Below are 57274 nucleotides of genomic sequence, written 5' to 3'. Positions count from 1 at the left end.
GCCGTCCGCGGCGATGTTCCCCCACAGCACGGCCAGGCCGCCGTCCTTGGTGTAAGCGTGCGCCACGGACCGGATGCAGCCGTTCTGCGCGTCGGTGTCCAGCGAGGCCCACCGGTTCTGCGTCGAGAACGGCTCCGTGGTGCGTACGCCGCCCGGGGCGGCGTGGAAGAGTTCCAGAGCCTCGTCGGCGGGTTTGCCGCCGCGCACGTCCCAGCGCTCCAGCCAGGCGGTCAGCGTGGGGGAGTGCACCGAGTGCACCGACTCGTCGAGCAGACCGCCGCGGCGCAACTCGCCGAGGATGGCGGGAATGCCGCCGGCCCGGTGCACGTCCTCCATGTAGTACGTCTTGCTCAGCGACGCCTTGTTCGGCGCGACCTTCGCGATGCACGGCACGCGGCGGCTGGTCGCGTCGATCTCCTTCAGGCCGAAGCCGACCCCCGCCTCCTGCGCGGCGGCGAGCAGGTGTAGCACGGTGTTGGTCGAGCCGCCCATCGCCACGTCGAGCGCCATCGCGTTGCCGAACGCGGCCGGGGTGGCGATCGAGCGGGGCAGGGCGGATTCGTCGTCCTGCTCGTAGTAGCGCTTGGCCAGTTCGATGACGAGCGATCCGGCCCGTTCGAACAGGGCGCGCCGCGTGGCGTGCGTGGCCAGGGTCGAGCCGTTGCCGGGCAGCCCCAGGCCAAGCGCTTCGACCAGGCAGTTCATCGAGTTCGCGGTGAACATCCCGGAGCAGGAGCCACAGGTCGGGCACGCGGAGCGCTCGATCGTGTCCAGGGTGTCGTCGGAGACGCTCTCGTCCGCGGCCGCGGACATCGCGTCGATCAGGTCCAGCTTGTCGTACGCCACGCCGTCGCGGATGTGCGCCTGCCCGGCCTCCATCGGGCCGCCGGAGACGAACACGGTCGGGATGTTCAGCCGCAGCGCGGCCATCAGCATCCCCGGGGTGATCTTGTCGCAGTTGGAGATGCAGACCAGTGCGTCCGCGCAGTGCGCGTTCACCATGTACTCGACCGCGTCGGCGATCAACTCGCGGGACGGCAGCGAGTAGAGCATGCCGCCGTGGCCCATCGCGATGCCGTCGTCGACCGCGATCGTGTTGAACTCCTTGGCGACGCCGCCCGAGCCGACGACAGACTCGGCCACGATCTCGCCGACGTTGCGCAGGTGTACGTGGCCGGGCACGAACTGGGTGAAGGAGTTGGCGATCGCGACGATCGGCTTGCCGAAGTCCGACTCGGCCATGCCGGTGGCCCGCCACAGCGCCCGCGCGCCGGCCATGTTCCGTCCGTGCGTGGAGGTGCGTGACCGCAGTGCCGGCATGGTCGGCTCCTTGCTCTGTCGCTCGTCGTCCGTCTCGTGCGTTACTCGCACGGGATTGTCCCACCTGGTCCGTGGCGCGGACCAGCTATCCCAACTATTGGGACGTCGGCGCTGCTTCGCCCGGGTGTTGCCGCGCCTTCACGCGGTGCTTGCGGTGCTCGCGGTGCTTGCGGTGCTTGCGGTGCTCACGGTGCTTGCGGTGCTTGCGGTGCTTGCGGTGCTTGCGGTGCTCGGCTCAGCCATGGACGCCGATCGATCACGTGGTCGGTGCGCCCGGCCTCGGACGGCCCGGAGACGGTGGATTTCTCCGGGCGCGGAGGGCATCGTGGATCGTGTTTCGCGAGCACATCGCAGGAGCGGTCCACGTGTGTACAGCGATCTTTCCGACGTTGTGTCGGCAAAAAGTGCACGGCTCGCCGAGTCTCGTGCCGCGCTCGCGCGGCGCCACCTAGTCTGTGTGGCCATGGACTGGAACAGGCGCCACTGCGCGAGGCGGGGACACGTCCTTTACGAGCCCCTCGAACCCGAGTACCGCGACCGCATCAGGACCGAGACCGCCGTCGGCACGGCGTGGCGGTGTCTGCGCTGCGGCGACTTCGTACTGGAGGCGCCGCGGGGCAGCGGCCCGGCGCAGGACGCCCCGGTGATCCCTCGCGGCAAGGCGCTGCGCTCGCTGCTGATCATGCGAGTGCTCGCGGTGGAGCGGGTCTTCCGCTTCCTGCTGGTCGGCGCGGCGGCGTACGCGGTGTGGCGGTTCGAGAACTCGCAGCGGGCGCTTTCCCAGCTGTTCGAGAACGACCTGACCCTGCTCAAGCCCCTGGCCACACACTGGGGCTACGACCTGGACCACTCCTCGATCGTCGACACGATCCGCAAGTCCTTCAACTACAAGCACTCCACCCTCACGGTCGTCGCGATCCTGCTGGTCGTCTACGCCGCGATCGAACTGATCGAGGCGATCGGCCTGTGGCTGGCCAAGCGCTGGGGCGAGTACTTCGCCGTGGTGGCCACCGCGGCGTTCCTGCCGATCGAGATCGACGAGATCATCACCAAGCAGTCCCCGTTCAAGATCGCCACCTTCGTGGTCAACGTGCTCGCGGTGCTTTACCTGCTGCTGGCCAAACGGCTGTTCGGGCTGCGCGGCGGGAAAGCCGCGGCCGAGCGGGAACTGCACAGCGCTTCGCTGCTGGAGATCGAGGAGGCGACCGGGGAAACGGACCGGCACGGGCAGGTCATGGCCGAGGCGACGGCGCGGGAGCGGGTTGAACGGGAGCGGGTTGAAGCGCGGCCCGAGCCGCGAGAGCGGGAACGCGAGCAGGTGCCCCCTCGGTCGGCCGAATAGGATGTTTATACTTCAACTATTGCGACGTATGCTGTGTCTATGAGCTTGGAAGACCACAGGCCGGCGGGCGCGACCGCAACCCGCTGGCTCAGTGACGTCGAGCAGCACACCTGGCGTGCCTGGCTCGAAGTGATGCGGCTGCTGCCGGCCCTGCTGGAAGACCGGCTGCACGAGCGGCACGACCTTAACCTGACGGACTATCAGGTTCTGGTCGAGCTGTCCGAGGCGGAAGAGAGCCGGCTGCGGATGACCGAGCTGGCGAACCGCACGTCGCTGTCGAAGAGCCGGCTCTCCCACCAGATCGGCCGGATGGAGAAGGCCGGCCTGGTGGAGCGCCAGGACTGTCCCTCGGACCGGCGCGGCTCCTTCGCGGTGATCACGCAGCGGGGCTGGGGGCTGATCCGCGCGGCCGCCCCGCGCCACGTCGACGACGTGCGCGAGCTTTTCGTCGACCTGATCACGCCCGAGCAGATCGACGCGGTCGGGCAGGCGATGGAGGCCATCGCGCAGAAGCTGCGCCAGTCGCCGGGGACGGGCTGCGCCAACGCGCTGGCCGAACGCGACTACGCGAACCGGACCACTGAGAGTGCGCCGACCACCAGGCAGTAGATCGCGAACGGAGTCAGCGTCCTGGTTTCGAAGTACCGCACCAGGTAGCGCACCGAGACGTACGACGCCACGAAGGTGACCAGCGAACCGGCGATGGCCGGGCCTATCACGGCCGAGTTCTCCGGCTTCGCCAGCTCGGGCAGCTTGTACAGGCCCGCCAGCAGGATGACCGGCGTGGCCAGCAGGAAGGCGAAACGCGCGGCGTCCTCGTGGTGCAGCCCCTTGAACAGCCCCGCGACGATGGTCGCGCCGGACCGGCTCAGCCCCGGGAACAGGCCGAGGATCTGCGCCGCGCCCACCTGAACCGCCGTGCCACGCGAGAGCCGGGCGAGCCGTATGTCGCTGGCGATCTCCGGCGGCAGTTCGCGGCCGTGCCGGTCCAGTTCCCGCGGCGGCTCCAGGGTGGCCGTGCTCTGCTTGCGCCGGCTGCCGCCGGACGCGGCCGTGACCGCACCGCGGTCCGCGCGCGCGCCGCGTTCCGCCCGGCGTCCCGTGGCGCTCGCCTGCTCGGCCGCGCCGGCCCGACCGCCGCGCAGCCGCTCGGCGCCGAGCAGCAGCAGGCCGTTCAGGGCCAGGAAGACCGCGGCCCACAGCGGCTTGCCCAGGTGTTCCCGCAGCAGCTTGTCCAGCACCAGTCCGGCCAGGCCGACCGGAATGGTGCCGATGATCAGCAACCAGGCCAGCTTCTCGTACGGGGTCTCGATCCGGCGATTGCGCACCGAACTGATCAGCCCGGAGATCACCCGCACCCAGTCGCGCCGGAAGAAGAGCAACAGCGCGCAGGCGGTGGCCACGTGCAGCGCGACCACGAGCGCCAGGTAAGGCGACTGCTTCGCCGTCATGTCCATGTCGGCCGCCCAGCTGCCGCCCAGGAACGCCGGGATCAGCACCGCGTGTCCGAGACTGGAGACGGGGAACAACTCGGCCACGCCCTGAACCAGGCCGATCACGATCGCTTCGAGGTACGTCACGGTACCGGACAAGTTCAACCCCTGGTCATAGTCAGCGCGTCGGTCGGGTGGTGATGCCGATGGGAAGCCTGCCGCCGGAGCGGCGCCGCTTAGACAATAGTCACTTCGCCAGCCCGTCCGGTGCGCGATACCAGGAATCCAGCGCCTCCGGCGGCACGCCCATCGCGGCGGCGACCTTCTCCCAGGGCATCGGGTCCAGGCCGCCCGCGGCCAGCCCGACGACCTCGCGCAGCATCGCGTCCACCACCCGCCGCGCCTTGACCAAGGACGCGAGCGCGTTCTGGTATGAGCTGCGGTCCACCTCACGGATCGTCATCGGGAGCCAGCCGTTGATCATGCCGATGAACTGCCGGCGCAGATCCTCGTCCAACTCGCCGGGAATCGTGACGGAGCCGTCGCAGCGCACCTCGGCCAGCAGGACTCCCCGCTCGTCGCGCAGCACCGCGCGCACCGCCTGGTAGCTCTGGTAGCGGTGCACGTTCGCGCCGACCTGATCCGCTCCGGAGATGTGCTCGGCGAAGTCGCGCAACCGCGGCGCCACCGAGGCGGCGTAGCTGCGGAACGCCTCGCTGGACATCGAACCGCCGCCGTCGACCAGCGCCTGCGGCCGCTCCACCACGTCCACGCCGGCGGTCGCCCAGTGGCTGATCCCGGTCTGCCGGTCGAGAACCACGACCTCGTACTCGATGCGATCGGGGCGGTAGAACCGGGTCATCGTGATGTACCCCCACTCGGCAAAACCTGCTGCGGCTGCGTGCCGGGTGCCGACCGTGCGTTGCGCCTCCGTTCTGGGCCGGCAGGATCCCTTTGTTGCAGGCCGACGGGAACGGGAGGTGAACTCGTGGTGGCCGTGGGGAAACCGTTGGCGGCCGGAAGCGAAGCAGAGGCATGCGAAGACGCGGCTGTATCAGTGTCCGCTGTATCAGTGTCCGCTGTATGAGAAGACGAAGACGGCATCAGAAAGCGAACAGGGGGGTTCGCGGGAGCCGGCGCGGCGCTCGGTGGCTGCGTCAGCGGTCGAAGGTGGCCGCGAGTCGCACGCGCCTGCCGGAACCGCCCAGCCCGCAGGGCGCCGGACCGGTCAGCACGACGCGCAGTGCTCCGCCGCGTACCCGTTCCGCATGACCTTCGAGCCGAACGGTCTCATCCGGACCGCCGTCCTCCCCGAGTGCGGAGGCGATCACCTCGACCGAGTACCGCCGATTCCCCAGCGCGGTCACCTCGGCGAGTGTAAGGCGCACCGACTGGGTCTTGCCCAGCGCGATCGCGACCTCACCGACCGTCAGATGCACCGGTTCGCGAACACTCAGCGCCCCCGAGACTAGAGGGAACCACTGCGTTTCACCGCGGCGCAGCAGCGTCTTCGGGCCACCGAAGCGGCGCCCGGACCGCACCTCGACGATGCCTCCCGCCGCCAGCGAATAACTCCCGCCCGCCGAGCCGGCCCGGCGGCCCGCGCTCATGCCCCGTTCCGGCAGATCCAGCGCAGTCATGAGCCCCTCCACAGGTTGGACAGGCGCCGCCGGGACCCGGGACGTTCCATGGGCTCGGGCGTGGATCCGTACCCCGACAACCGATCGCGCGGTCGGGCCCGGCGATCCCGGTCAGCCCCGGCGGCCTTCCTGTGCCTTCACTGTCCCGCAGTTTCCTGTGGCTCAGCTAAAAACCAGGTAAGGGACCGGTGTGACTTGCGGCCGGCCGGCGGTCAGGCGGTGGCGGTCAGGTTTCCGTGCTGTGCTGGGCGAAGCGATCGCGGGCGGCCGACCAGTGGCTCCGGTCGAACTGGCCGCTGCCGAGCGCGTCGGCGGCCTCGTAGCCCATCACCATCGCGTGGTGCGTGTTGTCCGGGGTGAACAGGCCGTGCCGGCCGAAGGTGGTGATGCTGCCGAGCCCCTCCACCCACTCCTCGAGCACGGCGAGGTGCTCCTTGTAGCCGCGTTGGAAGACCGGGTAGACGTTGCGCAGCCGTTTCACCTGGAGCCACTCGACGTTCAACGGCGGCAGGCCGGTGCGCCGCACCGTGTCCGCGATCACATCGCTCAGCCCGTCGTCGGAGGCGTTCCAGATCTCGTCGCCGATGTCGCAGGGCAGCTCGAAGCAGACCACCGAACGGTCCTCCGGGTCCTCCGGGTTGATCCGGTGGTTCGCCGGCTCCGAGATCCGGCTGACCGGTGTGTCGGACGCCGGGAGGTAGTGCACGTCGTGCTTCGTCCAGCGCCCGCCCCGATGCACCGCGTACACGAGCACGATCGCGCGGAAGCGCAGGTTGCCGCTGGCCTCCACCGCCTCGTAGGGCGCACCCGGCGAGGTCATCCGGGCCAGCAGCGGCAGCGGCAGCGTCGAGAAGACGTGCCGGGCGCGAAGCCAGCCGCTGCTCTCCCAGTGGTCGAGACCGGACCAGCCGCCGCGCTCCGCGGCGGCCGCGTGGTGCTCCGAGCGGCCCAACCGCACCGCGATGTCGCTCTCGCCGACGTCCAGCCGCTCGACCATCGCGCCGAGCCGCAACCGGGCACCCGCCGTGACCGCGGCGTCGGCGAGCGTCTCGCACAACTGGCCGAAGCCGCGCCGCGGATAGAGGTAGGCGAGCGATTCGCTGGACATCGCGGAACGCACCGACCGCACCAGCGCCGCGAGCGCGGTAGGGGCGCCGGCCTTGCGGCGCGCCTGATCGGCGTCGATCTGGTCGCCGGTCAGACCCCAGAGCTTGCGCGCGTAGGGCGCGTACACCTGCTCGTACAGCGTCGGCCCGAAGCCGGCGCGCATCAGTTCGGCGTAAGTGTCAGGGTTCTCGGGGGCCTTCGACCGGCGCCACGGCGTGGAGATCGCGTCGAACGCGGCGCGCGCCATCGGGACGGCGGGCAGCGCGCGGGCCAGTTCGCGCGGCTTGAACGGGTACGTGATCCACCGCTCGCCCACCAGTAGCCGTCCGTCGCGGTACCGGGTCTGCAGGTCGCCGCCGAGCAGGTAGCGCAGATCCGCCAGCACGTACGCGGGCATGTCGGGGTTGAGGCGGTGGCTTCCGTAGTCCACACGGACCCCGGCCACGTCGAAGGAGGCTGCCATGCCCCCGACGGCCTCCGCACGGTCCAGCACCACGACGGAGAGGCCACGTCGGGCCGCTCGCCACGCGGCGGCGAGCCCGGCCGGTCCCGCGCCGAGGACGACGAGGTCAGTGCTGCTGTTCAATGTGGCCGCTACTCAGTCGAAGTCCGCATCCATGGCGCCCCGGGAGAACTCGGGCACGCTCTGGAAGTATCGCGTCATCCGGCGCTCCTTCCAAAAGCACACCCTAGTGCGCCCCGGCTCACCCGTCATGCATACACGAGTACTGCTTGCGGTCGGGCAACCGGCGTTCACCGAACGCGGCGCCGGCCGCACCGCTGTCGATCAGCGCCGATCGAGACGGGGAATGAGCACCTCGACCGTGATCAACTTGAGCGCTGCGGCGGTCGGGATAGCCACAAGTGCGCCGATGATGCCCAGCAGCGAGCCGCCCACCAGCACCGCGACCACAGTCACGATCGGCGGCACGTCCACCGCGTGCCGCATGACCTTGGGCAGCAGGACGTAGTCCTCGGTGAGCCGGAAGCCGATGTAGAACAACAGCGTCGCGATGGCCACGGGGGTGGAGACGGTCAGCGCGACCAGAGTGACGATCGCGCCGCCGATGGTCGAGCCGATGACCGGGATCATGTCCATCAGTGCGACGAGCAGCCCGAGCGCGGCCGGGTACTGGATGCCCCAGGCCGCGGTCCAGATGTAGGTGGCCAGCCCCGCGATCGACGCGTTGAGCGCGGAACCGAGCATGTACCGGCCGACCTGGGTCAGGATCTCGTCCCCGAGCGCACGTACCCGGTCGCGACGGGATGCGGGCGCGGCGCGGTACGCCACCGCGACGATGTTGGGCAGCCCGGCGAGGAAGTAGATCGTCAACGCGACCACAGCCAGCGTCGAGGTGAGTGTGGAGAGCACGTACTTCCCGGCGCCGAGGATCCCGGACACCGCGCTCGAACCGAGGCCGCGCGAGGAGAGCGCCGACTGCACCTTCGAGACGACGTGGTACTTGCCCTCTATGCGGCCGAGGAAGGTCGAGCGGTCCTGGATCTGTTGCAGCACGTGCGGGATGGCGCGGACGAGCGCGGTGACCTCCGCGGCCACCGGCGGCACGATCACCGCGAGGAACCCGGCGACCAGCGCCATCACCCCGAGTGCGACGACGAGTACCGCGCCGCCGCGCCGCAACGGCACTCGGGTCTGCCGGGTGAGCGCGGTGACGATGGGGTTGAGCGAGACCGCGAGGAACGCGGCCAGCAGCACCATGGTGATCACGCCGCCCGCGCGGGCGATCCCGCGCACGAGCAGGTAGGCGGACAGCGCCCCGGCCGCGAGACCGAAGGCGTACGTGAAGTAGGAATGCTGCGCCGACACGGCCGAGGTCTCGCCGGCCGCGTCAACAGGCCGCGGGACGGCCTGTTCCGCTGCCCCGTCCGCCTGACCGCCCGAGACCATGGGTCAAAGGTACAGGCCGGTCGCCCCGCTTGAGTCGCCGAGCCGTTCGGCGGCCACGGCGTGGATGTCGCGTTCGCGTAGCAGCACATATTCCACGCCGCGCACCTCGACCTCGGCCCGCTCGTCCGGGTCGTAGAGGACGCGGTCGCCGGTCTCCACCGTGCGCACGTTCTGCCCTATCGCGACGACCTGGGCCCAGGCCAGCCGGTGGGACATCTGGGCGGTCGCCGGGATGAGGATCCCGCCGCTGGAGCGACGTTCGCCCTCGGCGCCGTCGGCCCTGACCAGCACTCGGTCATGCAGCATCTTGATCGGCAGCTTGTCGAGGGACGCGTCCTTGCCGCGGAGTGCGGGATCGGCGGCTGGCGGGATCGGCTGCTCGTCGTCGGACTTGGCTCGCGGACTCACGTCCCGACGTTAGCGCATCCGCGGCGCGCTCTTCGCCCCGCCGCTGCCCGCGGCCCGTCCGACCACCGGGTCAGCCCGATCCGCGGCCGCGTACCGCGTGCAGTGCGACGCTGCCGCCGATCACGACGCCGAGGCCGGCCAGCAGCACGGCGACGCGCTCTTGCCGCAACTGCCCGGTGCGCCGCGAGACGAACTGGTACCTGAGGCTGAGGCCGCCGCGCCGCAGCACCTCCCGCGGCGTGAGCCGCTCGGTCAACTCGTCCAGCGTGGTGGAAAGGTGCTCGCGGGTGCGGTCCAGGTCGGCCTCGATCTCGGCGGGGGAGCGAGTGTCCTTCACCTCCATCCGGACCTCTCCGTCCTTCTGTTCGTGGGCGCCGGCCGGTACCTGGGTGCCGGCGACCTCGCCGTGGGGGGTGACCACCAGGACCGGATTCGCGGCCGCGGTTCCCTTGCGTCCTTCGTCCTTCGCGACGTCGACCACCCCGGGGCGGGTCCACTCGGACTTCTTCTCGGCCATCGCCTCGACTCCCTCGCTCGTAGCGTCCGTGACCGCCTACCCGCTTTTCGAGGTTTCCCTCGGCCGCGGGCCCGCGCGCCCTCGGGCGTCAGCCGTCTGGCGCAGCGGGGCCCGTCTCGCGCGTCGCTGTCGGCCGGCGATCGTAGGCTGGAGGCCGGGCGGGGCGGACCCGCCGCGAGCGCGAGAACGAGGACGGCCGCAGTGTCAGTACGACTGGAGCCGGGGACCGAGGCCCCGCAGTTCACTCTCCCGGACGCGGACGGCACACCGGTGTCGCTGTCCGACTATGCCGGACGCAAGGTCATCGTGTACGTATACCCGGCTGCGATGACTCCCGGCTGCACGAAGCAGGCATGTGACTTCCGTGACTCGCTCCAATCGCTGGCGGCGGCCGGGTACGCGGTGCTGGGCCTGTCACCGGACAAGCCCGAGAAGCTGGCCAAGTTCCGCGAGCGCGACGGGCTGAACTTCCCGCTGCTCTCCGACCCGGACAAGAAGGTGCTGGAGAGCTACGGCGCGTACGGCGAGAAGAAGCTGTACGGCAAGCTCGTCCAAGGCGTCATCCGTTCCACGTTCGTGGTCGGTGAGGACGGCCGTGTCGAAGTGGCCCAGTACGCGGTCAAGGCGACCGGGCATGTGGCGAAGCTGCGCCGGGACCTGGGCCTGGACTGAGCGGGCATCGCCTCTGCGCGCGGCGCGCTCCCGCAATCCCCGTAAGCCGTATGCTCGCGGGTCAACGACGGTGCTGACGCCGCGGCGCGCCTGCCGCGGCACCGTCGCCGACCACATCAGCGAACGACAGGGGGACCACCGGTGACCGCCCAAGTAAGCCTGCTTCCATCCCACGTGACCCAGGGCCAGGGTCCCGGGGTGGCGTACCGCATCGAAGGCCAGATCGTCCCGGTGCTGCACCTGGCCATGAACGGCCAGGTGCCGGTCTACTTCGAGCACCACGTGGTGCTCTGGAAGCAGCCCCAGGTCGACATCCAGATCATGCCGCTCAAGGGCGCGTTCAAGCGGGTCATCGGCGGCATGCCCATCTTCATGACCCAGGCGGTCGGCTTCGGCGAGATCGCCTTCTCGCGCGACTCGGCCGGGCAGGTCTTCCCGCTGACCGTGCCGCACGGTAGCGCGATCCTGGTGCGTGAGCACCAGTTCCTGGCCGCCACCGCGAACCTGGCGTACAACTTCGAGCGGGTGCGCGGTATCGGCTCGATGCTCTTCGGCAGCCAGGGCTTCTGGCAGGACCGCTTCGAGGCGCACCAGGGCGACGGGGTGCTGTGGCTGCACGCGCACGGCAACGCGTTCGAGGTGGTGCTCCAGCCCGGCGAGGTCATCGACGTCGAGCCGGGCTCGTGGATCTATCGCGACATGAGCGTGCAGTACTCGCAGCAGGTCTTCGGCCTGAAGACGGGCATCCTCGGCGGCGGCGGGAACCTGGTGTTCAACCGGTTCACCGGCCCGGGCCGCGTCGGGCTGCAGTCCGGCTACTTCCACCCGGGCGGCGCCGAGGTCGGCGCGGCCGCGGGCGCGGTGGCCGGCGGTGCGCGCGCGGGGCTCGGCGGCGCGGTCGCCGGTGGCATCCTCGGCGGGTTGCTCGGCGGCGGAAGCTGAGCGGGCTCTCGCTCACGCGGTGACGCAGAGGGCGGCCCGGACCTCGTTGTCCGGGCCGCCCTCTGCGTCACCGCGGCCGCCGCGCTCGTGCCCGGCGGTGTGCCGGTCTACCGCCGGCTCAGTTTCCGTGCCCGTTGAAGCCGGGGATCACGATCGTTCCGGTGCTGAGGAACGCGTTGTCCGCCTCGACGTTCGTGAACAGCAGCGGCAGCGGGACTGTGATGCCCTGCAGCGGGGCCAGCAGGCCCGGGTTCTGCGGGGTGAAGGTCTGGTGCAGCAGGCCTAGCACATCCGCCGTGAACGAGGTCGACCACAGGTGCACGTTCTCCAGCGTCACCGTCTGGCCCTGGCCGCCGTTGACGTACTGGAGCTTGCCTCCGCCCTGCTGCGAGAAGGTCACCATGCTCACCAGCGTCACCTTGGCCGCGGTGAAATCAAGGACCTGTTCCGGGCCGTTCGCGGTCTGAATCGTGGTGACGCCGTTGTAGGTCAGGCTGTACATCGTCATCGACGGCGCGGACAGGTGCCACGGCAGCTCGGCCGCGGTGTTGCCGGCTGAACTCGCCGTGTTCTTCTTGATCTGCGACTTCGGGATGCACGTCCGGGTCGGTGTCGGTGTCGGCGCCGACACCGGAGTCGGTCTCGAAAGGGAGCCGGGGCCGGGGGTGCTGCTCGCCCGGGCGATCGTACCGTCCAGATTCACCGGCTTCCCGCTCGCGTCGACGTGCACGGACGAGTGCGCGAACGCCGCGCCCATCACCACGGCGGCCCCGGCGTGCGGCAGCTGCTCGGAGCCCCAGATCCAGGTCCACACACCGTTGAGCCATCCCCAGAACCCGCCGCTGCTCGAACTCGACGCGCTCGGCGAGGGGCTGGGCGCAGTGGTACCTCCCGCGGCAGGACTCTGCGACGCAGTCGCGGAGGCCGAACGTGACGGAGAAGCGGCCGGGCTGCGCGGGCTGTTCGGTTTGGTGGAGCCGGTGCCGCTCGCGCTGGCGCCGGCCTTCGGCGTGGCGCTGGCCGAGCGGTGGGCGGATGCGGACGGGCTCGCCGAGCCGGCGCCCACCGGGGTGGCGGTGCCGCAGACCGAGGTGGGGAACGGCAGCGGCGACGACGCTCCGGCCGCGTTGGCCGGCGTGGCGAAGGTCAGTGCCCCGGCGACGGCCGCGACGGCCATCGGCGCGCCGAGCGCGACCAGGGCGCGCCGGTTCTTGTCCTCAGTCTTGCGGGTGCTGGTCGGCACCGCCGTCCTCCACTTCCGCAAGGGCGCTGGCCGGGGCCGCTTCGTCGTGGGTGCGGGCCTCCAGCGCGGCCATTTCTTCGGCACTGGGGCCGGCCGGCGCCTCGGCCTGCATGAACGCCGGCTCGTCGGCGCTCTCGCCGGCCTGCGTCTGCGTCTGCGCCGGGGTCTCGGGCTGCTGCTCGTCGGCGCCCGGCCGGCGCCGTTCGCGGCGCGTCGGCGCGACCCAGCCAGGCCGCGGGGTCCACGCCACCGCGAGGCCGCCGCCGATGAGCGAAAGCAGCGTGCCGATGAAGAAGCCGCCGAGGTTGGTGGCGGGCAGCGCGATCAGGCCGAGCAGGATCGAGGCGATCCCGGCGAACACCCGGTAGGCCGGGGCGAGCCAGACGGTGAGCCCGAACATGATCATCAGGGCGCCGATGAAGAACGCCGATACCCCGCCGACGCCTTCGTGGATGATGTTGCCTATAGACGAGAGCGGCGCGAGCCAGAGTTCGACTCCGGCAAGCACGATCAGCAGTCCGGCGGGGAAGGGCCGTCCCTTGCGCCAGTGCCGGAAGGCGCGCAGGGCGCGCAGCACGGCCGGCTGATTCGGCTCTCTGGACGCAGGGCTGTCAAGGGTGTGCGTAGTCATCGCTGCTGCTCCGGTAAGGGCGGCGAAGGGTGCGGGGACACACTTGTCCCCGCACCCGCGCCTGGCGGTTGCGGACTGCTCCGAAGTGCGGACTCTAACGGATCGTCAGGAAACGGATCGTCAGAAGCAGGGGTTGCTGCCCATGGAAATGCCCAGCGACATGTCGTGCAGCTGGAAGCTGCCCGCGTTGGTCGAGTAGGCCACCTGCTGCACGCCGCTGAGGTCGGCCTTCTCGGCCTGCTGGCCGAACAGTCCCGCCTGGCCCTTCGCGCCGGTGGCGCTCCCGCTGAGCGTCGAGGCGTCCTGGCCGATGTTGATGTTCGTGAACGTCGCGGTGCTGGCGTTCAGCTGCGACATGTCGATGATCAGGTTGTCGGCGTGCACCGGGGTGCTGCCGCCGCCGGCCCTGATGGTCAGCGTGACGTTGCCGATGCCCGGAATTGGAGTCACCACGGACTGGCACAGGTTGGTGATGTCCGCCGAGGCGAACGCTGACACGGCGGCCGGGACCGGCGAGCCGTCGACGTGCTGGTCGACGGTGCCGTACTGCACGAAGCCGGTGCCGGTGAGCGTACCCGCGGTCAGCTTGAACTGCTGGCCCGATACGGCGAACGAGGCCGCGATGGCGCCGTTGGCCATGGCGACGGAAAGTGCGCCCGCGGCAATGACGGTCGGCACCATGACGAGGCCGAGCCGTTTCCACGAGGTGCGCCCGAGAACCTGGGCGCCGGAGGTGTCCTTCACGTCCACTCCTGAAGCTTTGCGCGGCGCCGGATGTCCGGGCCGCGGCGGAACCGAGGGACCGCGCGGCGCCCGCGTTTCCACGGCCGCGCGGTGGTGGCGCTGCGAGCAATGCACCGGCGGACGCGGAAAAGACGCGACTCCATCGGCGCTGACCCGGTGGGGAACCGGGCGAGTCCCACCGTGGGGGTGGGACCCGCCTGACCGGGTAGGAGCGATCGTGCTCGACAGGTGGACGCAATACAAGGGGTTCGTTACCGACCGGTAACCAAGCGGCGGGCGAGCTCAGCGGGGATTTCGCCGGCGCTGTGGCCTCGCGGTCGCTCCGGCATGCCCGCGCAACCCGCTATTCCAGGCATTTCGCGCCGACATACGCACGGCTGACTACGCAGCGCTAGAGAAAGCGGTGACGTGCGCAACGGTAAATAGTTAGTAATGCGCTGCGCGGGGTCACTCGTTCGAGTGACCCCGCGCGGAGGGTCGCTGTGCTACGTGACGAACCGTCATCGCGTGGAAGACACAGGCCGGTCGGCCGATTCACCATGCCTTCCCTGACAATCCGGGCATCCGCGGCAGACCGGCCGTTGCATAAGACCCCGAAACCAGGCCGAAGGATCTCTGAAACTTAGAGGGCGTTTGGTCTGGTTTTGGGGTCAACCATCACGATAGTTAGACGTCCGTTTTGCCCGAGAAGTCGGGTACCAGGCAGCGAATCGGCCAAGCGGCGGCGCTCGCAAGGCGCCGGAACACCCTCATACCGGGTTGTCTGTGGGTGTTTCGGCAACGCAGCGAGCGTCGTCGATCGGCCGATTCGCCCCCAAAACCAGACCAAACGCCCTCTTAGAACAGCAGCGTGGTGAGCCGGGAGCGCGCCGGGCCGACCCGCGGATCCTGCGGACCGAGCAGTTCGAAGTAGTCGAGCAGCAGCTTGCGCGCCCGATCGCGCTCCTCGCCCGTGAAGACCCGCACCGCGGCCAGCAGCAGCGCCAGCGCGGTGTCCGCGTCGCCGGTGGCCATCGCCGCGTCCGCGGCGGCGCACTGCGCGTCGATGTCCTTCGGGTTCTGCTTCGCCAGCGTCATCGCGGCGGCCGGATCGGCGTCCCTGGTCCGCCGCAGCAATTCGACCTGCGCCAGGGCCGGCTTGGCGTCGGGATGGCTCGGGTTCTGGCTCAGCACGTTGTGCAGTGCGCGGGCCGCGCCGTCCAGATCGTCGGCCGCGAGCGCGTCGTAGGCGGCGGCCAGCGCGGGATCCATCGGCGGCTCGGCCGGCTGCGCGCCGCCGGTGTTCCCGCCGCCGAGCCCGAACTCGCGCTGGACCAGCGCCAGCAGCTCACTGACCCACTGGCGCACCTGCGCCTCGGGCTGAGCCCCGGAGAACTCGCCGATCAACTCGCCGGCCACGATCGCCTTGACCGAGGGGACACCCTGGACCCGCAGCGCCTGCACCAGCCGCGGGTTCGCCTCCGCGTCCACCCGAGCGAGCACGAAACCCCCGGAGAACTCGGCGGCCAGCCGCTCCAGCAGATCGGCGAGCTGCCTGCTCTGCTCGGACCAGTCCGCACCCACGTGCAGCACCACCGGCACCTGGAGGGAGCGCTCCAGCACGGTGGACTGGAAGTCGGCCTCGGACACGTCCAACACGTATTCGGAACCCTGAGACGCGGGGCGCAGTGACGCGGAGCCCTGTCCGGTGGCCTGTGACGCGGTGGCCTGGGGAGCGGAGCCCGGGGCCGAGCCCTGCGGCGCTCCCGCGGGCGGACCGGACGGCTGCTTGAGCGCGGACAGGTCCACCACACCCGACATCGAGAACGAAGGTCGCATGTGCTCCATTGTCCCATCCCCGAGGACGCGGATGGCGCACCGCGCGCGAAGCCCGGCGCACCCGTCCCGCACGTCCCACGCGCCCGATCCCCATCGGGCGCTTCCCTCGGTTCCGCGCGGTGCCGCAGTGGACGATTTCCGATACGAGTCGTAGCGTAGCGGAATCTGACGGCGGACGGAAAGGCGGCGCGGCGTGGCGTCGGTCACCGGGAACGGTCGTGAAGGTTCGGAAACGGGCGGGCGCGGCGGCCGTCCCCGGTCCGCTGGGGCCGACGCGGCGATCCTGGCCGCAGCCCGCGCGCTGCTGGCGGAACGCGGCTGGGACGGCATGACCCTGGGCGATGTCGCGGCCCGGGCCGGCGTCGCGAAGACCACGCTCTACCGGCGCTGGCCGGGCAAGGCGGAGCTCGTCGTCGACGCGATGGCCCAGTTGTTCGACACCCTGGAGCCGGCGGACGCCGGCTCGGTGCGTGCCGACGCCACCATTGCCATCAGGGACCTGATAGCGCTGTTGGGCCGCCCGGAGACGCAGACCGCCTTCCTGGCACTGGCCGCGCACGCCGCACGCGACCCCGGGCTGCGCGCCGCCGTCCGGGAGAAGATCGTCGACCGGCAGCGGCGGCTCGTGCATGCCGGGGCACGCCGGGCCGACGCCCGCGGCGAAGGGGGGCGGATCACGGATCCGGACCTGCTGTTCGACGTGATCGCCGGAACGATGGTGCACCGGCTGCTGATCGCCGGCGAGCCGGTGGACGACGGGTACGTCGAGCGCTTCCTCGACCTGGTGCTGCCCGCCGCGACTCGCTGAGTGCGACCCGGCGGGTGCGATGCGATGAGCCCGACGCTACGAATTCGTCGCAACACGTTCGACACATCGAGTCCGATGCGACGTCATCGAGCCACGACCGGTAAGGACCCCAGGTATGCCGCGCCGGACACCCCGCGATAGGGTCGCCCCGACCCAACCCGGCCGGGAGCGCGGTGTTCGAGACCTCGCGCCGTCCGATGCGAAGTGGCAGCAGTCGCCGATGCCCGTAAATGCGCGAAAGATCCGGAACAGTTCGCATACGCCCGGTCACCAGCAGTAAAGGGTGAAAGCGGCGGCATGGCCGACTGATCACGGTTGCGCAACGGAGGCCGACGGGCTCTTCCCTTCGATCTTCCGTTTGGGGCAGGGTCCTGCCTGGCGGCGCCTACCAAGGCGCCGTGTTGAGCAGCACCGCACACGTCGGCGGTGATCCGCGCCGGTGTGCGTAGCCCCACAGGGTCGCGCCGAAGGCGCGGAGAGCCGCTTCGCCTGCACCGAAACGGTTTCTCAAGGACGCGACTCGATGACGATGACCAGGGAGTCGGACGGGACGTTCCTGCCCGGCGCCGACGCCGCGCCGGCCGCGCCGGCGATCGAAGGGCGCTCCCTCGGCCGGATCGCGTGGAACCGACTCAAGAGGGACCGGCTCGCGATGGCCGGCGGCGTCGTGGTCCTCCTGCTCGTGCTCGCGGCGCTGCTGGCGGGTCCGCTGTCCGCCCTCAGCGGCAACGATCCGGACTCGCTGCACAACAAGCTGATCGACCCGAACTATCAGATCCCTTACGGCGGGATGGGCGGTATCAGCGCCCGGCACTGGCTCGGGGTGGACCTGCCCAACGGCCGAGACCTCTTCAGCCGCGTCCTCTACGGAGCCCGGGTCTCGCTGGGCATCGCCGGGACCTCCACCCTGGTCGCCCTCGTGATCGGCGTGGCGCTGGGCCTGGTGGCGGGCTACTTCGGCGGCTGGGTCGACGCGATCATCAGTCGGATCATGGACGTGTTCCTCGCCTTCCCGCTGCTGCTGTTCTCCATCGCGATCATCGGCGTGCTGCCGGACACCGCGTTCGGACTGTCCGGTTCCGGGCTGCGCTTCGGCGTGCTGGTGGTGGTGATCGGCTTCTTCTCCTGGCCCTACATCGGGCGGATCGTGCGCGGTCAGACCATCGCGCTGCGCGAGCGCGAGTTCATCGCCGCCGCCCGCTCCCTCGGCGCCCGGCCGGGCCGGATCATCGTGCGCGAACTGCTGCCGAACCTGCTCGCCCCCATCCTGGTCTACGCGACCCTGCTGATCCCGGCGAACATCCTGTTCGAGGCCGGGCTCTCCTTCCTCGGCGTCGGCGTGAAGGATCCGACGCCGTCCTGGGGCGCGATGATCAACTCCGCGATCAGCACCTTCCAGATCGACCCGGAGTACCTGATCGTGCCCGGCACCGCCATCTTCGTCACGGTCCTGGCGTTCAACCTGCTCGGCGACGGGCTGCGCGACGCCTTTGATCCGAAGGGGTCGCGTTGACCGTGTTACGGCGCGTCTCCGGCATTACCCACCCGGGCCCTGAACGGCCCGGTCACTCGCACACTGAGGGGTTTCTCCGCACCATGCGAAAGACCAAGCTCATCGCCGCGGTCGCGGGCGCGATAGCCGTCGCCACCGCCGCCTCCGCCTGCGGCAGCTCGTCATCGGGCGCTGTCAACTCGTCGACCAGCAGCTTCAACGCGGGCATGACCACGGTCGTGAACCCGTCGTCGCACCCGGGCGGCGTCCTGCGCATGGCGATGGCCTCCGACTGGGACTCGATCGACCCGGGCAACACCTACTACGGCTTCTCCTGGGACTTCATCCGGCTCTACGGCCGCTCGCTGGTGACGTGGAAGCAGGCGCCCGGCACGGCCGGCCTGCAACTCGTGCCGGACCTGGCCACGGACACCGGCCAGGTCTCCCCCGACGGGCTGACCTGGACCTTCCACCTGCGCGACGGCGCCACGTACCAGGACGGCAGCGTGGTCACCGCGGCTGACGTCAAGTACGCGGTCGAGCGCTCGAACTGGGGGCAGGACACGCTGGTCAACGGGCCGGGGTACTTCAAGAACATCGTCCAGGACAAGACGAACTACCGCGGCCCCTACCTCGACAAGAACCCCGCGGACGGGGTCTCCGGCATCGAGGTGGACGGCACCGACACGATCAAGTTCCACCTGACCCGGAAGTTCTCCGACTTCCCCGAGCTGGCGGCGCTGCCCTCGACCATCCCGGTGCCGCGGGCCAAGGACACCGGTGCGAACTACTACAAGTCCGTGGTCTCCTCCAGCCAGTACGAGGTCTCCTCGTACGTGCCGGGCAAGCAGGCCGTGCTGGTGCCGAACCCGAACTTCAAGTCCTCCTCCGACCCGGACGGCATCCACAAGGTCACCGCGGACAAGATCACGGTCCAGCTCGACCTGAACCAGGACCAGCTCGATCAGGAACTGCTGCACGGGCAGCTCGACGTCGACCTCGGCGGCACCGGCGTGGGCACCACCGCGCAGTCGCAGATCCTCGCCAATCCCGCGCTCAAGAGCCAGGCGGACGACGGCTACACCAACGCGCTGACCTTCATGACCATCAACACGCAGGTCAAGCCGTTCGACAACATCGACTGCCGGCGCGCGGTCGAGTTCGCGGTGGACAAGACCACGGTGCAGTCCGCGCTCGGCGGCTCGATCGGAGGCGGTGACATCGCCTCCACGCTGCTGACTCCGAACATGTCCGGCTACGAGCAGTCGAACCGGTACCCGACCCCGGGCAACCAGGGCGACCCGCAGCAGGCCAAGGCGGAGCTGGCGACCTGCCAGAAGGCCGAGCCCGGCCAGTTCACCGGCGGCGGCATGCTCAACGTCAAGCTGTCGGCGCGGCTGGACCGGCCCAAGGAGGTCAACTCGGCGGTCGCCATCCAGGCCGCGCTCGCGCTGGCGAACATCAACGTGGAGATCGAGAAGTACCCCTCGGACAAGTACTTCAGCGCCTTCGCCGGCAACGACGCCTTCGTCAAGTCGAACAAGATCGGCCTGTCGATGATGAAGTGGCTGGCCGACTGGCCGGACGTGTTCGGCGACCTTGACCAGGTCATCACGCCCGACGGCATCCACCCGGGCGGCGGTTCGACCAACCTCGGCGACTACAGCAGCCCGAAGGTGCAGCAGTTGTTCGGCCAGTACCTGGGGACCAACGACGCCGCGACGCGTGCACGGGTCGGTGCGCAGATCGACCAGCAGGCGATGGACGACGCCGCGATCGTGCCGCTGACGTACAACAAGGCGCTGGAATACCACCCGGCGAACGTCGCCAACTGGTACATGCAGCCCGCGTTCGGCATGCCGGACTTCTCCATGCTCGGCGTCTCAGGCAGCTGACCCGCATCGCGTCAGCGCGTGGCGCGCGCCGCTCTCGGCGGTCCCGGCGGATCCGGGGCCCCGGGAGCGGTCCGGGAGGCGGCGGACACCGCTCGCCGCCAGCACCGCAGCAGGAAGCACCGTCGCAAGAAGACCAGCACCAGGAAGCACCGAGCAGGAAACACCGAACAAACCCCACGCTCCGCGAAGGCAGGTGAACGGCCAGCGGCGGCGCCGATCCGCGATCGGCGACGGCCGAGCCACTCATCACGATGCTGACTTACATCGTCCGGCGTCTGCTGGCCGCCGTCGGCCTGCTGCTTGTGGTCACCCTGATCACGTTCTGGATCTTCTATATCCTGCCGCTGTGGGCCGGGCAGACCCCGCAGTCCCTGGCCGCCGCCTACGTCGGCAAGCAGCAGGATCCGCTCGCGCTGCGGGCCGTGGTCGACCGCTTCGGTTTCGACAAACCGCTGTTCGCGCAGTACTTCGACTACGTGATCGGCATCGTCCACGGCCGCACCTACAGCGACGGGGTTTCGCTGATCCACTGCAACGCCCCCTGCTTCGGATACTCGTTCAAGAACTACGAGCAGGTCTGGCCGACTCTGCTCAGCCGCGCGCCGGTGACCGTCTCGATCGCGCTCGGCGCCGGCGTGCTGTGGCTGGTGTTCGGCGTGCTGTCCGGAGTGATCTCGGCAGTACGCAAGGGCAGCATCGCCGACCGCGTGTCGATGGGTATCGCGCTTGCGGGTGTGGCGCTGCCGGTGTACTTCGTCGGCCCGCTCCTTGAAGCGCTCACGGGCCGGTGGAACACCACGTACGTGCCCTTCCTCAGCAATCCGTTCCAGTGGGCGCAGCACCTGTCGATTCCCTGGGTCGCGCTGGCCTTCGGCTACGCGGCTCTGTACGCGCGCATGACCCGGGCGGGCATGCTCGACGCACTCAACGAGGATTTCGTGCGTACCGCACGAGCCAAGGGCGTGCGTGAGCGAAAGGTGCTTTACCGGCACGCACTGCGGTCCGCGCTCACCCCGATCATCACCATCTTCGGCATGGACTTGGGCGCGGTCCTCGGCGGCGCGGTGCTGCTCGAAGTCACCTTCTCGCTGCCCGGCCTCGGCCTGCTCGCGATCAACTCGATTCAGCAGGACGACTTCCCGGTGGTCATGGGCGTGACACTGCTGGCCGCCTTCTTCATCGTGGTCGCCAACATCGTCGTGGACGTGTTCTACGCCGTCGTGGATCCGCGGGTGAGGCTGGCGTGAGCGGCCGGCACAGCAGGCCGAACCAGCCCTCGAACTGGTTCCAGCCGGCGCGCGTGGCGAGCGAGCCGGAGGGCCGGCCGCAGCCTCGCGGCGCCGAGCCTGAGCGCGACGGTCCGGCCTTTCTCGAGGTGCGTGACCTGAACGTGCACTTCCCGACCGAGGACGGCCTGGTCAAGGCGGTGGACGGGCTCAGCTTCACGCTGCGGCGCGGGCAGACCCTCGGCATCGTGGGCGAGTCCGGTTCCGGCAAGTCGGTCACCTCGCTCGCGCTGCTCGGCCTGCACAAGCGGCCGGACAAGCGCGGGCGCGGCGGCGCTCGCATCCGCGGCGAGATCCGGCTGGACGGGGAGGATCTGGTCGCCGCGCCGCCCGAGCGGCTGGAGACGCTGCGCGGCGAGAAGCTGGCGATGGTCTTCCAGGACCCGATGTCCGCGATGCACCCGTACTACACCGTCGGCGAGCAGATCGCGGAGGCGTTCCTGGTGCACAACCGGGCGTCGAAGGCCGTCGCCCGCAAGCGCGCGATCGAGATGCTCGACCGCGTCGGCATCCCGCAGCCGGATGCCCGGGTGGACGACTTCCCGCACCAGTTCTCCGGCGGCATGCGGCAGCGCGCGATGATCGCGATGGCGCTGGTGTGCAATCCGCAGCTGCTGATCGCGGACGAGCCGACCACGGCGCTGGACGTGACGGTGCAGGCGCAGATCCTGGACCTGATGCGGGACCTGCAGCAGGAGTTCAACAGCGCCCTGATCGTGATCACGCACGATCTGGGCGTGGTGGCGGAGCTCGCGGACGACATCATGGTGATGTACGCCGGCAAGGCGGTGGAGTACGGGCCGGCCAAGGCCGTGTTCACGGACCCGGAGCATCCCTACACGTGGGGCCTGCTCGGTTCGATGCCGCGGCTGGACCGGGCCGTGCAGGAGCGGCTGCTGCCGATCCCGGGCAACCCGCCATCGCTGATCAACGTGCCCTCCGGCTGTGCGTTCCACCCCCGCTGCGGGTACGCACAGATGGCCGGTGGGCACTGCCGGAACGAGGTACCGCAGCTCGTAGACAACGGCCAGGGCACGCTCGTCTCCTGTCACCTTTGGCCGCAGCAGCGCCGAGGGCTGTTCGCCGAGCACATCGCTCCGAAGCTGTGAGCAGGTCAGGACAGGACTGGCCCGGACTGACCCGGACTCGATAGTGCGCTGACCACGAACCTTCGCAGGGTGGGCGAGCTGCTGTGCGGATTTCGACGCGCGGAGCTCGACGGCCGGGCATGGCGCCGGGCCGGTGGCGGTGGCGGTGTCGGTGTCGGTGGCTCGACGCGCGGGCGACCAACCGTGAGTTTACCTGCTAAACTCAGAGTATGAACGAACCGTCCGACGTCCCTATCGGCGAAGTCCCGATCAGCGAGGTCCTCATCGACGTCCTCGACGCGGTGCTGTACCTGGACAAGAAGCAGATCGTGGAGGCCGCGGGAGTGCGACTGCACCCGTCGGAGACGCACCTGCTGGTGTGCGCCGTGCGCGGCATGAGCTTCGTCGAGATCGCCCGGCAGTTCGGCATCACCAAGGGCGCCGTGTCGCAGACGGTCTCCCGGCTTGCCGGCAAGGGGATCGTCGTGGTCGACAAGGACCGCTCCCGCAAGAACACCGCCACGGTGCGGCTGACCCCGCTCGGTGAGAGCCTGTACGCCCAGATCACCGCGCTGCGGGCGCGCCTCGGCGCGGATCTCGACAGTTTTCTGGACGGCTACTCACCCGCCGAGGTGGCCACCGTCGCCCGGTTCGCGGCTGATCTGCGCACCTTCGTCCGTGGATCCCTCACGGCGATGTCGACCTCGATAGGAGGAACGAGATGACGAGCCCGAACCGTCTGCTGCACCTGGCCTACTGGACCGGGGCCATCGTGGACGCGGCGATGGTCGTGCTGTTGCTGGCTCCCGGGGCCGCCGGGGCGATGCTGGGTATCGACCGTTTCGCACCGGGGCCGGACTACCGTTACGCCGCCGGGCTGTGCGCTGCATTGATGGCCGGCTGGACGGCGCTGCTGGTCTGGGCGGATCGCGAGCCGGTGCAGCGGCGCGGCGTCCTCGTGCTGACCGTGCTCCCGGTGCTGGTCGGCTTGTTCGCCGCCGGCTGCTACGCCATCGGCAGCGGGTTGGTCCGACTGGCCTACCTCGCGCCGACCCTGGCGTTCCAGCTCGGGGCTTCGGCGCTTTTCCTCGCGGCCTACCGGCGCGCTCGGAAGCTGGCACGGACGAGCGGTTCCCCGGCAGGGCTGGACATGGTCGCAGGCGGACAGTAGGGAAGCCGCGGCGGGCGGGCCATCCCTCCACCCGCGCGCGTGTGGCATGCTGTGGTCCACGACACATTACTGAACGGTAGTTTGGTAGCCGGAATCCCGTATTCTCGGCTGAGGGACTGGAACCGTCCGGCAGGGCACCGGAGGTCCGGCACCCGACTACCGAAAGACCGACCGTGCGGGAGGCGCCGGAGCAATGAAGATCGTTGTCCTTGTTAAGCAGGTGCCCGACACCTGGGCTGAGAAGCGGCTCGATCCCGACACCCTCACCGTCGACCGTGCGTCCGTGGACGGCCTCATCAACGAGATGGACGAGTTCGCCGTCGAGGAGGCGCTGCAGCTGGCCGAGAAGCACGGCGGCGAGGTGACCGTGGTCTGCATGGGCCCTGAGGGCGCGACCGACGCGTACAAGAAGGCGCTGCAGATGGGCGTCGACAAGGCGGTCTTCCTCACCGACCCGGCGCTCGCCGGCTCCGACGCCGTGGGTACGTCCTACGCGCTCGCGCAGGTGCTCGGCACGCTCGAATACGACCTGGTGATCCTCGGCTCCGAGGCCTCCGACGCGCGCACCTCGATCGTCCCGGCGCTGCTGGCCGAGCGTCTCGGCCTGCCTCAGCTGACCTTCGCGTCGAAGGTGGAGGTGGACGGCACGTCGATCAAGATCAACCGGCAGACCGACTACGGCCACGACGTGGTCGAGGCCGGCCTGCCCGCGGTGGTCTCCGTCGTCGAGAAGATCAACGAGCCGCGCTACCCCTCCTTCAAGGGGATCATGGCCGCCAAGAAGAAGCCGGTGCAGACCCTGGACGCGGCCGCCGCGGCCATCGACACCGCGCGGGTCGGCGCAGTCGGCTCGTGGTCCAAGGTGCTGGACGCGACGGTCACCCCGCCGCGTTCGAAGGGCACCATCGTCACCGACGAGGGCAGCGGCGGGGTCGAGCTCGCCGACTTCCTCGCCACGAAGAAGTTCGTCTAGGAAGGGCCGGGTAGCTGTCAGATGGCTGAGATCCTCGTTCTGGTCGACCACGCCGACGGCGCGGTCAAGAAGGTCACCCTCGAACTGCTCACCAAGGCCCGCGAGCTGGGCACGCCGGCCGCCGTGTTCATCGGCTCCGGATACGACGAGGCCAAGGACAAGCTGGCCGAGTACGGCGCCGCGAAGGTGTACGTCGCGCAGGACCCCGAGCTGACCGGCTACGTCGTCGCGCCCAAGGCCGAGCTGCTGGCCAAGCTAATCGCCGAGGCGCAGCCCGCCGCGGTCCTCGTGCCGGCCACCGCCGAGGGCAAGGAGGTCGCCGGACGGCTGGCGATCAAGACCGATTCCGGTGTGATCACCGACGCGGGCGACCTCAGGCTCGACGGGGACCGCCTCGTCGCCGAGCAGTCGATCTTCGGCGGTTCCTCGATCGTGCACTCCGCGGTCACCACCGGCACGCCGATCATCACGATGCGCCCGAACTCGACGCCTCCGGCCGCCGCGCCGGCCGCGGCCGAGCGGGTCGAGGTGTCGGTCGAGCTGAGCGACGCGGCGAAGCTGGCGAAGGTCGTGAACCGGGTCGTGGTGCCCAAGGGCGACCGGCCGGAGCTGACCGAGGCCGCCGTCGTGATCTCCGGCGGCCGCGGCGTCGGCTCGGCCGAGAACTTCTCCGTGATCGAGGCGCTGGCCGACCAACTCGGCGCGGCGGTCGGCGCGTCCCGCGCCGCCGTCGACTCGGGCTGGTATCCGCACCAGTCGCAGGTGGGCCAGACCGGCAAGACCGTCTCCCCGCAGCTCTACATCGCGGCCGGCATCTCCGGTGCGATCCAGCACCGCGCCGGGATGCAGACCTCGAAGACGATCGTCGCGGTCAACAAGGACCCCGAGGCCCCGATCTTCGAGCTGGTGGACTACGGCGTGGTCGGCGACCTGTTCAAGGTGATCCCGCAGCTCACCGAGGAGATCGCGAAGCGCAAGTGACACGGTGCGCGCGTAGTGCGTCGCTCAGGTGATGTGGCCCCGGCGGCACAAGCCGGGGCCACTACACTTGAGAGTGAAATGACTTATCTCGATCACGCGGCCACCACGCCGCTGCATCCTGACGCCGTCGCGGCGATCACCGAGCAGTACATGCGGGTCGGCAACGCGAACTCGCTGCACGGCTCGGGGCGCGCGGCCCGCCGCGTGGTCGAGGAGTCCCGAGAGGCGCTGGCCGAGTCTCTGGGCGCGCGGCCGAGCCACGTCGTGTTCACCGGCGGCGGCACCGAGGCCGACAACCTGGCGGTCAAGGGCCTGTACTGGGCGCGGCGCGCGGCGGATGCGCGCCGCACCCGCATCCTCGCGCCGAAGATCGAGCACCACGCGGTTCTGGACACGCTGCACTGGCTCGCCGAGCACGAGGGCGCGAGCATCGACTGGGTGCCCGTGGACGCGCACGGCCGGGTACATCCCGCGGCACTGGACGAAGCGATCCGGCGCGGTCCCGGCCCACAGTCCGTCGCCCTGGTGACCGTCATGTGGGCCAACAACGAGGTCGGCACCGTGCAGCCGGTCCTGGACCTGGTCGCCGTGGCACACGCCCACGACCTGCCGATCCACTCGGACGCGGTACAGGCTTTCGGCCATCTGCCGGTGGACTTCACCGCCAGCGGCCTGGACGCCATGACCGTCACGGCGCACAAGATCGGCGGCCCGATCGGCGTCGGCGCGCTGCTGCTGGACCGCAAGGCCGAGCTCACGCCGCTGCTGCACGGCGGCGGCCAGGAGCGCGACGTGCGGTCGGGCACGCTGGACACCCCCGCGATCGCCGGTTTCGCCGCTGCCGCCACCGCTGCCGTGCGCGAACGGGATCAGGAGGCCAAGCGCCTGGCACAGCTGCGGGACCTGCTGATCGACGAGGTGCTCGACGCGGTCCCGGACGCGGTGCTGTCGGGCGATCCGGATCGCGGCCCCGAGGCGCGGCTGCCCGGTATCGCGCACTTCTGCTTCCCCGGCTGCGAAGGCGACTCGCTGTTGCTGTTGCTCGACGCGCAGGGCATCGAGTGCTCCACCGGTTCGGCCTGTTCGGCGGGTATCGCACAGCCGAGCCACGTGCTGCTGGCGATGGGCGTGCCGTCGCAGCTGGCGCGGTGCTCGTTGCGGTTCTCCCTCGGCCGCACCTCGACGACCGAAGACGTCGAGACGCTGGTCGAAGCACTCCCGGCCGTGGTCGACCGGGCCCGCTCCGCCGGCCTGAGCTGAGCTGGCCGCCTCGCCTGATTGCTACTCTGGATCCACCGGCAGAAACCGGAAGGAGCCGTGTCATGACAGCACCGACCCTCCCCATGACGCCAGAGGATGGTTGGACACTCGACAACCTCCCGGACAACCTGCCGAAGCACACGGAACTGATCCGTGGGGTTCTCGTCATGAGTCCGCAGAAGACCTGGCACATGGCGATCATCCGCATGTTCGACCGGCAGCTGTACGACCAGGTGCCGGACGAGTACGCGCTTCTTTTCGAGATGGCAGTGCGGCGCAGCAATCGCTCCGCCCCTGAGCCGGATCTCTCGATCGTGCGCGCCGGCGCGGTCGAAGCCGACAAGAGCATTTACTCACCGGCTGATGTTCTTGTCGCGGCTGAGATCATCTCGCCGGAGTCCGAGGAGCGCGATCGCGAGGACAAGCCGATCATGTACGCGGCGATGGGCATCCCGACCTTCTGGCTCGTCGAGCGCGGCGCGGACCTGGCGCCGATCGTGCATGAGCACCAGCTCTACGGGGGCGCTTACCGGCTGATGCGGACACACATCGGCCATCTGCAGACCGAGATCCCGTTCTCGATGGAGGTCCGGCTCGAGGCGCCGAAGCTGTAGAGCAGTCCATCTCGGCTGATCATCTGAACAAATCGGCTCGCGGCAGCACGTACCCTATTAACCATGCGTGTTCTTGCGGCGATGTCCGGGGGAGTGGACTCGGCGGTGGCGGCCGCCCGGGCCGTCGAGGCCGGGCATGAGGTGACCGGGGTCCACCTCGCGCTGTCCAAGAACCCGCAATCCTTCCGCACCGGGGCGCGTGGCTGCTGCACCGTCGAAGACTCGCGCGACGCCCGCCGCGCCGCCGACGTGATCGGCATCCCGTTCTACATCTGGGACCTCGCCGAACGCTTCCACGCCGACGTGGTCGACGACTTCGTCAGCGAATACGCCGCCGGACGCACTCCGAATCCCTGCCTGCGCTGCAACGAGAAGATCAAGTTCTCCGCCGTGCTGGACAAGGCGCTAGCGCTCGGCTTCGACGCGGTGTGCACAGGGCACTACGCGCGCATCGTGCAGCACTCGAACGGCGCGCGCGAACTGCACCGCGCCGTCGATCCGGCCAAAGACCAGTCCTACGTCCTCGGCGTCCTGGACGCGGAGCAACTGGCCCGCGCCCTGTTCCCGCTCGGCGACTCGCTCAAGACCGACGTGCGGGCCGAGGCCGACCGGCGCGGCCTCGCCGTCGCCGACAAGCCGGACTCGCACGACATCTGCTTCATCGCCGACGGCGACACCCGCCGCTTCCTCGCCGAGCGACTGGGCACCGAGACCGGCCCGATCGTGGACACCACCGGCGCCGTGGTCGGTTCGCACTCCGGCGCGTACGGCTTCACCATCGGCCAGCGCAAGGGGTTACGGATCGGCGACCCGGCTGGCGACGGTCGGCCGCGCTACGTGCTGGACATCTCTCCGGTGACCAACACCGTCACGGTGGGCACAACGGAGGAACTGGCCGTGACCGAGGTCTCCGGTAGCCATCCGCGTTGGTGCGGTCCGGTCGATGCGGAAGAGTTCGAGTGCCTAGTGCAGATGCGCGCGCACGGCGAGCCGGTCCCCGCGGCAGTGCGGTACGACGTGGAACAGGGCGTTGTCACGGCACAGCTTTCGTCGCCCGCACGCGGGATCGCGCCCGGGCAGACCGCAGTGCTCTACGACGGAACGCGCGTCATCGGCTCGGCCACGATCAGCGCGACGCGCCGCGCTACCGAGCAGGCCGGAACGCGCGCCGGGCACTGACAAGCCGGGCACGACGAGGAGTCCCCGGGAGTCCACCAAGGCCCTTCGGTCAGACGTCGAAGCGCACGTACACCCCGCGCCGCTCGTTGTGCGCCACCTCGGCCAGCAACGAGAGCGACCGCAACAGCGCTCCGTAGCGTTGCGCGTTCCAGTCCGCGCCCCACGCCCGCAGCTCCCAGTCCAGCGCGATGTCGTCGAGTTCTTCGTCGATGCGGCCGCGTAGGCTGCGGGCCAGCGCCGGACGGACGCAAAGCACGACGCGTTCCTCCGTGCCCTGCGCCAACGCGCCGGGTCCCGGCGCCAGCTCGCGTGCCGGTGTGAGCACCGCCTCCCGCACCGCCACAGGGTCGTGGCCGGTCATCAGCGTGTCCAGCTCCAGCAGTTGCGCCGGGTCCAGATCCGCCGCGTCTACGCAGGCCAGGTCGAGTCCGTCGGTCTCGCCCCCGGCGGTCGCCAGCCGCAGCAGTTGCTCGGCGTCGGCCGCGAAGAAGATAGTCTGCATGCGGTTCCCTCCTCTGCCGCTGCTTGCCGTTGCTCCCTGTGCCCGTGTTTCAGAATTTTCAACGTCAGACACGCTGCTACCCGTTCCAGCCCGGCTAAGTCGTGTCGCGGACCGGCGCGCGGGATCACTACCCCGTTGAGTGCCAGAGTGTTGCAGAACCGCCGGTGTCGCGCAGCGGATTTGGTGCGCGTTCGCTGAGTCGGAGGAAGCGACCGGACGGTCTAGGCTCGGCTGCATGACCACCGCTGCTGCCGATTCTGACCCCCGACGCGCGCCCGAGCCGCCACCCGCGCCCGCCGCGACAGGAGTCGGATCGTTACCCGGCGACGACATGGCCGAGTCGATCCGCATGGTCATGGGCGAGCTCGGCGAGCCGCCGGGGGTGCCCTTTCTCCCCGAACTTCCGCAACGCGGCGTCGGCGCGGACATGATCGGGCGCGGTGCCGCGCTCCTGGTCGACCTCTACGCGGAGGTCCAGCCCTCCGGATGGCGGATCGTGGACCGGCCCGGACGCGATCACGGACGGGCGCGAAGCCACCTGTCGGCGGACCTGGATCTGCTGGAGGAGTACACGCAGGGGTACGTCGGCCCGCTCAAGATCCAAGTCGCTGGACCGTGGACTATGGCAGCTGCGGTCGAGTTACCGCACGGCGACAAGATGCTCGCGGATACGGGCGCAGTACGCGACGTCGCCGCTTCCCTTGCCGAAGGACTGCGGTTGCACGCGCAGGACTTGCGAAAGCGAGTGCCCGGCGCGCAGCTTGTCATCCAGCTTGATGAACCGTCACTGCCCGGCGTGTTGAAGGGCTCCGTCCGTACCGCAAGCGGCTTCGGCGCTTTGCGCGCGGTCGAGGAGAACGTCGTACGCGACCTCCTGCGGTCCGTCATCGACGGCGTCAAAGCCGGCGGCCCGGCAGACTCGGCCATTCCTGTCATCGTGCACTGCTGTGCGCCGGACGTACCGTTCGGCACGCTGCATCGTGCCGGGGCGGCAGGCATCTCCTTTGATATGTCGTTGTTGTCCGGACGGCATGACGAGGCTCTGGGCGAGCTCATCGAGGCTGGCGTGCTCCTGCTTGCCGGCGTCGTTCCCTCGACCGAGCCGGCCACGCCCGGGCCGGCCGTGAGCGAGCTGAGGGACCGCGTGCTCCGCCTGCGGCGCCTGGGTTTCTCCTGGCCGCAAGTGGCCGAAGCGGTGATCGTCACCCCGTCCTGCGGCCTTTCCGGGGCATCGCCCGGCTGGGCGCGCCGGGCCCTGCGGCTGTGCCGGGACACCGCTCGGGCCCTTGAAGAGGTTGACTAGTCTTGTCGGTGGCGGCCGGTAGGTTCTGACCTACCGACGAGCACGAGGGGACGGTCCGATGGCTGGTGAACCGGCTGGCGGCGCGGCTGGCAGCGACCCGCTGAGCGCCGCGCGCTCCCGGCATGCCGACCTGGCGGAGCAGATCGAGGAGCACCGGTTCCGCTATCACGTGGCGGACGCGCCGACGATCTCCGACGGCGAGTACGACGCGCTGATGCGCGAGCTCGACGCGCTGGAGCGGGATAACCCGCAGCTGCGCACCCCCGACTCGCCGACCCAGAGGGTGGGCGGCGCGGTCTCCACCGAGTTCACCTCGGTGCCGCACATCGAACGGATGCTCTCGCTGGCCAACGCCTTCGACTTCGCGGAGCTCGACTCCTGGCACGAGCGGGTGCTCAAGGAGGTCGGCGCGGTCCCGGCGTACCTGTGCGAGCTGAAAGTCGACGGGCTGGCGATCTCCCTGGTCTACGAACACGGCCGGCTCGCGCGCGCCGTCACCCGGGGTGACGGGCGCATCGGCGAGGACGTGACGCCGAACGTCCGCACGATCGAGGGTGTACCCCATCGCCTGGCCGGCAGTGCCGAGCACCCGGTGCCGGAGCTGGTCGAGGTGCGCGGCGAGATCTACTTCCCGGCCGCGCAGTTCGACGACTTCAACGCGGCCATGCAGGAGTCCGAGGGCCGCACCTTCGCGAACCCGCGCAACGCCGCGGCCGGCTCGCTGCGGCAGAAGGACCCGAAGATCACGGCGCAGCGCCCGCTGCGGATGGTCGTGCACGGCATGGGCGCGCGCCGCGGGCTGACGGTCGACTCGCAGTCGCACTCGTACGAACTGCTGCGCGCTTGGGGGCTGCCGACCTCCGACCGGGTCCGGGTGGTTGACAGCCTGGACGGGGTCAAGGAGTACATCGAGTACTACGGCAAGCACCGGCACGACGTCGAGCACGAGATCGACGGCGTCGTGGTCAAGGTCGACGACCTGGCGCTGCAAGGCCGCCTCGGCGCCACCTCCAAGGACCCGCGCTGGGCCATCGCCTTCAAGTACCCGCCGGAGGAGGTCACCACCAAGCTGCTCGACATCAAGGTCCAGGTCGGCCGCACCGGCAGGGTCACGCCGTACGCGGTGATGGAGCCGGTCAAGGTGGCGGGTTCCACGGTCGGCTTCGCCACTTTGCACAACCAGGAGGTCGTCGAGCGCAAAGGCGTGCTCATCGGCGACACCGTGATCCTGCGCAAGGCCGGGGACGTGATCCCGGAGATCGTCGGGCCGGTGGTGGACCTGCGCGACGGCAGCGAGCGGCCGTTCGAGATGCCGAAGAACTGCCCGGACTGCGGTACGCCGATCGCCGCCCAGAAGGAGGGCGAGATCGACCTGCGCTGCCCCAACACGCGGCACTGTCCCGGACAGATAAGGGAGCGCGTCGCGTACCTGGCCGGCCGCAGCGCCCTGGACATCGAAGCACTCGGATATGAAGCCGCCGTCGCGCTCACCCAGCCCGACGACGGGGAGCCGCCGCTGCGCGACGAGGGCGACCTGTTCGACCTGACGGTGCAGAAGCTGGCCGCACCCCGGATGAGGCAGCAGGCCCGCGGCAAGGACGCGAAGGACGGCGACCGGGAACTGGTGCCCTACTTCTACACCAAACCCACGGCCAAGAAGCCCTCGGTCCCCACGAAGACCACCGAGCAGCTGATCGAGCAGCTGGAGGCGGCGAAGACCCGCGAGCTGTGGCGCTACCTGGTGGCCCTGTCCATCCGGCACGTCGGCCCGAGCGCGGCGCGGGAGCTGGCCCGCGAACTGCGCTCGCTGGAGCGGGTGTCCCGGGCGACGGCCGAGGAACTGGCCGCCATCGAGGGCGTCGGACCGACGATCGCGCAGTCCATCGTCGAGTGGTTCGCGGTCGACTGGCACCGGCAGATCGTCGAGCGCTGGCTCGCCGCCGGGGTACGCCCGTCGGTCCCGGCCGACACCGGGCCCAAGCCGCTGGCCGGGCTCACCCTGGTGATCACGGGCACGCTGGCCGGTTACACCCGGGACGGGGCCAAGGAGGCGGCGCAGGCCGGCGGAGCGAAGGTGGCCGGTTCGGTCTCGAAGAAGACCTCATATGTCGTGGTCGGGGAGAATCCGGGCTCGAAGCATGACAAGGCGGTCGAACTCGGCGTACCGGTCCTCGACGAGGACGGGTTCCGGCGGCTGCTGGAGCAGGGCCCTCCCACCGCACCTGCGGGGTCGGACGAGGGTGCCGGGACCGAAGGGGGTGCTTCCCCTTCCGGGGCGGCGTAATCCTGCCATTTTCAATCAGGCTTGTTTGAGTCACGATCTGCCGCCAGCCCTCGCGGGAGTACGAGCCTTGCGAATAATCTGGGTCGGTCGGATCCGGGCGCAGCGCACCGAGACCGCGGCCGCGCCTTCCATGCCGGCCGCGCGGCGTCGGCCGGGACGCGCGAGAGACCAGGGCGAGGGCGGATGGCGCAGGCGGTGCACCGTACTGACGCTGTCGCGCGCCCGCTCGCGTTCCGCGCCTATCTGCTGCTGACCAACGTCGCCGGCGCCTGCGTGATCGGCTACGCGGCGGCCCGGGTGATCCAGGACCTGAACAGCGGGCACCTGCGCGGCTCCGGCGCGGCCTGGCTGCTCGGCCTGCTGGTCGTCGTCGGCGAGCTGCGGCCGGTGCTGGCCCGGCACGAGCACGACGGCTCGACCACCGCGGTCGCGTTCTCGCTGGCGCTGCTGAGCCTGTGCGGCTGGCACGCCGCCGCGCTCGCGCAGGGCGCCGCGGTGGTGGTGTGCGCTGTGGTCAACCGGCACAGCTGGTGGCGCACCACCTTCAACGTGACCCAGTACGCGGTCTCTCTCGCGCTCGGCGGCCTGGTGTTCGGGCTCTTCTTCCAGCATCCGCTGCAGATCGGCGACGCGCTCGGCTGGCACCGCTCGCTCGCGCTGCTGGCCGCGGGGATCGTGTACGCGACGGCCAACCACCTGTTCGTCTGGGCGGCGCTCAGCCTGTCCAGTGGCGTGCCGCTGCCCGACCTGATCCGGCGTGAGGCCGTGCACCAGGTCAAGGCGACCGGCGCGATGGTGGCGCTCGCGCCGCTGGTCGCGTCGGTGGCGCTGAGCGACCCGGGCCTGCTGCCGTTCTTCGTTCCCGTGCTGCTGATCGTGCACGGCAACGCCGAGGTCGGCCGCGAACGCGACTGGGAGTCCAGTCACGACGAGCTGACCGAGCTGCCCAACCGCAAGATGCTGCGTGAACACGGCGAGCAGGCGCTCGCGGAGGCCGCGCGCACCGGGCGGCACGTGGCACTGCTGCTGCTCGACCTGGACCGCTTCAAGGAGGTCAACGACACTCTCGGCCACCTGACCGGTGATGAGCTGCTGCGCGTCGTCGCCGAGCGGCTCGGCTGCGCGGTCGGGGCCGGGGAGACGGTCGCCCGGCTGGGCGGAGACGAGTTCGCGGTGCTGCTGCCGAACGTGCCCGACGAGCTGGCGGCGGTCGAGGCGGCGCACCGCCTGGCCGAGATCTTCCAGGACCCCTTCCCGCTGCACGGGATAACGCTCGACCTTGAGGCGTCGGTCGGTGTAGCGCTCTATCCCGACCACGCCGAGGAGTTCGAGCAGCTGCTGCAGCGCGCCGACGTGGCGATGTACCTGGCGAAGAAGTCCCGTTCGGTCGTCGCCTGCTACGAGGCCGGCCGGGATTTGAACACCCCCGACCGGCTCGCCCTGCTCGGAGACCTGCGCCGGGCACTGGAGGCCGGGGAGGTGCAACTGCACTACCAGCCGAAGGTGGCGTTCGCGACCGGGCAGGTGGTCGGGTTCGAGGGCCTGGTGCGCTGGCAGCACGCCACCCGCGGGGCGGTGAATCCGGAGGAGTTCGTCGAGCTGGCCGAACAGACCGGGCTGATGCCGAAACTGACCGCGTACGTGGTCGACCAGGCGCTCGCTCAGGTCGCACGCTGGTGGCGCTCGGGTCTGGCGGTACCGGTAGCGGTCAACGTCTCGATGCGCGACATCCACTGGCCCGGGTTCGTCCCGGCGATCCAGGCCGGGCTGCTCAAGTACGGTGTCCCGCCGACGGCGCTGCAGCTGGAGATCACCGAGCGGGTGCTGCTGGAGGACCCGCAGCGCGCGGCCGCCACGCTCGGCGGCCTTGAGGCGCTGGGCGTGCGCCTTTCTCTCGACGACTTCGGCACCGGCTACTCCTCGCTGGTGTTGTTGCGCAAGATCCCGGTCAACGAGATCAAGATCGACAAGTCCTTCGTCGCCCGGCTGGCGCACGACCCCGAGGACGCGGCGATCGTGCGTTCGACCGTGGACCTCGCCCACTCGCTCGGCCTGCACGTGGTCGCCGAGGGGGTCGAGGACGACGTCACCTGGGACCGTCTCGCCGCGCTCGGCTGCGACGCCGCGCAGGGCTGGCTGCTGGCGAAGGCGCTGCCCGCGCCCGAGGCCACCCGCTGGCTCAACGGCCGTTCCGCCGGGCCCGAGCGCGAGTCCTACCTCGTGCGCTGAGTGGGAGGCCGGGCGCTCGGTTATCCACAGGGCGGTGAAATGCGGCGGGTTGCGAGGGGCGGCGCGACTAGGATTGCAGCCAGACGCTCTACGCTACACGCGGTGTAATCCCTGTCTGTCGATCTCCGTAGGAAGGTTCGGCCCCGATGCCCTCGATCACCCGCGAGGAGGTGGCACACCTCGCCAAGCTCTCCCGCCTGGAGCTCAGTGACGCCGAACTCGACCACTTCGCCGGCCAGCTCGACGCGATCGTCAGCGCGGTGGCCCGGGTCGGCGAGCTGCCGACCGAGCACGTCCCGCCGACCTCGCATCCGCAACCACTGACCAACGTCTTCCGCGCGGACATCGTGCGGCCTGCCGGCACGCCGGTCCTCGACCGCGCCGAGGTGCTGGCCCAGGCGCCCGCGGCCGAAGACGAGCGCTTCCGGGTCCCGCGCATCCTCGGGGAGGACTGAGGTTGTCCATGTACGCATCAGGTTCCGACGCCATCCGCCGCACCGCCGCCGATCTGGCCGCCGCGATAGCCTCCGGCGAGTTGTCCGCCGTCGAGGTCACCCAGGCGCACCTGGACCGGATCGCCAAGGTGGACGACAAGGTGAAAGCCTTCCTGCACGTGGACGCACAGGGCGCGCTTGCCGCCGCGGCGGCCGTGGACGCCAAGCGCGCCAAGGGGGAAAGGCTCGGCCCGCTGGCCGGTGTGCCGCTCGCGCTCAAGGACGTGTTCACGACCCGCGGCGTCCCCACCACCTGTGGATCGAGGATCCTCGAAGGCTGGCTGCCGCCGTACGACGCCACCGTGGCCCGCAGGCTGCGGGAAGCCGACGTGGTGATCATCGGCAAGACCAACATGGACGAGTTCGCGATGGGCTCCTCCACGGAGAACTCCGCCTACGGCCCGACCCGCAACCCGTGGGACCTCGAGCGCGTCCCGGGTGGTTCCGGCGGCGGCTCGGCGGCGAGCCTGGTCGCGTTCGAGGCGCCGCTGGCGATCGGCTCCGACACCGGCGGCTCGATCCGCCAGCCCGCCGCCGTCACCGGCACCGTCGGGGTCAAGCCCACCTACGGCTCGGTGTCCCGCTACGGGCTGGTGGCCTTCTCCTCCAGCCTCGACCAGGGCGGGCCGTGCGCGCGCACGGTGCTGGACGCCGCGCTGCTGCACGAGATCATCGCGGGGCACGACCCGCTCGACTCGACCTCGATCGACATGCCGGTCCCACCGGTGGTCGCGGCGGCGAGGCGGGGCGCCGACGAGGGCGTGCGGGGCCTGCGGATCGGCGTGGTGAAGCAGTTCGACGGCGAGGGCTATGCCCCCGGCGTGCGCCAGCGCTTCCACGAGTCCGTGGAACTGCTGGCCGGCCTCGGCGCCGAGGTGGTGGAGATCGACGCGCCGTCCTTCGACCACGCGCTGCCCGCCTACTATCTGATCGCGCCGAGTGAGTGCTCTTCGAACCTGGCCCGGTTCGACGCGATGCGCTACGGGCTGCGCGTCGGCGACGACGGCGTGCACAGCGCCGAGGAAGTCACCGCGCTGACCCGTGAAGCCGGCTTCGGACCGGAGGTCAAGCGCCGCATCATGCTCGGTACGTACGCGCTGTCCTCCGGTTACTACGACGCGTACTACGGACAGGCGCAGAAGGTGCGGACCCTGATCATCCGGGACTTCGAGAAGGCGTTCGAGCGCGTCGACGTGCTGGTCTCGCCGACCACCCCGACGACCGCGTTCAAGATCGGCGAGCGCGTGGACGACCCGGTGTCGATGTACTTGGCCGACCTGTGCACGATCCCGACCAACCTGGCGGGCAACGCGGGCATGTCCGTGCCCTGCGGCCTGGCGCCCGAGGACGGCCTGCCGGTGGGTTTCCAGATCTTGGCGCCCGCGCTCCAGGACGACCGGCTCTACCGGGTCGGCGCCGCGCTGGAGGCGGCACTCGAAGACCGGTGGGGGCACCCGATCCTGGAGGAGGTCCCGGCGCTGTGAACGCAGACAAGGGCAAGGAAACCAAGGAAAAGCCGATCGTGAAGGTACCCAAGAGCAAGATCGGCCGTGCCTTCTTCTTCGGTTCGCAGGTCGCGGGCGCCCTGTCCGCGGTCCGCTCGCTGCGCGCCGCCCGGCAGAAGAGCGACCGGCTCGCGCTGGTGCACGCGGTGCTGAACGCCGCGATGCTGGTGGTGACCTTGCTTGTCGCGGCGCGCACCGTCCGCGAGGCCAAGCAGGTGGCCGCGGCGCCCGCGGCCGAGCCGCTGATGCTCCCGGCCGCCTCGGGCGCGGGCAAGTGACGGCCGCGAGCACCGTGTTCCACCGCACCGTGTTCCACCGCACCGTGACCGCCGGCTTCGTGACCGCCGGCTTCGAGTCCTTCGACGATTACCTCACGACCGCATTGAAGGAGCTGCACTTCCCATGAGCATCGCGAAGACTCAAGAGCTCCTCGGGTTCGACGAGGCACTGGAGCGGTACGACCCGGTGATGGGCCTGGAGGTCCACGTCGAGCTGGGTACGAACACGAAGATGTTCTGTTCCTGTCCGACCGAGTTCGGCGCCGCGCCGAACACGCAGGTGTGCCCGACCTGCCTCGGGTTGCCGGGATCGCTGCCCGTGGTCAACGGCGCCGCGGTCGAGGGCGCGATCCGCATCGGCCTGGCGCTGCACTGCGAGATCGCGCAGTGGTGCCGGTTCGCGCGCAAGAACTACTTCTACCCGGACATGCCGAAGAACTTCCAGACCTCCCAGTACGACGAGCCGATCTCGTACAACGGGTATCTGGACGTCGAGGTCGACGGGCGCAGCTTCCGCATCGGGATCGAGCGCGCGCACATGGAGGAGGACACCGGCAAGTCCACGCACGTGGGCGGAGCGACCGGCCGGATCCACGGCGCGGACTACTCGCTGGTGGACTACAACCGGGCCGGCATCCCGCTGATCGAGATCGTGACCAAGCCGATCGAGGTGCCGGGGCACCTGGCTCCGGCCGTCGCGCGCGCGTACGTCACCGAGTTGCGCGAGCTGATCAGGGCGCTGGGTGTCTCCGAGGCGCGGATGGAGCGCGGCCAGATGCGCTGCGACGTGAACCTGTCGCTGCGGCCGAAGGGCGAGACGAAGTTCGGCACCCGCTCCGAGACCAAGAACGTCAACTCGCTGCGTTCGGTGGAGCGGGCGACCAGGTACGAGATCCAGCGGCACGCGGCGGTGCTCGCCTCCGGCGGAAGAATCGTGCAGGAGACCCGGCATTTCCACGAAAACGAGGGCACGACCACCTCGGGCCGGGTGAAGGAGGAGGCGGAGGACTACCGTTACTTCCCCGAGCCCGACCTGGTTCCGGTGGCCCCCTCGCGCGAGTGGGTCGAGCAGTTGCGCGGCACGCTGCCGCAGTCGCCGACCGTGCACCGGCGCCGGCTGGCGGCCGAGTGGGGCATCTCCGAGTTCGACATGCAGACGGTCGTCAACGCCGGGGCGCTGGAGCAGATCGTGGCCACCATCGACGCGGGCGCCCCCAGCGACCAGGCGCGCAAATGGTGGACCGGCGAGCTGGCCCGGGTCGCCAACGAGCGCGGCGTGGACGTCGGCGAACTGCCGATCACCCCGGCGCAGGTGGCCCGGGTGGTGGGGCTGATCCAGGGCGGTGAGCTGACCGACAAGCTGGCGCGGCAGGTCGTCGAGGGCGTACTCGCGGGCGAGGGCGACCCGGACGCGGTGGTCGCGGCGCGCGGCCTGAAGGTGGTCTCGGACGACTCGGCGCTGCTGGCCGCGATCGACGCGGCGATCGCGGCCAATGCCGCGGTCGCGGAGAAGATCCGCGCCGGCAACCACGCGGCGGTCGGTGTGATCATCGGCGCGGTCATGAAGTCCACGCGCGGCCAGGCGGACGCCGCGCGGGTACGCGAACTGGTGCTCGGCCGACTGTCGTAAAAGCAGCCGAACCGCCGAACGGCCGTCGGCGGGGTCCGGCACCGATCAGGGAGTCGGTGCCGGACCCCGCGCCGCCGGCGTCGGCCGCACTATTGGAGCAGCTCCGCCTGCAGCGTCATCACCTGCTGGAACGCGGCGAACGACAGCTTCGCCGGGCCCGACTCGATCACCACGGCGATGATGTCGCCAGAGCGGAACGTGCCGTATCTGGTGAGTTCGCCGCCGGAGCTGACGGGCGTGTAATCCCCGTCCACCCCGCCGTAAGGGTTGATCTCGTGCGACGGGGCGTTGCTCGGCACGCCCGTCAGCGCCGCCGAGAGCGAGGGGGTCATATCGACCGTCGAGTCGTCGTTGCTCAGCTTGGTCAGCGCCGCACTCGACGCCAAGGCGTCGGTGAACTGGAGCAGGTAGACCGTCGTCGTCGCGCCGTCGGGCGTCTTCCAGCTCTCCGCGGCGGTGTGCCGCAGCCCGAACTCCGCGAAGATCGACTTGCTGTCCTGCGCGACGAACAGCGGCGAGGGATCGGCGAGCCAGCCGTCCACCGCGGACTTGACGCCCTGGGCGCCGGCACCGGTCGGTCGCGGCAGCAGCAGTCGCCTGATGTCGGCGAGATGCTGCTGCGCCATCGAATTCGCCGACGCGCTCGGCGCGGGCTGGCCGGCCGGGAGCGTCGGCAGGGTGAGCGCCGGGAAGGCGTAACGGCCGTCCGGCGCCGTGGCCAGCCCGGGCATGTCCGTGCGCTGCGGAAGCGTGAGCGCGAACGCGGTGCCGCCACCGACCGCCATCGTCACGGCGACCGCGCCCACCCAGCGCAGGGCATTGCGACGGCGGCGGGCTCGGCGTGCCGCGTCCTGCTCGCGCTGCAACCGCGCGGCTTCGAGCGCGGCCGGATCGATCGGTTCGATCGGCTGGACCGGCAGTGCGGGCGGCAGCGCGGGCGGCGGTTGGTCGGCGCTCGGTGCGGCCCAACCGGTTTCGGGCGCCTTCGCCGACTCGGCGGCCGGGTCGACCGCGGCGGCGGCCCCTTCGGGAAGTCCTGCGTCAGTCGTCATCGCGGCCTCACTCATCAATGCTCTGCGCGGTCTTGAGCTGGTCGAGCTGCCGCGCGACCAGCGTGGCGACCTTGTTCTGGTCGAGCGGCGCGCTTCCCTGGGCGTCGACCATGATCTCGACGTCCCCGCTCGAGGCGACGCACAGCATCTCGTCGAGCTTGTCGCTGCCGAGCCCTGGCGGTAGCACGCACTTGGCCTGCGCGTATCCGGGCACCGTGGGGCCGGTGCGGAAGACGTTGAGGTCCGAGACGAGGCTGGTGAAGCTCGTGGCCGCGTTCTTGGCGTCCTTCACGTCGAACTGGAGCAGTTCGATCGAGACGACAAGGTCGGCGGTCGACGCCGAACTCTCCATCGTGCGCACCGCGACGCCCTTCAGGTGCGTGTTGGCCAGCGCGCCCTTGGCATTGGAGAGGTCGGACTTCGGGATGCCGGAGAGCAGGTCCTCCAACTGGCTGGTGATCTGCGCGGCAGGGACGTAGCCGTTGTCGCCGTAGTCGGCGTCGTAGGGCCCCGGCGTGTAGCCGTCCGGAAGCGGCAGCAGGTAAGCGAAAAGCGAGCCGTAGTGTGAGCCGTCGGATCGCACGCCGCCGGTCAGCGGCGCGGGCCTGGCGGCCGCCGCGGCCTGAGCCGCGGCGATCGCGCGCTTGTTGCTGTCCTCGCGCTGCCGCACGACGACCGTGCCGGCCGCCGCGCCGACGGCGATGGACAGCACGGCTCCGGCCGCTATCAGCGCCCTGCCGCGCGCTACTGAGCGCGGTGCGGCGCCGGTGAACGGTGGTGTGCCGGTGTCCGCGGTCGCCTCGGCGGCCTGGAACCCGGTCTCGGTCTGGTTCTCGACCTCCATCACAGCCTCACCATCTGCCGCTTGATCAGATCATTGATGATGGACGGATCGGGTACGTGGGTGGCTGAGGTGACCCAGAAGTAGACGGCCAGGTCGCCGTGCACCGAGACCGCATGGTCGTCGTATTCGTGGTGTGAGTCGAAGGTCTCCTTCCCGGCCGCGGCGATGCCGTCCGGCATGCTCAGCTTCGCGCCGCCACCGGCCAGCAGATCGTTGAGCCCGTGGTCGGCGTAACTCGAATGACCCGGCAGGTACTGCAGGATCCGGATCTCCTCGAACAGGCCGTCGCCGCGCATCCAGGCGGTGTCCGCGATGCGCGCGACGCCGTCGTGCAGATCGGTGTCGAAGCAGGACGCGGTGTCGTCGCACGTGTCGGCCTCGCCGAGCAGATCCATCCACGTGTGGTCGATGGTGGCCGTCGCGCCGGCGGGCGTCGGCAGCAGGAGCTTGGTCAGATCGCCGTCGACGACCGTCGCGTCGTCCTGCGACGTGGGCAGCCCCGCGGTCCGGACGCCGTCGTAGATCGGGCTGAGCGGGTAAAGCGGCTGCGCGACGCTCAGCGGCGGCAGGGGGGTGGGTGTGCGCAGCGCCTGCACGGTGTATCCGGCCGATGCGCCGCCAACCAGGCCGAGCACGACCGCCCCGGTGAAAAGTGTCCTGGTCTTGACGGTCCGCTTCCTGCCCGCGGCGGCTTCGCCGGGCGCCGAGATCGGCTCGGGCTCGGGCTCGGGCTCTGACATCGGCACGGGCTCGGGCTCTGACATCGGCATCGGCATCGGCGCGGAGGCGGCGTCCGGCGCGGCTTGCGCATCGGACGCGCTCTCGGCCTCCCACTGCGTGTGCTCAGCCATGGGCCAGCCTTCCGTGCTCTGCGATCATCAGATCCGACAGGTCGCCGTGCGGAAGGGCCTGCGTACCGAAGACCGTGATCTGATAAAAGGTGTCGCCCTGTGCGTACACGCCGATCAGGCTGTCGGCTCCGTCGGACTTCTTCTCCCGCGCCTTGGCGCCGCCCTCACCGGGGACGGAGAACGAGGTCCAGCCGCTGCCGCTGAGATAAAAGCCCTGAAGCCAGCTGTCGGCTCCGTCGCTGGAATCGAACTGGAGCAACTCGATGCTCACATTGGCGCCGAGCTTGCTGTCCTGGTAGGTACGGGTCGCGCCGCGCTTGAAACCGGCCTGCTGGAGGTAGGACTTCACGTCGGACGAGCCGCCGTACCCCTTCAGCACGTCGCTGAGGGTTTCCGCGGTGCCGTCGGGATCGCCCTGGATCGAGCTGGGTGAATTCGGCGGCGGCAGCAGGAAGTAGCGCAGATCGCCGGAGTGTACGCCGTTGTGCACCGAGCCGACCACCGTGGATCTCGGGCTCGGCGACGGCGACGGGGAGGGCGACGCGGAGGCGGATGCCGTGGCGCTCGCGCCGGCGGAACGACCTCCCGCGCCGCTTGCGGTCGCGGCGGCCGAGCCCGAGGCCAACGCCGTGACGTCGACCGGCGCGGGCGACGCGACGGCCACCACGGCGGCCGCGGTACCGGCGGCGAGCACCAGGTACGACGCGCCGACGACGGTGGCAATTAGTGTCCTGCTACGCCGTTTGGCCGCCGGCGGGGAGGCCGGCGGATCCGGCGGCGCCATGAGGGCGCCTTGGCCGATGAATCCGCCGCCCCATGCGGATACCACGGATGCTGTCGGAGAGCCGGCCGCGGTACCCGGGCTCGCCCCACCCTCACCGCCCCAAGTCATCGTCGGCTCCTGACCGAATGACGGCGACGGCCCGGCCGGGTCGGTACTTCCCGCCGTTGCGGCACGAGCTGGATCCGTACTGCCCGAAGGCGTGATCGAAGAATCGTCCACCCCGCCCCTCCCCTGAATTTTCTCGAGTTTCGCGAGCGCCCCGCTCGATAGCCAGATATTCATACACCCGTGCGGCAGCGCAGAGCACACGGATTGAGCAACGATCGGATCAAGGCTCGCATCAAGCGGTGATCAGGGTGTGATCAAGGCGGGAACACCGCTGAGCGGCGCGGCAGGACTTTGCCATGCGTGGTCACCGCGGCCGCGAGGGCGGGTGCGGACCGCCGTCGTGAGAAAGGCCCCTTGTATCCGCCCGGGTCGCTACCGAGAGCGAACGTGCAGTGTCGTAAAGTAATGGCCCGTCGATGCGAAACGTTCGAGAGCCGGCCCGCACACGGGCCGAAGCGTACGAATCAGAACCGGGACGATGGCCGCCATCCAGAACCGCCGGGCGGGGCGCGCGCACCGCTGGCCGAAGGGCCGCAACGCGCTGCCGAGTGCCGTGCTCACCGCAGTCGCCGTACTGGCCTGCGGGTACACGGCGGGTTGCGGCGTGCACTGGGGCTCGCCGCCGAGTCCGGGGGAGCGCAGCACCCACACATGCGCCGATCTGACGGCGCAGTTCGGCCCGTCTGCGGCCGCCGCGCTCGCGGCCGTCTCCTGCGCCGGGCGGGCCGTGACCGCGCGCGGGCGGAAGCGCGCGTCCTGGTCGCTGTTCGCCGCCTCCGCGCTGGTGTCAGGGCTCGGCAGCGGCGTGTGCGGCTGGTACGAGGTCGCATCGCGGCCCCCGCCGTCCTCGCCGTCGCCCGCGGACTGGCTGTTGCCGTGCTTCGCGCCGTTCGCAATCACCGGCGCGCTGGTGCACCAGCGCGGGTCGCAGCGACGGATCGGCCGGCTCAAGCTACTGCTCGATGGTGTGATGCTCGTCGCGGCGCTGTTCGTCGGCGGCTGGACGGTCGCGCTCGCGCAGGACGCCGGCTCCGGAAGCGGCAGCGGCAGCGGCTCGGACCTCGCCGTCGCGAACTGCCTCGCCTACCCGGTTTCCGCTCTCCTCCTGGTCGGCTTGATGCTCGCGCTCCGGGTCCAGGGCGGGCGCGGCGGCGGGCCGTCGATGGCGACGATGGTGGCCGGGTACGCGGTGATCGCCGTCTCCGACGCGATCTGGACCGTACCGCCCGTGCGCGCCGGGCAAGGCACCGGGCGGCTGTCGGACTCCGGCTGGTTCCTCGGTCATCTGCTGCTCGCGGCGGCGCCGTGGCTGAACAGGCGGCTGCGCGTGCCCGAGCGCATCCTGGCCGGGCAGCGGGTGCGCGCCGCTCTTGTTCCGCGGGTGCGCCGGGTGCGCCGGGTGCTCCGGGTGCTGGGGTCGCTCGGGCTGCTTGCCCCCTATCTCGCGGGGCTGATCTGCCTGGCGGGGATCATGGCAGACGCGCTGATCGCCGACCACCGGGAGCGCCCCGCGCTGCCGGCCGCCGGCGTGACCGGGCTCGCCGCGCTGGTCGCTCGCCAGGCCGTGACGCTGCGGGACGACCGCAGGCTTACCAGGGAGCTCACTGCGCGGGAGGATCACTTCCGCTCTCTCGTGCAGGGTTCCGGCGACGTCATCATGACCCTCGATCCCGGTGGCCGGGTCGGTTACGTCTCCCCGGCTTCGCTTCACATGTTCGGGTACGAACCCGAGGCGCTGGCGGACACCTCGCTCTATCGGCTCGTGCACCCGGACGACGAGCAGGCGGTGGCGCGTGCCGTGCGCGGCTTCCTCGCCGGCTCGGCGGTATCGGCCGCGGTCGAATGGCGGATCAGGGCAGCCGCGTCTCGCCCGGCCGGCGGCCCGGCCGGATCGTGGCGGCACGCCGAGTGCACGCTCACCCGGCACCGCGGCGGACTGGTGCTCACCTGCCGCGACGTGAGCGACCGGGTGGCGTTGCAACGGCAGCTGGCGTACAACGCATATCACGATGCGCTCACCGGCCTACCGAACCGGGCCCTTTTCGCGGACCGGCTCGAACAGGCGCTGGCTCAGAAGTCTGCTTCGGCCCGGCCGATCGCGGTGCTCTTCCTCGACCTGGACCGGTTCAAGCAGGTCAACGACGTGGGCGGGCACGCGGCCGGGGACGCGCTGCTGACCGAGGCGGCCGCCAGGCTGCGCGGCTCGGTACGAGCCGGCGACACGGTCGCGCGGTTCGGCGGCGACGAGTTCGCCGCACTGGTGAAATGCGATCCGGACGGACGCGCGGCGCGCGATGTTGCCGGGCGGCTGTGTGAAGCGCTGACGCAGCCGTATGCGCTGTTCGGAGCGCGGTTCGTGATCGGCGCTTCGATCGGTGTGGCGTTCTGGCGGCCCGGGGTGACCGCGGCGGAACTGATGCGCGAGGCGGATTTGGCGATGTACCAGGCGAAGGCAGCGGGCAAGGGCCGGGTGGTGATCTGCCGGCCGGAGGCTCCAAAGCCCGAGGCTCCCTGCGCAGTCCCAGCCGGTCCCGGGATCGCGGCGCTGCGACGAAGCGCGGTGCCGGCGGATGCGGAATCGGCGGATGCGGTGCCGGCGGATGCGGTGTTGGACGGGCGAGCACGGGCGCGGGGAGCAAACATTCTCTGAGATCGTCATGTCCGGATTCCGAGACAGGTCGCGGCCCGGCTTGACGCGGCAGGTACCGGCGCGAGAGTGTCTTGCCCATGCGGATCGTCTTCCACCTACGCGAGCTCGTACTCGGCCAGCGCGCCGGCTGAAGCCTTCCAGGCTCCAAGCCAGCGCGCATCCCTCGGTTGCCCTCACGGGCCGGGGGATTTTTTGTTGGCCAAAGTGACGCGTCCCGGGCGGCGGCCCGGACCGAGCGAGAGAAGTCCAGATCATGACCGAGCAGGCCAGGGCGGCGGCCCCGGGTTCCCAGCCACACAGCCACGGCTCGCAGCGCGCCGCGACCCCCGGCGTCCCGATGACCGGAGCGCAGGCTCTCATCCGCGCCCTCGAGGAATCGGGCGTCGACACCATCTTCGGCTACCCCGGCGGAGCGATCCTTCCCGCCTATGACCCGCTGCTCGACTCCGCGCGGCTGCGGCACATCCTGGTGCGGCACGAGCAGGGCGCGGGACACGCCGCCACCGGCTACGCCCAGGCCACCGGCCGGGTCGGTGTCTGCATGGCCACCTCGGGCCCCGGCGCGACCAACCTGGTCACCCCGATCGCCGACGCGCACATGGACTCGGTCCCGATCGTCGCGATCACCGGCCAGGTCTCCAGCAGCCTCATCGGCACGGACGGTTTCCAGGAAGCGGACATCTGCGGCATCACGATGCCGATCACCAAGCACAACTTCCTGGTGACCCGGCCGCAGGACATCGCCCGCACGATCGCCGAGGCGTTCCACATCGCGGCCACCGGCCGGCCCGGCCCGGTCCTGGTCGACATCGCCAAGGACGCGATGCAGGCCACCACGACGTTCCGCTGGCCGGTCGAGATGGACCTGCCCGGCTACCGCCCGGTGTCCAAGCCGCACGCCAAGCAGATCCGCGAGGCGGCGCGGATGATCGTGGAATCGCGCCGCCCGGTGCTTTATGTCGGCGGTGGCGTGCTCAAGGCCCGTGCCACCGCGCAACTGCGTGTGCTGGCGGAGCTGACCGGCGCCCCGGTCGTCACGACCCTGATGGCGCGCGGCGCGTTCCCGGACAGCCACGCGCTGCACCTGGGCATGCCGGGCATGCACGGCACCGTCGCCGCGGTCACCGCGCTGCAGAAGTCCGACCTGATCATCGCGCTCGGTGCCCGGTTCGACGACCGCGTCACCGGCAAGCTCTCCTCTTTCGCCCCCGACGCCAAGGTCGTGCACGCCGACATCGACCCGGCGGAGATCTCGAAGAACCGGGTCGCCGACGTGCCGATCGTGGGCGACTGCGGCGAGGTGATAACGGACCTGGCCACCGCGGTGCGCGCCGAGCACGCCGCCGGCCGGGCCGGCGACTACGCGGCCTGGTGGTCGATGCTGGACGCCTGGCGCACCAAGTACCCGCTCGGCTACGAGACGGTGAAGGGCAGCCTGGCCCCGCAGTACGTCATCGAGCGGATCGGCAGGATCGCCGGACCCGAGGCGATCTACACCGCGGGCGTCGGCCAGCACCAGATGTGGGCCGCGCAGTTCATCAACTACGAGAACCCCGGCACGTTCCTCAACTCCGGGGGCGCGGGCACGATGGGCTACGCGCTGCCGGCCGCCATGGGCGCGAAGGCCGGTCGTCCGGACGCCACGGTCTGGGCCATCGACGGCGACGGCTGCTTCCAGATGACCAACCAGGAGCTGGCCACCTGCGCGATCAACGACATCCCGATCAAGGTCGCGGTGATCAACAACGGGACGCTGGGCATGGTCCGCCAGTGGCAGACACTCTTCTACAACCAGCGCTACTCGAACACGACCCTGGACGCCGGGCCCGGGGTGTCCGCGGCGGGCGGTGCGGCGGTGCCGCGGCGGGTGCCGGACTTCGTCAAGCTGGCCGAGGCGTACGGATGCGTCGGCCTGCGCTGCGAGTCGCCGGACCAGGTCGATGCGACGATCGAGAAGGCGATGGCGATCAACGACGCGCCGGTCGTGGTGGACTTCGTGGTGCACCAGGACGCGATGGTCTGGCCGATGGTGCCGGCCGGTGTCTCCAACGACGAGATCCTGGCGGCGCGCGGAATGCGGCCCGTCTTCGACGGAGGCGACGATGAATAGGCACGGCGGGCACGGCGGGCACGGCGAGGAGCGGAAGCGATGAGCATTCAGAGTCACGCGGCACACGGCGCGCAGAGCCACGGCCAGACGCACACCCTCTCGGTGCTGGTCGAGAACAAGCCGGGCGTGCTCGCCCGAGTGGCCGCACTGTTCTCCCGGCGCGGCTTCAACATCGAGTCGCTCGCCGTCGGGCCGACCGAGTACGCCGAGATCTCCCGGATCACCCTGGTGGTCAACGTGGAGGACCACCCGCTGGAGCAGGTGACCAAGCAGCTGAACAAGCTGGTCAACGTGCTCAAGATCGTGGAGCTGGAACCGGCCGCTTCGGTGCACCGCGAGCTGATCCTGGTCAAGGTCCGCGCCGATGCCGCCGAGCGGCACCAGGTGCTGGCCACCGTCGAGCCCTTCGGCGCCCGGATCGTGGACGTCTCGGTGGACTCCCTGGTCGTCGAGAGTACCGGGGACTCGGCCAAACTGGATGCGATGCTCCGGGTGCTGGAACCCTTCGGCATCAAGGAACTGGTCCAGTCCGGCATGGTCGCCATCGGCCGCGGCCCACGATCCATCACCGACCGCACCCTGCGCTCCGTCGAGCGCGCAGCCTAAAGAAAGACGCGGATAGTCAACATGGCAGTTGAGATGTACTACGAGGACGACGCCGATCTCTCGGTGATCCAGAACCGGCACGTCGCCGTCCTCGGCTACGGTTCGCAGGGCCACGCCCACGCGCTCTCGCTGCGCGACTCCGGGGTCGACGTGCGGGTCGGCCTGCCGGAGAGCTCGAAGTCGCGGGCCAAGGCGCAGGAGGAGGGGCTGCGGGTCCTCACGCCGTACGAGGCGTGCGAAGAGGCCGACGTGATCATGATCCTGGTGCCCGACCCGGTGCAGCGTTCGGTGTACCAGGAGGCGGTGCTGCCGAACCTGGCCGACGGCGACGCGATCTTCTTCGGGCACGGCCTGAACATCCGCTACGGCCTGATCGAGCCGCCGGCGAACGTGGACGTGGCGATGGTCGCGCCCAAGGGCCCGGGTCACCTGGTACGCCGCCAGTTCAACGACGGCTTCGGCGTGCCGTGCCTGGTCGCGGTCGAGCAGGACGCCTCCGGCAAGGCGCTGGAGCTGGCCCTGTCGTACGCGAAGGGCATCGGCGGCACCCGCGCCGGGGTCATCAAGACCACGTTCAAGGACGAGACCGAGACCGACCTGTTCGGCGAGCAGGTGGTGCTCTGCGGCGGCGTCGAGGAGCTGATCAAGGCCGGGTTCGAGACGCTGACCGAGGCCGGCTACGAGCCGGAGATCGCCTACTTCGAGTGCCTGCACGAGCTGAAGCTGATCGTGGACCTGATCTACGAGGGCGGCCTGACCAAGATGAACTGGTCCGTCTCCGAGACCGCGGAGTGGGGCGGCTACAAGACCGGCCCGCGCATCATCACCGAGGCGACCCGCGCGGAGATGAGGAAGGTGCTCGCCGAGATCCAGTCCGGCCAGTTCACCGAGCAGTGGATCGCCGAGTACGACGGCGGGCTCAAGGAGTACAAGAAGTACTACGACGCCACCACGAACCACCCGGTCGAGCAGGTCGGCAAGCGTCTGCGCAAGCTGATGTCCTGGGTGGACGCGGAGGCGTGACCCCTGCGCCTGCGCGGCCTCAAGCCTGATCGCCGCGCGCTCCGACGCCCGTCCCGCTGTCAGGCCACTGACGGCGGGCCGGGCGAAGGAGTACGCGCGATCTCGACGCGGTGGATCTGCGCACGTCGCGGGCCCTCGATTCTCGCCGCCGAATCTGTAACATGGCCCGTGAGCGGCTGTACGACACCTGGCGTTAACACGGACACACGCTGTTAACGTGATCGTGCTCCGACCTCTTCATCCTGCCAGGACCACAGCGTGGTGGACCCGGGCGCCATTCCGTTACTCGCTGCGACGGACGACCGGAGGAATCCACTCGTGCCCAAGCCCGTGGTTCTCATCGCCGAAGAACTCAGCCCTGCCACCGTCGACGCCCTCGGCCCCGACTTCGACGTGCGCTATTGCGACGGGGCCGACCGTGCCCAACTGCTGTCCGCGATCACCGACGTGGACGCGATCCTGGTGCGTTCCGCCACCCAGGTCGACGCCGAGGCCGTCGCCGCGGCCACCCGGCTGCGCGTGATCGCCCGTGCCGGGGTCGGCCTGGACAACGTGGACATCCCCGCCGCCACCAAGGCCGGGGCCATGGTCGTCAACGCGCCCACCTCCAACATCACCTCGGCCGCCGAGCTGACCGTCGCCCTGATCCTGGCCAGCGCGCGCAACGTGGCGAGCGCCAACGCCGCGCTCAAGGGCGGCAAGTGGGCTCGCTCGAAGTACACGGGCATCGAGCTGGACGGCAAGACCGTCGGCATCGTGGGCCTGGGCCGGATCGGTGCGCTGGTGGCCGCGCGGCTGCTGCCGTTCGGGGTGAAGCTGCTGGCCTTCGACCCGTACGTGCAGGCCGGCAAGGCCGCGCAGATCGGCGCGCAGCTGGTCACCCTGGACGAGTTGCTGGCCGCCTCCGACTTCATCACCGTGCACATGCCCAAGACCCCCGAGACGATCGGCCTGATCGGCGAGGAGGCGCTGCGCAAGGTCAAGCCGACCGTACGGATCGTCAACGTGGCCCGCGGCGGCCTGGTGGACGAGGCCGCGCTGGCAGCGGCGATCAAGGAGGGCCGGGTCGCCGGCGCCGGGATCGACGTCTACGCCAAGGAGCCGTGCACCGACTCGCCGCTGTTCGAGTTCGACTCGGTCGTGGTGACCCCGCACCTGGGCGCGTCCACCGAGGAGGCCCAGGAGAAGGCGGGCATCGCGGTGGCCCGCTCGGTGCGTCAGGCGCTGGCCGGCGAGCTGGTTCCGGACGCGGTCAACGTGCAGGGCGGCACCATCGCCGAGGACGTGCGCCCCGGTCTTCCGCTGGCCGAGAAGCTCGGCCGGCTGTTCACCGGCCTGGCCGGCGGCGGCGCGCAGCAGCTGGACGTGGTCGTGGCCGGGGAGATCACCCAGCACGACGTGAAGGTGCTGGAGCTCTCCGCGCTCAAGGGCGTCTTCGCCGATGTCGTCGAGGGTTCGGTCTCCTACGTGAACGCCCCGCTGCTGGCGCAGGAGCGCGGCCTCGAAGTGCGGCTGACCACGACTTCCGAGTCCCCGGACTACCGCAACGTGGTGACCGTGCGCGGCACTCTGGCCAGCGGCGAGGTGGTCTCGGTGTCCGGCACGCTGTCCGGGCCCAAGCACGTCGAGAAGATCGTCGACATCAACGGCTTCACCGTGGACCTGGCGGTCTCCGAGCACTCCGCGTTCTTCCGCTACGTCGACCGCCCGGGCGTGGTCGGCCTGGTCGGCGGGCTGCTGGGCGAGTGCGGCATCAACATCGCCGGCATGCAGGTCTCCCGTTCGGCCAAGGGCGGCGAGACGCTGATGGCGCTGGCGGTGGATTCCGAGATCCCGGCCGAGGTGCTGGCCGAGATCTCCGACGCCGTCGGCGCTTCCTGGGGCCGCGCGGTGTCGCTGCCGTAGCGCACGGCGCGTCCGGCGCTGTCAGGACACCGCCGTAACGAACACCGCTGCCAGAACATCACCGCGGCCCCCGCCCTGAAAGAGGGCGGGGGCCGCGGTGTCGGTGGGGACTTGATTCGCCCGGTTCCGGCGCTCGTGGGACATGAGCAGCTCAGCGCACAGTATCCGGCGCGGTACGGTCTGTTCCCGTCTCAGATAGTAGGATGTCCGAGTAATAGGCGAGACAAGCGCGTCCCGGGCCGGTACCGTGAATTGCTAGGACTTCCGAGTATCGACCGCGACACCCCCGCGGCCGCACCGGATCCGGCAGGACCGCGTCTTCGGCCACAAGCCAGGCGTGTCCGTACCCGCAGCGACGGCAGGCAACGCGACCTCCGGCAGCACTCACCTCCGGCCAGGGACGGAACACGATGTACGAGTACGAGGACGGTTTTCGCGCCCGCGCCCCCCAGCGCCCGCGGACCCAGGAGACTCCCGCTGACGAGCACGACGCACGCGCCCAGGCGCGCCGGGCCCTCCAGGACGCCTACGACTGGCGCGACGACGAGCCGCGCGCGGCGGCGGCGGACACGAGCCCTGCGACGTCTTCCACGTCGGCGGCGCGCGCCGCGGCCCGGCGTGATCGGCGCGAGGTGACGCGTTCCATATCGCGGACAGCGGGTGTTTGAGCCGCGAGACGCGCGTTAGGCTCGGCGCATGGTCTCCAGCACAGCGTCGTCTGAAACCGCAGCCCCCGCAGCCACCCGCAGCGTGATCGACCTGGCCGTGATCGGCGGCGACGGCATCGGGCCCGAAGTCACCGCGGAAGCCCTGAAGGTACTGCGCGTGGCGCTGCACGAGGCGGTCAAGCTCGAAACCACCGAGTACGACCTGGGCGCCCGGCACTGGCACGCCACCGGCGAGACGCTGACCGACGCGACGTTGGTGCGGCTGCGCGGACACGACGCGATCCTGCTCGGCGCGGTCGGCGACCCGACCGTCCCGTCCGGGGTGCTGGAGCGCGGGCTGTTGCTGCGGTTGCGCTTCGCCTTCGACCACTACGTGAACCTGCGGCCGTCCAAGCTGCTGCCGGGCGTGACCGGCCCGCTGCGCAGCGAGGCGCCCATCGACTTCGTGGTCGTACGCGAGGGGACCGAGGGCCCGTACACGGGCAACGGCGGGTCGCTGCGCACCGGCACCGCGCACGAGGTGGCCACCGAGGTCTCGGTCAACACCGCCTTCGGCATCGAGCGCGTGGTGCGCGACGCCTTCGAGCGCGCCGCCGCCCGGCCCCGCCGGAAGCTGACGCTGGTACACAAGAACAACGTGCTGGTGCACGCCGGCCGCCTGTGGAAGCGGATCTTCGACACCGTCGCCGCCGAGTACCCCCAGGTCACCACGGACTACCTGCACGTGGACGCGGCCACCATCTTCCTGGCCACCGCGCCCGAGCGCTTCGACGTGATCGTCACCGACAACCTGTTCGGCGACATCATCACGGACCTGGCCGCGGCCGTCACCGGCGGCATCGGCCTGGCCGCCTCCGGGAACATCAACCCGGAAGGGGCCTTCCCGTCGATGTTCGAGCCGGTACACGGCTCCGCGCCGGACATCGCCGGCACCGGAAAGGCAGACCCCACTGCCGCGATCCTCTCCGGTGCCCTCCTGCTGCGCCACCTGGCCTCCCGAGGCTTCGATCCCGCATTGGCGCACGCCGCCGAGGCGATCGAGGCCGCCGCCGAGGCGGACCTGGCCGAGCGTGCCACTCTCGGGCCGCGCAGCACCGCGCAGATCGGCGACGCGATCGCCGCCGCGGTAAACGTAGGTAGGTGAGACGGCGGTCCTATTGGGTTACCGTCTCACTAGGCGAGAAAAGTCAGTGTGACGGTCCCGGCGCTCCTGCGACCTCGGCGGGGGCCGTCACGGTCAGCACCGACCGCACCGGCCCCAGAAGAGGACAACCAGCGATGACGACCACCATCGAGCTCAAGCCCACCAGCGAGCCGCTCGGGCAGGCCCAGCGCGCCGAGATTCTCGCCGATCCGGGCTTCGGTCGGCACTTCACCGACCACATGGTCATGGTCAAGTACACCGAGGGCCGCGGCTGGCATGACGCGCAGCTGCGTCCCTACGGTCCGATCGAGGTGGACCCCGCCACCGCCGCGGTGCACTACGGCCAGGAGATCTTCGAGGGCTTGAAGGCATACCGCCAGCAGGACGGCGGCATCGCCTCCTTCCGCCCGCGGGCCAACGCCGCGCGGCTGAACCGCTCGGCCCGCCGCATGGGCATGCCGCAGCTGCCCGAGGAGCTGTTCATCGGCGCGATCGACGCGCTGGTGAAGCAGGACGCCGCCTGGGTGCCGGACGACCCGGAGAAGTCTCTCTACCTGCGGCCGTTCATGTTCGCGACGGAGATCGGGCTCGGGGTCAACCGGCCGGCCGGCGAGTACCTGTTCATGCTCATCGCCTCTCCGGCGGGTTCCTACTTCAGCGGCGGGATCAAGCCGGTGAAGGTGTGGCTGTGCGAGGACTTCACGCGCGCCGCGGCGGGCGGCACCGGCGAGGCGAAGTGCGCCGGCAACTACGCCGCCTCGTTCGTGGCCCAGGCACAGGCCGTGGCAGAGGGCTGCGACCAGGTCTGCTGGCTGGACGCGGTCGAGCGCAGCTACGTGGAGGAGATGGGCTCGAACAACGTGTTCTTCGTGTACGGCTCCGGTGACCAGGCGCGCCTGCTCACTCCGGAGCTGTCCGGCTCGCTGCTGCCCGGCATCACCCGCGACTCGCTGCTTCAGGCCGCCGCCGACCTCGGCATCCCCGCCGCCGAGGGCCGCATCACGGTCGAGCAGTGGCGGGCGGACGCGGCCTCGGGCGCGATGAGCGAAGCCTTCGGCTGTGGCACGGCCGCCGTGGTCACCCCGATCGGCAGCGTGAAGTCGAAGAACGACGAGTTCACCGTCGCCGACGGCAACCCCGGCCCGGTCACGCTGCGGCTGCGCGAGCACCTGCTGGGCATCCAGCGCGGCGCCGTCGAGGACAAGCACGGCTGGCTGCACAAGATCGAAGCCTGACACGCAGAACGCCCGGCTGCCGCGAGGACGCCGGGGCGGGGACCGGACCGTTTCGCGGCCCGGTCCACGCCCGACCGGATGCGGGTCACGAGTAGTGCACTGCACTGCACTGCACTGCACTGCACTGCTAAGGCCGCATCCCGCCACAGCGCGCCGACATGCGGCAGCCTGGAACCGTGACGGACGTCCTGATCCGAGAAACCAGAGCGGGGGACGGTCCGGACTGCGCCGAGATATGGCGCGAGGCGGGCCGGTACTTCGCCGCGATCAACCCGGGAACGTTCCGCGTTCCGGGCCTCGACGGTCTTTCCGAATGGTTCGAGGAGGTGAACGCCGTCTACCGGGACGACGAGGACAAGACGGTCCTGGTCGCCGAAGCGGACGGGGTTCTCATCGGCAGTGTTGCGGTATCGCTGCAAGAACCGGTTGACCGCGCCGATCGACAGGTTCAGACGGATTTGTCGCGGCGGCGGCTGCACGTGGACGGACTCGCCGTCAGGGAGACGCACAGGCGCGGCGGGGCGGTACTGCGCTGATGCGGGCCGCCGAGGACTGGGGACGCTCCCGGGGCGCGCACGTCGTGTTGCTCGAAACGGAGCTCGACAACCCGCTGTCCATGTCGTTCTACGAGCGGCGAATGGGTTACGCCGCACAGGCTGTGATCTTCCGCAAGGAGATCGCTCCCACCGGACCGTCAGATGGAACCGGCCAGCCGCGCGAATAGCCCGGTGGCACGCCGGACGTTCCGGCACCACGATCGATCCCGGCTACCGCCGGCCATCGCTCGGTCGCAGTAACGGTCACCTGATCGCCGTCCACATCGCGGACCCGTTTGTTGGCGCCGCCGAAACCTGGCAGACTCGCTCACTGTGTGGACCCGGCAGGTGATTATTAGCCGCGGCGCATCAGCACAGGGTTGACCGATCCGCTTATGATCGACGACCCGCCGCCGATGCGCAGACCTCTCGCGACCGCGAGGGGTCTTTTGTTTTAGGCGGACGCCGTGCTTTTGAGCACACGCCGCGCTTGGACAGACGCCGTGACCAGCGACCGCTTTTGAACCAGCGCCGTGTTATTCGTCCATAGGAGTGAGGGAGCGACCATGGCGAGCGACGACTTCCACGTCTACGACACCACGCTGCGTGATGGCATGCAGCAGGAGGGTCTGAGCCCGTCCGTCGCCGACAAGCTCGCCATCGCCCGGCACCTCGACGGGCTCGCAGTCGGATTCATCGAGGGCGGTTGGCCCGGGGCGAACCCCAAGGACACCGAATTCTTCAAGCGCGCTCAAACAGAGCTCGACCTGAAGCACGCGCAACTCGCCGCTTTCGGCATGACCCGCCGATCCGGTGTGAAGGCCGCCGACGACCCCCTGGTGGCCGCCTTGCGCGAATCCGGCGCGCCGATCGTGACAATCGTCGCGAAGGCGCACCCCCGGCACGTCGATCTCGCGCTCAAGACGGACCTGCGCGAGAACCTGGAGATGTGGCGGGACACCGTGACGCACCTCGTCGCAGAGGGCCGCCGGGTCTTCGTCGACGCGGAGCACTTCTTCGACGGTTACCTGCTCGACCGCGAGTACGCACTCGAATGCGTGCGCACCGCCGTCGAGGCGGGGGCGAGTCTGGTCGCCCTCTGCGACACCAACGGCGGCATGCTGCCGAACCAGATCGGCGACGCGGTGGCCGACGTGATCGCCACCACCTCGGCGCGCGTCGGCATCCACTGCCACGACGATTCCGGCTGCGCCGTCGCCAACTCCCTCGCCGCGATCGACGCCGGCGCGACGCACGTGCAGGGAGCCGCCAACGGCTACGGCGAGCGCACCGGCAACGCGAACCTGTTCACCGTGGTGGCTAACCTCCAGCTGAAGAAGGGCCGCAAGGTCGTCCCGGACGAGGCGCTGGCCGAGATGACCCGGATCGCGCACGCGATCTCGGAGGTGACCAACGTGGTTCCGTACAGCAAGCAGCCGTACGTCGGCTTCTCCGCCTTCGCGCACAAGGCCGGCATCCACGCCTCGGCGCTCAAGGCCGATCCCGACCTGTACCAGCACATCGACCCGGCCGTGGTGGGCAACGACATGCGGGTGCTGGTCTCCGAGATGGCCGGGCGCTCCAACATCGAACTCAAGGGCCGCCAGCTCGGCTACGACCTGTCCGCGGACCGCGACGCGGTGGCCCGCATCACCGAGCGGGTCAAGGAGCTGGAATCCCGCGGCCACTCCTTCGAGGCCGCCGACGCGTCCTTCGAACTGCTGCTGTGCAGCGAGCTCGAAGGCCCGCAGAGCACCGAGTTCTTCACCGTCGAAACCTGGCGGGTGATCGTGGAGCAGACCGCCGACGGCCGGCACGTGAGCGAGGCCACGGTCAAGATCCACGCCAAGGGGGAACGGATCATCGCCACCGGCGAGGGCAACGGTCCCGTCAACGCCCTCGACACCGCGCTGCGCCAGGCCCTCGGCCAGCTCTACCCCGACCTGGCGCGCCTGGAACTGGTGGACTACAAGGTGCGCATACTCGAAGGAGACCACGGCACCGCCTCGCGCACCCGCGTGCTGATCGAGACCGGCAACGGCGAGGACAACTGGTCCACGATCGGCGTCGAGGAGAACATCGTCGCCGCCTCCTGGACCGCGATCGTCGACGCCGTGACCTACGGCCTGCTGCGCGCGCAGAGGTAAACCGGCCGGGCCCGTATATCCGTCGGTCGCTCCACCCTCCGCCAGGTAGGCTCGGACCCGTGCGTATCGCGAGATTCTCCGTGCCCGACACCGCGGCCGACGCCGGGACGGTGCGCTTCGGGCTGGTTGAGGGCGAGCTGGAGCAGCCGCAGGCGCTGGTGATCGCCGAGCTGGCCGGACACCCCTTCACGCCCGAGCCCCAGCCCACCGGCCGGGCCTGGCCGCTGGAGGAGGTGCGGCTGCTCGCCCCGGTGCTGCCCAGCAAGATCGCGGCGATCGGACGCAACTACGCCGACCACGCCAAGGAGCTCGGCCACGAGGTGCCCGAGGTGCCCATCACCTTCCTCAAGCCCTCCACCAGCGTCATCGGCCCGAACGAGACGATCGCCTATCCGGAGATCTCCAAGGAGGTCCATTACGAGGCGGAACTCGCGGTGGTCATCGGCCGGTTGTGCCGCCAGGTGCCGCGGGAACGTGTGAAGGACGTGGTGCTCGGCTACACGTGTGCCAACGACGTGACCGCGCGCGACCTGCAACGCGCCGAATCGCAGTGGGGCCGGGCCAAGGGCTTCGACACCTTCTGCCCGCTCGGCCCCTGGATCGACACCGCGGTCGACCCCGCCGACCTGGCCGTCACCTGCACGGTCAACGACGAACTGCGGCAGGCCGGACGCACCTCGCAGATGATCCACGACGTGGCCGCGCTGGTCGCGCACGTGAGCGAGGCCATGACCCTGCTGCCCGGCGACGTGATCCTCACCGGTACGCCCTCCGGCGTCGGCCCGCTGCGGATCGGCGACAGCGTCTGCGTGACCATCGAGAACATCGGAACCCTGACCAACCGAGTGGTCAGCCGTGATTGAGAGTACTGGCGTGACCAGCCTGCCCCGAACCGACCCGGCCGCCACCGGCC

At 70.0% G+C, this 57274-nt stretch carries 51 protein-coding genes and 1 pseudogene (1 of these 52 cut by a window edge); 35 read left to right on the top strand and 17 right to left on the bottom strand.

The window, feature by feature from the left end; genetic code table 11:
* Window positions 1–1320, bottom strand: partial view of a dihydroxy-acid dehydratase gene (gene ilvD, locus KGA66_RS02150; protein ID WP_211463874.1) — the 5' portion only. The gene continues 546 nt to the left of window position 1, outside the view; only the first 1320 of its 1866 coding nucleotides appear in the window; it begins with the start codon at window positions 1318–1320; the stop codon falls past the left edge of the window.
* A 457-nt stretch (window positions 1321–1777) separates the two neighbouring features.
* Between ilvD and KGA66_RS02145 the strand changes: the two genes are divergently transcribed.
* Together KGA66_RS02145 and KGA66_RS02140 are read left to right on the top strand one after the other, a co-directional pair.
* Window positions 1778–2662 carry a DUF2127 domain-containing protein gene (locus KGA66_RS02145; RefSeq protein WP_369015789.1) on the top strand — a complete coding sequence of 295 codons (885 nt, stop codon included), beginning with the start codon at window positions 1778–1780 and terminating at the stop codon, window positions 2660–2662.
* A 39-nt stretch (window positions 2663–2701) separates the two neighbouring features.
* Window positions 2702–3271 (top strand): MarR family winged helix-turn-helix transcriptional regulator, encoded by a 570-nt coding sequence (locus KGA66_RS02140; RefSeq protein ID WP_211463872.1) that lies wholly within the window; start codon window positions 2702–2704, stop codon window positions 3269–3271.
* On the opposite strand, the gene KGA66_RS02135 is transcribed toward KGA66_RS02140, so the two are convergent.
* From KGA66_RS02135 to KGA66_RS02105, 7 genes are all read right to left on the bottom strand, one after another.
* The gene (locus KGA66_RS02135) at window positions 3226–4254 is read right to left on the bottom strand and encodes an undecaprenyl-diphosphate phosphatase (RefSeq protein WP_369015793.1); all 1029 of its coding nucleotides are present in this window, start codon (window positions 4252–4254) and stop codon (window positions 3226–3228) included. The two genes, KGA66_RS02140 and KGA66_RS02135, sit on opposite strands and share 46 nt — an antisense overlap.
* A gap of 88 nt (window positions 4255–4342) precedes the next feature.
* Window positions 4343–4957: a hypothetical protein gene (locus tag KGA66_RS02130; RefSeq protein ID WP_211463870.1), complete on the bottom strand. Its 615-nt coding sequence runs from the start codon at window positions 4955–4957 to the stop codon at window positions 4343–4345.
* 295 nt (window positions 4958–5252) lie between these two features.
* Window positions 5253–5735, bottom strand: coding sequence for a hypothetical protein (locus tag KGA66_RS02125; RefSeq protein ID WP_211463869.1), 483 nt, complete (start codon window positions 5733–5735; stop codon window positions 5253–5255).
* A gap of 226 nt (window positions 5736–5961) precedes the next feature.
* Complete coding sequence (locus KGA66_RS02120; protein ID WP_211463867.1) at window positions 5962–7428, bottom strand: FAD-dependent oxidoreductase; 1467 nt, start codon at window positions 7426–7428, stop codon at window positions 5962–5964.
* A 201-nt stretch (window positions 7429–7629) separates the two neighbouring features.
* Window positions 7630–8751, bottom strand: a complete 1122-nt coding sequence (locus tag KGA66_RS02115; protein ID WP_211463866.1) for an AI-2E family transporter — start codon at window positions 8749–8751, stop codon at window positions 7630–7632.
* Between the two features lie 3 nt (window positions 8752–8754).
* Entirely contained in the window at window positions 8755–9057 is a 303-nt protein-coding gene (locus KGA66_RS02110) for a GroES family chaperonin (protein WP_211463975.1), read from the bottom strand.
* Window positions 9058–9229: 172 nt separating this feature from the next.
* Window positions 9230–9676 (bottom strand): DUF3618 domain-containing protein, encoded by a 447-nt coding sequence (locus KGA66_RS02105; protein WP_211463865.1) that lies wholly within the window; start codon window positions 9674–9676, stop codon window positions 9230–9232.
* A 201-nt stretch (window positions 9677–9877) separates the two neighbouring features.
* On the opposite strand from KGA66_RS02105, the gene bcp reads away from it, so the two are divergent.
* Together bcp and KGA66_RS02095 are read left to right on the top strand one after the other, a co-directional pair.
* Window positions 9878–10348 (top strand): thioredoxin-dependent thiol peroxidase, encoded by a 471-nt coding sequence (bcp, locus tag KGA66_RS02100; protein WP_211463864.1) that lies wholly within the window; start codon window positions 9878–9880, stop codon window positions 10346–10348.
* A 141-nt stretch (window positions 10349–10489) separates the two neighbouring features.
* Window positions 10490–11290 (top strand): AIM24 family protein, encoded by an 801-nt coding sequence (locus KGA66_RS02095; protein WP_211463863.1) that lies wholly within the window; start codon window positions 10490–10492, stop codon window positions 11288–11290.
* 118 nt (window positions 11291–11408) lie between these two features.
* Here KGA66_RS02095 and KGA66_RS02090 read toward each other — a convergent pair whose 3' ends face one another.
* The 4 genes from KGA66_RS02090 to KGA66_RS02075 all read right to left on the bottom strand — a co-directional run bounded on the left by KGA66_RS02090 (window position 11409) and on the right by KGA66_RS02075 (window position 15726).
* Window positions 11409–12533: a hypothetical protein gene (locus KGA66_RS02090; RefSeq protein WP_211463862.1), complete on the bottom strand. Its 1125-nt coding sequence runs from the start codon at window positions 12531–12533 to the stop codon at window positions 11409–11411.
* On the bottom strand, window positions 12508–13164 hold the full coding sequence (locus KGA66_RS02085) for a DUF6114 domain-containing protein (RefSeq protein ID WP_211463861.1): 657 nt from the start codon (window positions 13162–13164) through the stop codon (window positions 12508–12510). The genes KGA66_RS02090 and KGA66_RS02085 overlap by 26 nt, the downstream gene beginning before the upstream one ends.
* Before the next feature lie 120 nt (window positions 13165–13284).
* Window positions 13285–13908: a DUF6230 family protein gene (locus KGA66_RS02080; protein WP_211463860.1), complete on the bottom strand. Its 624-nt coding sequence runs from the start codon at window positions 13906–13908 to the stop codon at window positions 13285–13287.
* A gap of 837 nt (window positions 13909–14745) precedes the next feature.
* A complete protein-coding gene (locus KGA66_RS02075; protein ID WP_211463858.1) occupies window positions 14746–15726 on the bottom strand; it encodes a tetratricopeptide repeat protein in 981 nt (326 codons plus the stop codon).
* Window positions 15727–15919: 193 nt separating this feature from the next.
* Here KGA66_RS02075 and KGA66_RS02070 point away from each other — a divergent pair, with 193 nt between their 5' ends.
* From KGA66_RS02070 to mnmA, 12 genes are all read left to right on the top strand, one after another.
* Window positions 15920–16534 (top strand): TetR/AcrR family transcriptional regulator, encoded by a 615-nt coding sequence (locus tag KGA66_RS02070; RefSeq protein ID WP_312886697.1) that lies wholly within the window; start codon window positions 15920–15922, stop codon window positions 16532–16534.
* 523 nt (window positions 16535–17057) lie between these two features.
* Entirely contained in the window at window positions 17058–18047 is a 990-nt protein-coding gene (locus KGA66_RS02065; RefSeq protein WP_211463856.1) for an ABC transporter permease, read from the top strand.
* An 83-nt stretch (window positions 18048–18130) separates the two neighbouring features.
* On the top strand, window positions 18131–19921 hold the full coding sequence (locus KGA66_RS02060) for an ABC transporter substrate-binding protein (RefSeq protein ID WP_211463855.1): 1791 nt from the start codon (window positions 18131–18133) through the stop codon (window positions 19919–19921).
* 251 nt (window positions 19922–20172) lie between these two features.
* Entirely contained in the window at window positions 20173–21168 is a 996-nt protein-coding gene (locus KGA66_RS02055) for an ABC transporter permease (RefSeq protein ID WP_211463853.1), read from the top strand.
* Entirely contained in the window at window positions 21165–22316 is a 1152-nt protein-coding gene (locus KGA66_RS02050; protein WP_312886695.1) for an ABC transporter ATP-binding protein, read from the top strand. The genes KGA66_RS02055 and KGA66_RS02050 overlap by 4 nt, the downstream gene beginning before the upstream one ends.
* 209 nt (window positions 22317–22525) lie before the next feature.
* Window positions 22526–23020, top strand: a complete 495-nt coding sequence (locus KGA66_RS02045; protein WP_211463851.1) for a helix-turn-helix domain-containing protein — start codon at window positions 22526–22528, stop codon at window positions 23018–23020.
* The gene (locus KGA66_RS02040) at window positions 23017–23466 is read left to right on the top strand and encodes a hypothetical protein (protein ID WP_211463849.1); all 450 of its coding nucleotides are present in this window, start codon (window positions 23017–23019) and stop codon (window positions 23464–23466) included. Before KGA66_RS02045 ends, KGA66_RS02040 begins: the two co-directional genes overlap by 4 nt.
* Window positions 23467–23659: 193 nt before the next feature.
* The gene (locus KGA66_RS02035; RefSeq protein WP_211463847.1) at window positions 23660–24439 is read left to right on the top strand and encodes an electron transfer flavoprotein subunit beta/FixA family protein; all 780 of its coding nucleotides are present in this window, start codon (window positions 23660–23662) and stop codon (window positions 24437–24439) included.
* A gap of 21 nt (window positions 24440–24460) precedes the next feature.
* The gene (locus KGA66_RS02030) at window positions 24461–25420 is read left to right on the top strand and encodes an electron transfer flavoprotein subunit alpha/FixB family protein (RefSeq protein ID WP_211463843.1); all 960 of its coding nucleotides are present in this window, start codon (window positions 24461–24463) and stop codon (window positions 25418–25420) included.
* 78 nt (window positions 25421–25498) lie between these two features.
* Window positions 25499–26680, top strand: coding sequence for a cysteine desulfurase family protein (locus KGA66_RS02025; RefSeq protein ID WP_211463842.1), 1182 nt, complete (start codon window positions 25499–25501; stop codon window positions 26678–26680).
* A 62-nt stretch (window positions 26681–26742) separates the two neighbouring features.
* Window positions 26743–27294, top strand: coding sequence for a Uma2 family endonuclease (locus KGA66_RS02020; protein ID WP_211463841.1), 552 nt, complete (start codon window positions 26743–26745; stop codon window positions 27292–27294).
* 63 nt (window positions 27295–27357) lie between these two features.
* The gene (gene mnmA, locus KGA66_RS02015; protein ID WP_211463840.1) at window positions 27358–28473 is read left to right on the top strand and encodes a tRNA 2-thiouridine(34) synthase MnmA; all 1116 of its coding nucleotides are present in this window, start codon (window positions 27358–27360) and stop codon (window positions 28471–28473) included.
* A gap of 49 nt (window positions 28474–28522) precedes the next feature.
* Here mnmA and KGA66_RS02010 read toward each other — a convergent pair whose 3' ends face one another.
* Window positions 28523–28975: a hypothetical protein gene (locus KGA66_RS02010; RefSeq protein WP_211463838.1), complete on the bottom strand. Its 453-nt coding sequence runs from the start codon at window positions 28973–28975 to the stop codon at window positions 28523–28525.
* 349 nt (window positions 28976–29324) lie between these two features.
* On the opposite strand from KGA66_RS02010, the gene KGA66_RS02005 reads away from it, so the two are divergent.
* The 8 genes from KGA66_RS02005 to gatB all read left to right on the top strand — a co-directional run bounded on the left by KGA66_RS02005 (window position 29325) and on the right by gatB (window position 38698).
* Window positions 29325–30278, top strand: coding sequence for a methionine synthase (locus KGA66_RS02005; protein WP_369015790.1), 954 nt, complete (start codon window positions 29325–29327; stop codon window positions 30276–30278).
* Window positions 30279–30336: 58 nt separating this feature from the next.
* The gene (gene ligA, locus KGA66_RS02000; protein ID WP_211463834.1) at window positions 30337–32562 is read left to right on the top strand and encodes an NAD-dependent DNA ligase LigA; all 2226 of its coding nucleotides are present in this window, start codon (window positions 30337–30339) and stop codon (window positions 32560–32562) included.
* Between the two features lie 183 nt (window positions 32563–32745).
* Entirely contained in the window at window positions 32746–34791 is a 2046-nt protein-coding gene (locus tag KGA66_RS01995; protein WP_211463833.1) for a putative bifunctional diguanylate cyclase/phosphodiesterase, read from the top strand.
* 146 nt (window positions 34792–34937) lie between these two features.
* Window positions 34938–35246, top strand: coding sequence for an Asp-tRNA(Asn)/Glu-tRNA(Gln) amidotransferase subunit GatC (gene gatC, locus KGA66_RS01990; protein ID WP_211463830.1), 309 nt, complete (start codon window positions 34938–34940; stop codon window positions 35244–35246).
* Between the two features lie 8 nt (window positions 35247–35254).
* Window positions 35255–36769, top strand: a complete 1515-nt coding sequence (gatA, locus tag KGA66_RS01985; RefSeq protein WP_211463828.1) for an Asp-tRNA(Asn)/Glu-tRNA(Gln) amidotransferase subunit GatA — start codon at window positions 35255–35257, stop codon at window positions 36767–36769.
* Window positions 36766–37068 carry a hypothetical protein gene (locus KGA66_RS01980; RefSeq protein WP_211463826.1) on the top strand — a complete coding sequence of 101 codons (303 nt, stop codon included), beginning with the start codon at window positions 36766–36768 and terminating at the stop codon, window positions 37066–37068. Before gatA ends, KGA66_RS01980 begins: the two co-directional genes overlap by 4 nt.
* The gene (locus KGA66_RS30770) at window positions 37065–37196 is read left to right on the top strand and encodes a hypothetical protein (RefSeq protein WP_281416331.1); all 132 of its coding nucleotides are present in this window, start codon (window positions 37065–37067) and stop codon (window positions 37194–37196) included. Before KGA66_RS01980 ends, KGA66_RS30770 begins: the two co-directional genes overlap by 4 nt.
* The gene (gene gatB / locus KGA66_RS01975; RefSeq protein ID WP_211463824.1) at window positions 37193–38698 is read left to right on the top strand and encodes an Asp-tRNA(Asn)/Glu-tRNA(Gln) amidotransferase subunit GatB; all 1506 of its coding nucleotides are present in this window, start codon (window positions 37193–37195) and stop codon (window positions 38696–38698) included. Before KGA66_RS30770 ends, gatB begins: the two co-directional genes overlap by 4 nt.
* 89 nt (window positions 38699–38787) lie before the next feature.
* On the opposite strand, the gene KGA66_RS01970 is transcribed toward gatB, so the two are convergent.
* Genes KGA66_RS01970 through KGA66_RS01955 form a run of 4 tightly spaced genes read right to left on the bottom strand, consistent with a single transcriptional unit; the run spans window position 38788 to window position 42229 of the window.
* Window positions 38788–39750 (bottom strand): hypothetical protein, encoded by a 963-nt coding sequence (locus KGA66_RS01970; protein ID WP_211463822.1) that lies wholly within the window; start codon window positions 39748–39750, stop codon window positions 38788–38790.
* A 7-nt stretch (window positions 39751–39757) separates the two neighbouring features.
* On the bottom strand, window positions 39758–40597 hold the full coding sequence (locus tag KGA66_RS01965) for a hypothetical protein (protein ID WP_211463820.1): 840 nt from the start codon (window positions 40595–40597) through the stop codon (window positions 39758–39760).
* On the bottom strand, window positions 40594–41445 hold the full coding sequence (locus tag KGA66_RS01960) for a hypothetical protein (RefSeq protein ID WP_211463818.1): 852 nt from the start codon (window positions 41443–41445) through the stop codon (window positions 40594–40596). The genes KGA66_RS01965 and KGA66_RS01960 overlap by 4 nt, the downstream gene beginning before the upstream one ends.
* Entirely contained in the window at window positions 41438–42229 is a 792-nt protein-coding gene (locus tag KGA66_RS01955; RefSeq protein ID WP_211463816.1) for a hypothetical protein, read from the bottom strand. Before KGA66_RS01955 ends, KGA66_RS01960 begins: the two co-directional genes overlap by 8 nt.
* 586 nt (window positions 42230–42815) lie before the next feature.
* Between KGA66_RS01955 and KGA66_RS01950 the strand changes: the two genes are divergently transcribed.
* From KGA66_RS01950 to KGA66_RS01895, 11 genes and pseudogenes are all read left to right on the top strand, one after another.
* Entirely contained in the window at window positions 42816–44987 is a 2172-nt protein-coding gene (locus KGA66_RS01950; protein ID WP_211463814.1) for a sensor domain-containing diguanylate cyclase, read from the top strand.
* 253 nt (window positions 44988–45240) lie between these two features.
* Entirely contained in the window at window positions 45241–47097 is a 1857-nt protein-coding gene (locus KGA66_RS01945) for an acetolactate synthase large subunit (RefSeq protein ID WP_211463812.1), read from the top strand.
* 39 nt (window positions 47098–47136) lie between these two features.
* On the top strand, window positions 47137–47703 hold the full coding sequence (gene ilvN / locus KGA66_RS01940; protein ID WP_211463810.1) for an acetolactate synthase small subunit: 567 nt from the start codon (window positions 47137–47139) through the stop codon (window positions 47701–47703).
* 21 nt (window positions 47704–47724) lie between these two features.
* Window positions 47725–48726, top strand: a complete 1002-nt coding sequence (gene ilvC, locus KGA66_RS01935) for a ketol-acid reductoisomerase (protein ID WP_211463808.1) — start codon at window positions 47725–47727, stop codon at window positions 48724–48726.
* A gap of 318 nt (window positions 48727–49044) precedes the next feature.
* Window positions 49045–50631 (top strand): phosphoglycerate dehydrogenase, encoded by a 1587-nt coding sequence (serA, locus tag KGA66_RS01930; protein ID WP_211463806.1) that lies wholly within the window; start codon window positions 49045–49047, stop codon window positions 50629–50631.
* Between the two features lie 410 nt (window positions 50632–51041).
* Complete coding sequence (locus tag KGA66_RS01925) at window positions 51042–51299, top strand: hypothetical protein (RefSeq protein ID WP_211463804.1); 258 nt, start codon at window positions 51042–51044, stop codon at window positions 51297–51299.
* A gap of 28 nt (window positions 51300–51327) precedes the next feature.
* Entirely contained in the window at window positions 51328–52443 is a 1116-nt protein-coding gene (locus tag KGA66_RS01920; RefSeq protein WP_211463802.1) for a 3-isopropylmalate dehydrogenase, read from the top strand.
* 134 nt (window positions 52444–52577) lie between these two features.
* The gene (locus KGA66_RS01915) at window positions 52578–53678 is read left to right on the top strand and encodes a branched-chain amino acid aminotransferase (RefSeq protein WP_211463793.1); all 1101 of its coding nucleotides are present in this window, start codon (window positions 52578–52580) and stop codon (window positions 53676–53678) included.
* Window positions 53679–53836: 158 nt separating this feature from the next.
* Window positions 53837–54402: pseudogene (locus KGA66_RS31930) on the top strand (GNAT family N-acetyltransferase).
* A gap of 378 nt (window positions 54403–54780) precedes the next feature.
* The gene (cimA, locus tag KGA66_RS01900) at window positions 54781–56361 is read left to right on the top strand and encodes a citramalate synthase (RefSeq protein ID WP_211463788.1); all 1581 of its coding nucleotides are present in this window, start codon (window positions 54781–54783) and stop codon (window positions 56359–56361) included.
* A 59-nt stretch (window positions 56362–56420) separates the two neighbouring features.
* Entirely contained in the window at window positions 56421–57224 is an 804-nt protein-coding gene (locus KGA66_RS01895; RefSeq protein WP_211463786.1) for a fumarylacetoacetate hydrolase family protein, read from the top strand.
* The last annotated feature ends 50 nt before the right edge of the window (window positions 57225–57274 follow it).

The organism is Actinocrinis puniceicyclus (assembly GCF_018283645.1).
In the GTDB taxonomy this organism is placed as follows: Bacteria; Actinomycetota; Actinomycetes; order Streptomycetales; family Catenulisporaceae; genus Actinocrinis; species Actinocrinis puniceicyclus.
The sequence above is the reverse complement of the archived record's forward strand: the minus strand, read 5'-3'. Positions and strand labels throughout refer to the sequence as shown.

What these genes read in the sequence shown, in the direction of transcription:
- KGA66_RS02035 (WP_211463847.1), top strand. Translation starts at nt 23,660, where the DNA reads ATGAAGATCGTTGTCCTTGTTAAGCAGGTGCCCGACACCTGGGCTGAG.
- KGA66_RS01925 (WP_211463804.1), top strand. Translation starts at nt 51,042, where the DNA reads ATGTACGAGTACGAGGACGGTTTTCGCGCCCGCGCCCCCCAGCGCCCG.
- KGA66_RS02020 (WP_211463841.1), top strand. Translation starts at nt 26,743, where the DNA reads ATGACAGCACCGACCCTCCCCATGACGCCAGAGGATGGTTGGACACTC.
- KGA66_RS01920 (WP_211463802.1), top strand. Translation starts at nt 51,328, where the DNA reads ATGGTCTCCAGCACAGCGTCGTCTGAAACCGCAGCCCCCGCAGCCACC.
- KGA66_RS02055 (WP_211463853.1), top strand. Translation starts at nt 20,173, where the DNA reads ATGCTGACTTACATCGTCCGGCGTCTGCTGGCCGCCGTCGGCCTGCTG.
- ilvN (WP_211463810.1), top strand. Translation starts at nt 47,137, where the DNA reads ATGAGCATTCAGAGTCACGCGGCACACGGCGCGCAGAGCCACGGCCAG.
- KGA66_RS02140 (WP_211463872.1), top strand. Translation starts at nt 2,702, where the DNA reads ATGAGCTTGGAAGACCACAGGCCGGCGGGCGCGACCGCAACCCGCTGG.
- KGA66_RS02060 (WP_211463855.1), top strand. Translation starts at nt 18,131, where the DNA reads ATGCGAAAGACCAAGCTCATCGCCGCGGTCGCGGGCGCGATAGCCGTC.
- KGA66_RS02075 (WP_211463858.1), bottom strand. Translation starts at nt 15,726, where the DNA reads ATGCGACCTTCGTTCTCGATGTCGGGTGTGGTGGACCTGTCCGCGCTC.
- KGA66_RS02130 (WP_211463870.1), bottom strand. Translation starts at nt 4,957, where the DNA reads ATGACCCGGTTCTACCGCCCCGATCGCATCGAGTACGAGGTCGTGGTT.
- KGA66_RS01955 (WP_211463816.1), bottom strand. Translation starts at nt 42,229, where the DNA reads ATGGCGCCGCCGGATCCGCCGGCCTCCCCGCCGGCGGCCAAACGGCGT.
- KGA66_RS01995 (WP_211463833.1), top strand. Translation starts at nt 32,746, where the DNA reads ATGGCGCAGGCGGTGCACCGTACTGACGCTGTCGCGCGCCCGCTCGCG.
- KGA66_RS01970 (WP_211463822.1), bottom strand. Translation starts at nt 39,750, where the DNA reads ATGACGACTGACGCAGGACTTCCCGAAGGGGCCGCCGCCGCGGTCGAC.
- KGA66_RS02025 (WP_211463842.1), top strand. Translation starts at nt 25,499, where the DNA reads ATGACTTATCTCGATCACGCGGCCACCACGCCGCTGCATCCTGACGCC.
- ilvC (WP_211463808.1), top strand. Translation starts at nt 47,725, where the DNA reads ATGGCAGTTGAGATGTACTACGAGGACGACGCCGATCTCTCGGTGATC.
- KGA66_RS02125 (WP_211463869.1), bottom strand. Translation starts at nt 5,735, where the DNA reads ATGACTGCGCTGGATCTGCCGGAACGGGGCATGAGCGCGGGCCGCCGG.
- gatA (WP_211463828.1), top strand. Translation starts at nt 35,255, where the DNA reads ATGTACGCATCAGGTTCCGACGCCATCCGCCGCACCGCCGCCGATCTG.
- KGA66_RS02085 (WP_211463861.1), bottom strand. Translation starts at nt 13,164, where the DNA reads ATGACTACGCACACCCTTGACAGCCCTGCGTCCAGAGAGCCGAATCAG.
- ligA (WP_211463834.1), top strand. Translation starts at nt 30,337, where the DNA reads ATGGCTGGTGAACCGGCTGGCGGCGCGGCTGGCAGCGACCCGCTGAGC.
- KGA66_RS02105 (WP_211463865.1), bottom strand. Translation starts at nt 9,676, where the DNA reads ATGGCCGAGAAGAAGTCCGAGTGGACCCGCCCCGGGGTGGTCGACGTC.
- gatB (WP_211463824.1), top strand. Translation starts at nt 37,193, where the DNA reads ATGAGCATCGCGAAGACTCAAGAGCTCCTCGGGTTCGACGAGGCACTG.
- KGA66_RS02110 (WP_211463975.1), bottom strand. Translation starts at nt 9,057, where the DNA reads ATGCTGCATGACCGAGTGCTGGTCAGGGCCGACGGCGCCGAGGGCGAA.
- gatC (WP_211463830.1), top strand. Translation starts at nt 34,938, where the DNA reads ATGCCCTCGATCACCCGCGAGGAGGTGGCACACCTCGCCAAGCTCTCC.
- KGA66_RS02030 (WP_211463843.1), top strand. Translation starts at nt 24,461, where the DNA reads ATGGCTGAGATCCTCGTTCTGGTCGACCACGCCGACGGCGCGGTCAAG.
- KGA66_RS02010 (WP_211463838.1), bottom strand. Translation starts at nt 28,975, where the DNA reads ATGCAGACTATCTTCTTCGCGGCCGACGCCGAGCAACTGCTGCGGCTG.
- KGA66_RS01960 (WP_211463818.1), bottom strand. Translation starts at nt 41,445, where the DNA reads ATGGCTGAGCACACGCAGTGGGAGGCCGAGAGCGCGTCCGATGCGCAA.
- cimA (WP_211463788.1), top strand. Translation starts at nt 54,781, where the DNA reads ATGGCGAGCGACGACTTCCACGTCTACGACACCACGCTGCGTGATGGC.
- KGA66_RS02115 (WP_211463866.1), bottom strand. Translation starts at nt 8,751, where the DNA reads ATGGTCTCGGGCGGTCAGGCGGACGGGGCAGCGGAACAGGCCGTCCCG.
- mnmA (WP_211463840.1), top strand. Translation starts at nt 27,358, where the DNA reads ATGCGTGTTCTTGCGGCGATGTCCGGGGGAGTGGACTCGGCGGTGGCG.
- KGA66_RS01945 (WP_211463812.1), top strand. Translation starts at nt 45,241, where the DNA reads ATGACCGAGCAGGCCAGGGCGGCGGCCCCGGGTTCCCAGCCACACAGC.
- KGA66_RS01950 (WP_211463814.1), top strand. Translation starts at nt 42,816, where the DNA reads ATGGCCGCCATCCAGAACCGCCGGGCGGGGCGCGCGCACCGCTGGCCG.
- KGA66_RS01915 (WP_211463793.1), top strand. Translation starts at nt 52,578, where the DNA reads ATGACGACCACCATCGAGCTCAAGCCCACCAGCGAGCCGCTCGGGCAG.
- KGA66_RS02045 (WP_211463851.1), top strand. Translation starts at nt 22,526, where the DNA reads ATGAACGAACCGTCCGACGTCCCTATCGGCGAAGTCCCGATCAGCGAG.
- KGA66_RS02040 (WP_211463849.1), top strand. Translation starts at nt 23,017, where the DNA reads ATGACGAGCCCGAACCGTCTGCTGCACCTGGCCTACTGGACCGGGGCC.
- KGA66_RS02005 (WP_369015790.1), top strand. Translation starts at nt 29,325, where the DNA reads ATGGTCATGGGCGAGCTCGGCGAGCCGCCGGGGGTGCCCTTTCTCCCC.
- KGA66_RS02065 (WP_211463856.1), top strand. Translation starts at nt 17,058, where the DNA reads ATGACGATGACCAGGGAGTCGGACGGGACGTTCCTGCCCGGCGCCGAC.